This is a genomic window from Mammaliicoccus fleurettii (assembly GCF_003970575.1).
In the GTDB taxonomy this organism is placed as follows: domain Bacteria; phylum Bacillota; class Bacilli; order Staphylococcales; family Staphylococcaceae; genus Mammaliicoccus; species Mammaliicoccus fleurettii.
The window spans coordinates 1-57,671 of sequence record NZ_RXWZ01000031.1; the positions used below are offsets into that span (position 1 = coordinate 1).

Sequence of the window (57,671 nt, forward strand, 5' to 3'; positions counted from 1 at the left end):
TACTTAGAATTACTACTAATTTTTTTAAAATTAGTAGAGATTAACAAAATATATCAGCTAAAAACCAAGCATATATATTTTGTTAATACCATAGAAAAACCAATGGTTGATTACATCTAAAGATATTACACAAAATTATGGACTTGACTGTAAGGGGTAGTGTTAGGGACATAATTCTGAGAAATGTCCGTAAGAGGTACTGTAAGGGACATAATTCCGAGAAATGTCCATAAGAGGTAGTGTCTAAGGAGCAAAATCCAGAATTCTGCTAGTAAGAACTTTCTAAGGAGCAAAATCCAGAATTCTGCTAGTAAGAACTTTCTAAGGAGCACAATTCAGAATTCTGCCAGTAAGAACACTCTAAGAAGCACAATTCAGAATTCTGCTAGTAAGAACTTTCTAAGGAGCAAAATCCAGAATTCTGCTAGTAAGAACTTTCTAAGGAGCACAATTCGGAATTCTGCCAGTAAGAACAATCTAAGGAGCACAATTCGGAATTCTGCCAGTAAGAACAATCTAAGGAGCACAATTCAGAATTCTGCTAGTAAGAACAATCTAAGGAGCACAATTCAGAATTCTGACAGTTAGGGCTTTCTAAGGAACACAATTCAGCTTACTCCCAATATTAGAAAATAACAAAACAGAGAAAATCCTAGGATTTTCTCTGTTTTGTACTATTTATTAATAAAAAATTATTTAGTATCTTTTACATACTGATCGTTTATTGTATAGATTGTTAAACCTACGATATTCTTATTGTGTTTTGAGAATGGTAAGCTTGCTAAATATCCTACGATAAATGCTATGAAGAAACCAATAACTGATACTGTAAATGGTGTGATTTCTGTTTTACCGATAAAGTAAGATACGATTGCTGCTACGATTAAGCCGATAATAACGCCATACGAATTTGCTCTTTTAGTAAAGATACCTACTGCAAACACACCGGCTATCGGTACACCGAATAATCCTGTTACAAGCAAGAATAAGTCCCATGTTTCATTTGTTTCTTGATTGATTAAATATAATGAAGCTATTGTACCAAAAATACCTGCAATGATAATAACGATTCTTGCAAATAATACATCATGTTCAGAGTTATTATTTTTAGAAAAACGTTGCTTTAAATCGACAATGACACACGCTGAAATTGAATTCAAACTTGATGAAATTGTTGATTGTGCTGCTGCAAATATTGCTGCTATTAATAATCCACCAACAAATGGAGGGATTTGTGTAAGTATGAAATATGGTACGATTGCTGATGTGTTAAATCCTTCTGGTAATGTTGATACATTATTATAGAAGGAATACAATACTGTTCCCATTCCATAGAAAATAGGAATTGTTATAAATGCTAATATCCCATTTGTCCATAATGATTTATTTGTTGATGATACTGAACCTGTTGTTTGATAACGTTGAACGATATCTTGACTGGCAGTATATTGATGTAAGTTATTAAATATAGAACCAATGAATATAATTGGAATTGCAGCCGCTGCTGTTCCGAATTTCCAGTTGTCTACAGAAATTAATTTTTTGTCTTGCATCGCTTCTTGAGCTACAGTTGCAAAGTTTCCATCGATTTGAAATGCACCAAGGAAGATAACAGCAACTGCACCACCAATTAAAATAATACCTTGTATAACATCGCTCCAGATAACCCCTTCGATACCACCCAAAAATGTATAGACCATACATAATAACCCTACTAATGCAGCGATTAAATATGGGTTAATATCTGAAACAGATGTAATGGCTAGTGTTGGCAAATAAATAACGATTGCAACACGACCAATGTGAAATAAAGTAAATGCTAATGATCCAATGACACGTAATACTATACCAAATCTTGCTTCTAAATATTCATAAGCTGTTGTAACATCAAGCTTTCTGAAAAATGGAATATAGAAATATATAAGTAAAGGTATGATAGCGATAATAGCTATGTTCCCAGCTGCGTAAGACCAATCCGTATTGAATGCTCTTTCAGGTGTTCCCATATATGTTATAGCACTTAAAGTAGTGGCATATATTGAGAAACCTACAGCCCAAGCAGGGATCCTTCCTTTTGCTTTAAAGAATGATTCTGTATCTTGTCCGGCTCTCTTTGTGAAGTATACGCCGACTAATAATGTTGCTAATAAATAAATGATTAATGCTATCCAGTTTCCAGTACCAAAACCTACTTCATTCATAGTATGACATCCCCTTTGTTCATCAATAAATTATAAGTTGTATTTTGAAACGAGTTCTTTAACTTTTTCTAATGAAGCATCATCTAGAGGTGCTAATGGACGTTTAACAGCTCCAGCTTCAATTCCTTTAGTTGAAAGAACAGCTTTTAATGTTGGATAGATACCTAATGCAAGTACTTGTTCTATAATGTCGTTTGTTTCATGTTGAATTTTGTATGCTTCTTGGATTTTGCCTTCTTTTGCCAAATTAAAAATTTGTCTCGCGCGTTGACCGTTAATATTGTATGTAGATCCAATTGCACCATCAACACCTGAAACAGCTGCTTGGATAAGCATTTCATCAAATCCAGAAAGTATCAGTTTATCAGGGAAAGCTTTTCTAATTCTTTCTAATAAGAAGAAATCAGCTGCAGTGTATTTGATTCCAATAACTTTTTCATTTTCGAATAACTCTTCAAATTGTTGAATGGATAAGTTAACACCTGTTAAAGCAGGTATTGAATAAATAATCATATCGTTTCCAGTAGCTTCAATTATTGCATTGTAATAGTATTTAATTTCTTCAAAGCTAAATGGATAATAGAACGGTGTCACTGCAGATAAAGCATCATAACCAAGTTCAGTTGCATATTTACCTAACTCAATTGATTCATTTAAATCTATTGCACCAACTTGAGCAATAAGTGTTATTTCATTGCCAACTTCATCTTTAACGATTTCAAAGACTTTCTTTTTTTGAGTAGTATTCATTAAGAAATTCTCTCCAGAACTACCATTAACGTATAATCCATCAATTTTTTGTTCTTCAATATTTTGACGGATGATTTGTCTTAAACCAGATTCTAAAATATTTCCCTCTTCATCAAACGGTACTAGTAAAGCAGAATATAATCCTTTCATTTAAAAAACTCCTTTTTATTTATATATTGATAATATTGTCAGACCAATTTATAATCATATTGTAAGCGAATATAATTACGTATGTCAATCGTTTTTATTATTTGTAGAGTTAATTATGATAAAATAAATTATTAAAGAGGAGGTAGTAAATCATGATGAAAAGAACATCGTTAGTTGATGTAGCAGTTGAAAATTTAAAAGAATATATAACTGAACATCAATTTAAAAATGGAGATAAACTGCCTTCAGAGAAAATGCTAATCGAGCAACTTGGTGTTAGTAGAACTGTAGTGAGAGAAGCAATTAGTCGATTGCAACAAAGTGGGCTTATACAAGTTAAGTCAGGAAGTGGAATGTTCATTACTGATAAAAACAACCATTTATCTATGTTGTTTGAATCTCATATGAAAGTACATGGCTTCAAAATAAAAGAATTGTTAGAAGTCCGTAAAATATTAGAGTTAGGTGCGATACGATTAATTATCGAGAATAAAATTCCAATCGATGCAACGAAACTAAGAAATATAAACGAAATTTACTATAATGCACTTGAGCAATCTCAAAAATTAGCTCAATATGATTCTGCCTTTCATGAAACGATTATTTTATTTACTGACAACCAGACTTTAATTACGATGAGTAAAGTAATTAAAGAGTACTTCGATAAAAATCAGTTTAATCAAATTGTTGATAAAGAGGATATTGAAAAGTCTTATAAAGAGCATGGTGAAATTATACAAGCGATAGAATCAAGAGATTTATCTTTAGCACATGCAATTATTAATAGGCATCTGTCTCGAGTTATTGAATGGATAGAAGAATTGGAGCAAAAATGATGAGTAAATTAAATAAAATAGAAGTTCAAAGTTTAAAATCTCAAGTCTTACAAGAAATTAAGCAATATATTTTAGATAAAGGTTTAACTGAAGGAGATCGATTGCCAACAGAAAGGGCATTTACAGAAATGTATGGCGTAAGTCGATCAGTTGTGAGAGAAGCTTTGAGTTATCTTGAACATACAGGTGTAACAGAAACAGTACAAGGAAGGGGAACTTTAATTAAAGCACCAGATGTTTCGAGTTTAGTAGAAGGTTTCTTGTTTAGCTTTCAAGTCGCTAATGGTTCAAAACAAGATTTACTTTCCTTAAGAATTATATTTGAATGTGCTGCTATCGAAGAGATTGTTAAATTAGATAAAGATATAAGTCAGATGAAAGCTATCGTTAAAGAAGAAGTAAAAAATCATTATGAAAACGATAAAGCATTCCATCAATCTATCTTGCATTCAACAGGCAATATATTATTTGAACAACTGAGCTCAGTTATACAATCGTATTTCTATCATATTGAAGAAGAAGGGCAAGATATAGACTATATCAAAACGAGTGAAACACATAAACAAATTGTAGACGCCATCTCAAATAAAGATGTTAAATTGGCGAAAGAGTTGATGACACAACATTTGTCAAAATAGGAGGATACTATGAAAATTGCAATAGATATTGGAGGCACTTTTATAAAAGCTGGAGTTATTGATTCAGAACAAAATTTATATAGCTATCAAAAAGTAAAGACCCCAAATAATAAAGATAGAGGCATTGTTAAAGAGGTTATAAGAATTATCGAAACTTATAAACAAGAGTTCAACTTAAATAATCCTGATGTTGGTATATCTACTGCTGGTGTTGTAGATTCAAAAAAAGGGGAAATCACATATGCTGGCCCGACAATTCCGTACTATAATGGTACTAATTTTAAAAAAGCATTAACAGATATCGCTGGAAATGTTGAGATTAACAATGATGTTTCCAGTGCATTATTAGGTGAGTTAATTGATTACAATACTGATGTCAAATCTATATTTTTATTAACGATAGGTACAGGAATTGGTGGAGCGTATTACGAGGATAAATTATTAGAAGGTAAACAATATAGAGCATGTGAGATCGGGTATTTATTATATGATAAAAATACGGGTAAGACATATGAAGATAGAGGATCAACTACAGCATTGAAAACTTCCATTCAAGAACAATATAAGGAAGTTATTACTGTTGAAAAATTATTTAATAAAGCACACGCAAATGATGAAAAAGCTATGAAAATATTAAAAGAATGGGCGAATCACGTTGCGGAAGGTATTGCTCAAATTCAAATCATGTTTGATCCTGAACTAATTTTAATTGGTGGGGGAATATCTAAACAAGAAGAAAGACTAATTGGATTAATTGAACCGTTTATAGACGATTATCTTCCTGAAAATTATGGTCATGCAATTATTGAAACAACATCTAAAGGTAATGATTCAGCATTGTATGGAGCAGTCTCAACATTTTACAACTAATCGTTAACCTATATTTAAATGAAGTTAACAATGTGGTATAATATCGATATCTAATATTAGGAGTGAAGAAATTGAAGACTAAAGATATCGTTATGATAGCAATGTTTACAGCATTTATTTCAGTATTGGCATTTATACCACCAATACCACTACCATTTATGCCAGTTCCTATTGTATTACAAAATATTGGTATTATTTTGGCAGGTTGTTTACTTGGATATAAAAGAGGTACAACAAGTGTTGTTATATTCTTATTACTTGTTGCTACAGGTCTACCATTGTTATCTGGTGGAAGAGGTGGTTTAGGTGTATTCTTCGGACCATCTGCCGGATATTTATTTGGTTACCCAGTTGTTGCATTTTTAATTGGCTTATTTATAGATTTTAAGTGGAAGAAGTTAACATTTACATATGCATTAACAGTTAATATTATTATCGGGGTAATATTACTAAACTTAATTGGTGGATTTTTCATGGGTGAATTTATGAACATATCAATTTCAAAAAGATACATATTAGCAGCTACATTTCTTCCTGGAGATATTGTTAAAGCAATACTAGCAACTATGTTATTATTTAGTTTAAAGAACATACCGGAAATTAAAAGGTTAAGAAATAATTAACGAGGTGAAATAACATGGTTTCATTTATAGATATAGTAACAGATGGAGATGTATTGAATGAAACAGATCGATATATCCAATATCATACTTTAGATAAGCATATTCAATATGATTCAAATAAAATAGTATACAAACTCATGCCTGATTTGGAAACATTCAAAAAAGATGAACAGATGTTAAAAAAATTACATGATCAACATGAACAACCGTTTCTAAAATTTGTCTTCCCTGAAAATCATAAGATAGATGATTCTTTAGGAGCGTATTTAAAAGAAACAGGTTATGAATATAGTTGGATCGAATTATATATTAATACTGATAAGCAATTTATAAGTAAAAATCATAATGATATTGATGTTGTAACAACTAATGAAGATAATCTTGTTGATTTTTTAAATCTTTCTTATGAGTATGATAAAAAATACGGTACAGATTATGCAAATTTAAAAATTGAAGTCAGTAAAGAACAATTAAATAAAGATAATCCTGTTCAAGTATTAGCATATTATAAAGGTAAACCAGCTGGTACATTACTTATTTGGAATCATGAAACTTATGTAGAGTTAGATAGCTTTGCTGTAAGAGAATCCTATAGAAAGTTAGGTATAGGTACAAAGATGCAAGCTTTTGTTGCAGACTTTGCTAAAGAAAAGCCAATTATATTAGTGGCGGATGGTGAAGATACTGCTAAAGATATGTACGTCAAACAAGGTTATATATATAGTGGTTATCAATATGAAGCGCTTAAAGAATATGAATAAAGACTAGAGGCTGGGACACATGAATTGTCCGAGCCTCTAATCTTTATATTGGGAGTAGATGACAGATTAAAATATGCTTATATTAAGCTTTTTCAATCTTGATTATCTGTATTGATTCTCTCTGAATGACTATAAACATTAAAGCTATCATCTCTAATAAAACCTACTGCTGTTATATTTAAGTCCTCTGCTAAGTTAATTGCTAAACTAGTAGGAGCTGATTTTGATAAAATAATACCTACACCAATTTTTGCTGCTTTAATTAATATTTCCGAGGAAATACGACCACTAAATATAAGTACTTTATTTCGTATAGGAATATCATGTTCTATACAATAACCGAATAACTTATCAAGGGCATTATGTCTACCGATATCAGAACGGTGTTCATAAAAATAATGTCCATCACTTATAGCTGCATTGTGCAATCCACCGGTTTCTTTGAATATCTTGCTTTCTGTATGTAGCTTATCCATCATGTTTATAACTTGTTCAGGACTAATGGTTAAGTTTGATTGAGATACTTTAGCAGTTACGGCATCGTTATTAAAATAAAACGCTCTACTTTTACCACAACAAGAGGAAATCATTCGTTGTGTATACTTTTTATTATCAGGATTGATTTCTTTAGTTAGTTCTACGTGGGCAAAGCCTTTAGAATCATCTATTAAGATCTGTTTAATTTCATCTTTTTTTATGATGACACCTTCTGATGCAATAAATCCAATAACGAGTTCTCTTAAATTATTTGGTGAACAAATAATAGTAGCAAACTCTTCGCCATTAATCATGATTGTGAGAGGGAATTCACTTACGTAACAATCTGTTGTATCTATAAATTTATTGTTTTTAAATTTTAAAATTGGTTGATTATAAGTCATATTATTTTTCATATATATTCCCCATTTATATATTTCTCGATAAGTTAATATTACTTATAAATGGTTGATAGTTAAAGAAAAAGAACTTTTAGCAAATTTTTATATAATAACAAAGTAAGGGAGTGTCCTTAAAGATCAATGAGAAATGCCTATTTATAAAAATTAAGATAGATTTTAAGGAGTATTTGTGAAAAAATATACACAAGGGTTTCATAAACATATTGAAAGGTGTAAATTAAGCTTATACATTCTTTACTATAGAGAGGAACAAAATAATGAAAAGATTATTAATGTTAGTAATAGCTTTATTATTAGTATTAGCTGGCTGTAACACAGAGTCTAATCAAGATAAAGTTAAAAAGGAATCTGAAAGTAAGACATTAACTGTGTCAGCTGCAGCAAGTTTAACTGATGTAACGAAAGCACTGGAAAAAGAATTTTACAAAAAACATCCTAATACAAATATCAAATTTAACTATGGTGGTTCAGGTAGTTTACGTAAACAAGTAGAAGCTGGAGCAGATGTAGACGTTATGATGTCTGCCAATACTTCAGATATTGATAAACTACAAGATGAAAATAAAGTTTCTAAGGTTTATGATTATGCTAAAAACAAACTCATTATCATAAAATATAAGAATTCTACTGTTAAAGAATTAAGAGACGTTAGCTCACCAGATAAAGTAGCTATCGGAGAAGCGAAAAGTGTACCAGCAGGTCGTTATGCGATAGATTATATGAAAAAAGAAGATTTATATGAAGGTATGACAAGTACTTTTGTATTTGCAAAAGATGTAAAACAAGTATTGAATTACGTCCAAAAAGAAAATGCTGAAGCTGGATTTGTATATGCTACTGATATGTATAAAGGAAAAGATAAAAAAGTAGATAATGTAGTTAAGTTAGCAGATGCACCATTAGATGAACCAATTATATATAGAGCAGGACTTGTTACAGATAAGAAAGAAGCAAAAGCATGGTTTGAATTTTTAAAATCTAAAGAAGCAAAAGAAATATTTAAAGCATATCACTTTGAAGGTTAGGGGATAAGACTATGCCAGATTTAACGCCATTATGGATATCGATAAAAGTAACATTAATAAGTACAATCATCGTATGTATCTTAGGTATAATTCTGGCTAAATTGATGTTCAACTATAAAGGTAAATTAAAACCAATTATTGAAAGTGTAATTATGCTACCAATTGTCTTACCTCCAACTGTTATGGGATTTGTTTTATTAATTGTATTTTCTAAAAATAAGATTTTTGGACAGTTTTTAGATGATGTGTTTCAGATTAATGTCATTTTTACATGGGTTGGTGCAGTAATTGCAGCAGTGATCGTAAGTTTACCTTTAATGTATCAACATGTTATAAATGGCTTTCAATCAATTAATCCGAAAATGCTCAACTCAGCAAGAACAATGGGAGCGAGTGAAGGTAAAATATTTAGAACAATTATCTTACCTTTATCAAAACGGTCTATCTTCTCAGGAATTGTAATGAGCTTTGCTAGAGGATTAGGAGAATTTGGTGCAACACTTATGGTGGCAGGTTACATACCAGGATTAACCAACACACTTCCTTTAGAAATATATTTCTTAGTACAAGCTGGTGAAGAACATAAAGCTTGGTTATGGGTTATTGTACTCATAGCATTTGCGGTATGCGTAATCAGTTCACTCAATTTATTAAATCAAAAGAGTCATAAGTGGGAGTAGGTATTTATGATTAAAATTTTTATAAAAAAGCTAATTAAAAATAGAACAATCACATTAAATATCCAATCTACAGAACCTAAAATTTATGCCATAGTAGGGAAATCAGGTATAGGTAAATCTACGTTATTAAACATTATTGCTGGTTTAGAAGAAGCGGAAGAATATAATATTGAAATTCAAAAAGAAAAATTAAGTTTCCAACAACATCTTATAAAAGTTCAAGATAGAAAAATTGGATATTTATTTCAAGATTATCAACTATTTCCCCATATGACCGTACAAGAAAATATACATTATATGAAGTCGCCAAATAAAGAAACAGAGCAGTTAATCAATCATTTACGTATAGCAAATTGCTTAAACCAATATCCATCAACGTTGTCAGGTGGAGAATCACAAAGAGTTGCATTATGTAGAGTGCTCAGCGTAAAGCCAAACTTACTTTTATTAGACGAGCCATTTTCAAGTTTAGACGATGAAACTAAAGAAGAAGGTATGGAACTTATAAAATATATATTTAAAACATGGCAAATTCCAATTATACTTGTGTCTCATTCAAAAAAAGAAGTTCAAACTCTAGCAGATGAAGTAATTGAAATAAAATAGTATAGATCAGTATATATCTAATAAAGCAAATCCCCCAATCCGAAACGATATTTCGGGTTGGGGGTTTTTATTTTTGAATATAAATAGTGTTCCTAAGACTGCGCTAACTGGCAAAATTCTGAATAGTGCTCCTTAGAAAGTTCTAACTGGCAGAATTTCGAATAGTGCTCCTAAGACTGCGCTAACTGGCAAAATTCTGAATAGTGCTCCTTAGGAAGTTCTAACTAGCAAAATTCCGAATAGTGCTCCTTAGACTGAGCTAACTGGCAAAATTCTGAATAATGCTCCTTAGAAAGTTCTAACTGGCAGAATTCCGAATAGTGCTCCTTAGAAAGATCTAACTGGCAGAATTCTGAATAGTGCTCCTTAGCGACAGCACCTCTTACGGACAATACTCGTAATTATGTCCTTAACAATACCTCTTAGGGACAATACTCGTAATTGTGTCCCTAACACTACCTCTTAGGGACATTACTCAGAATTATGTCCCTAACAACACCTCTTAAGAAAAATAACTCTTCTATCATATAGATTACTTTTACATACTTTACAAAATGTCATAACTAACACAATAGGGATTTCGTAACAATGTATAGGTAATCCCCTAATATAAAAAGTTTGTGAAAAAAATTACAATTTAAGTAGTTTATAAAGGGCAAATATTAGGAGGTACTATCTATGTCTAAGTTAGGTTTGAAATTCTTTAAGCCAACAGAGAAATTTAATGGTAACTGGTCGATTTTAGAAGAGAAAAGTAGAGAATGGGAAAAGATGTATAGGGAACGTTGGAGTCATGACAAAGTGGTCAGAACTACTCATGGTGTTAACTGTACGGGTTCGTGTTCATGGAAAGTTTTTGTGAAAAATGGTGTTATAACTTGGGAAAACCAACAGATTGATTATCCATCTTGTGGACCTGATATGCCAGAGTTCGAACCTAGGGGATGTCCTCGTGGTGCTTCTTTTTCATGGTATGAATATAGTCCATTACGTGTGAAATTTCCTTATGTTAGGGGAAAACTATGGAAATTATGGAAAGCTGCTTTAAGTGAATATGGTGATCCTGTCGTTGCTTGGTCATCTATTGTAGAAGATGAAACTAAAGCTGAAATGTATAAAAGTGCTAGAGGTAAAGGTGGACACGTAAGAGTTAATTGGAGAGATGTCACACAACTTATTGCTGCACAACTTATATATACTATTAAAAAGTTTGGGCCAGATAGAATTGCTGGATTTACACCTATACCTGCAATGTCTATGATTAGCTATGCCTCTGGTGCACGTTTTATCTCTTTATTGGGTGGAGAAATGTTGAGCTTTTATGATTGGTATGCAGATTTACCTCCAGCCTCTCCACAAATTTGGGGTGAACAGACAGATGTACCTGAATCAAGTGATTGGTATAACGCTGGATATATTATTATGTGGGGTTCAAATGTTCCTTTAACAAGAACACCTGATGCGCATTTTATGACTGAAGTACGTTATAAAGGTACGAAAGTTGTTTCAGTAGCACCAGATTATGCGGAAAATGTGAAATTTGCTGATAATTGGTTAGCACCAAATCCTGGTACTGATGCAGCATTGGCTCAAGCTATGACACACGTAATACTTCAAGAATATTACGAAGATAATAAAGAAGAAATGTTTATAAATTATTCTAAACAATATACAGATATGCCATTTGTTATTCAATTAGAAAAACATGGTGATGGTTATAAAGCAGGTAGATTTTTAAGATCAAGTGATATTGGTATGGAAACAGAACATGCTGAATGGAAACCTGTTGTTTATGATGCAAATACAGAGAAACTTGTGATACCTAATGGAACTATGGGTCAACGTTATGAAGAAGGTGCTAAGTGGAATCTAAATTTAGAAAATGAAGATGGCACATTTATTGATCCAGCTCTAACGTTAAAAGATTATAATTCAAAAATTATGACTGTACAATTCCCATATTTTGATAACTCAGGAAATGGTATTTTTGAAAGACCTATTTTAGCTAAAGAAATTGAAAATCAACATGGAGAAAAAATTTATATAGCGACTATATATGATTTAATGACAAGTCAATATGGTATCAAAAGATTTGATCATCCACTTGAAGCGTCAAGTTATGAAGATGAAAATTCAATGTATTCTCCTAAATGGCAAGAAAAAATAACAGGAGTTAAATCATCAGTTGTTACACAAGTTGCTAGAGAATTTGCTCAAAATGCAATTGATACTAATGGACGCTCGATGATTATTATGGGTGCTGGAATAAATCATTGGTTTAACTCTGATACAATATACCGTTCGATTTTAAATCTTGTGATGTTATGCGGATGTCAAGGAGTAAACGGCGGCGGATGGGCACACTATGTTGGCCAAGAAAAATGTAGACCTATTGAAGGTTGGTCAACGATTGCTTTTGCAAAAGACTGGCAAGGTCCTCCTAGATTACAGAATGCAACCAGCTGGTTCTATTTTGCTACTGATCAATGGAAATATGAAGAATCAGGTGTAGATAAATTACAATCACCTTTATCTAACGAACTCAAACATCAACATCCTGCTGATTACAATGTATTGGCTGCAAGATTAGGGTGGTTGCCTTCATATCCACAATTTGATTGTAATAGTTTATTGTTTGGTGAAGAAGCAAAAGAATCAGGAGATGATTCAAACGAAACAATCATTAAAAATGCTGTAGATTCAGTGAAAAATAAAAAGACTAAGTTTGCTATAGAAGATCCAGATGCTAAACAAAATCATCCTAAGACATTATTCGTTTGGCGCTCAAATTTAATTTCAAGTTCTGCTAAGGGACAAGAATATTTTATGAAACATTTATTAGGAGCTAAATCAGGTTTGTTAGCAAATCCTAATGAAACAGAAAAGCCAGAAGAAATTATTTGGAGAGAAGAAACAAACGGTAAGTTAGACTTATTAGTCGCTATAGACTTCAGAATGACGTCTACACCTTTATATGCAGATATCGTTTTACCTGCTGCAACATGGTATGAAAAGCATGATATCTCATCAACAGATATGCATCCATTTATTCATCCATTTAATCCAGCAGTAGATCCATTATGGGAATCTAAGACGGATTGGGATATCTTTAAAACATTGTCTAAATCCGTTTCAGAATTATCTAAGACGCATATGAAAGGCACATTTAAAGATGTTGTTACAACACCTTTAGCACACGATTCTAAACAAGAGATTTCAACGCCATACGGTATTGTAAAAGACTGGTCAAAAGGTGAAATAGAACCGATACCAGGCAAAACGATGCCAGGATTTGCAGTAGTAGAAAGAGACTATACAGCAATTTATGATAAGTACGTTTCAGTGGGACCATTATTAGAAAAAGGAAAAATAGATGCTCATGGCGTAAGCTTTTCAGTTAAAGAACAATATGATGAATTAAAAATTATGTTAGATACGTGGGAAGATGACACAGTTAAGAATGGTTTACCAAGAATGGATACAGCAAGAAAAGTAGCAGATGTTATATTAAACGTTTCATCAGCTTCGAATGGTAAAGTATCGCAAAAATCATATGATGACTTGGAAGAACAAACTGGTATGCCTTTAAAAGATATTTCAGCAGAACGAGCTTCTGAAAAAATCACATTCCAAAATATTACGGCTCAACCAAGAGAAGTTATACCAACAGCAGTCTTTCCGGGGTCTAATAAACTAGGCAGAAGATATTCTCCTTTTACAACTAATATTGAACGATATGTACCATTTAGAACATTAACTGGTAGACAAAGTTACTATATTGATCACGAAGTATTTTTACAGTTTGGTGAGAACTTACCAGTTTATAAACCGACATTACCGCCAATGGTATTCGGAACGAAAGACAAACAAATAAAAGGTGGCGTGGATACACTTGTATTAAGATACTTAACACCTCACGGGAAGTGGAATATACATTCAACTTATCAAGATAACTTGCATATGTTGACATTATTTAGAGGTGGTCCAACAGTTTGGATTTCTAAAGAAGACGCAATAGCAAATGACATTAATGATAATGATTGGCTTGAAGTATATAACAGAAATGGTGTTGTAACAGCAAGAGCAGTTGTATCACATAGAATGCCTAGAGGAACAATGTTTATGTATCATGCACAAGACAAACATATTGAAACACCAGGTTCAGAAATAACTGATACTCGTGGTGGATCACATAATGCACCAACCCGCATACATTTAAAACCAACGCAATTAGTCGGTGGTTACGCTCAAATTAGTTACGGTTTTAATTACTATGGTCCTATCGGTAACCAAAGAGATGTATATGTTGCAGTTAGAAAAATGAAGGAGGTAGATTGGCTTGAAGATTAAAGCTCAAGTAGCTATGGTTATGAATTTAGATAAATGTATAGGGTGTCATACATGTAGTGTAACGTGTAAAAGTACATGGACGAACAGACCTGGTGCTGAATATATTTGGTTTAATAATGTTGAAACGAAACCGGGAATAGGTTATCCAAAAAGATGGGAAGACCAAGAAACATATAAAGGCGGTTGGACGCTTAATAAAAAAGGGAAATTAGAATTAAAATCAGGTAGCAAATTGTCTAAAATGGCACTTGGTAAAATATTTTATAACCCAGATATGCCAGAAATGAAAGATTATTACGAACCTTGGACATACAATTATAATCATTTAACAACAGCTAAAGAAAGTAAACTTTCACCAGTTGCAAAAGCAGAATCAGTTATTTCAGGTAAAAAATTAGATATTAAATGGGGTCCTAACTGGGAAGATGATTTAGCAGGTGGACATGTAACTGGCCCTACTGATCCTAACATTCAAAAAATAGAAGAAGAAATTAAATTTAATTTTGATCAAACTTTTATGATGTATTTACCTAGATTATGTGAACACTGTTTAAATCCGAGTTGTGTTGCATCATGTCCTTCAGGCGCAATGTATAAAAGAGATGAAGATGGAATTGTATTGGTAGACCAAGATGCATGTCGAGGTTGGAGACATTGTATGACAGGCTGTCCATATAAAAAAGTGTATTTTAATTGGAAGACAAATAAAGCTGAAAAATGTACATTCTGTTTCCCTAGAGTTGAAGCTGGCTTACCAACTGTATGTTCTGAAACTTGTACTGGACGTATGCGTTATTTAGGTGTGCTACTTTATGATGCAGATAAAGTTCAAGAAGCGGCTTCAGCTGAGAATGAACAAGATTTATATCAAAACCAACTTGATTTATTTTTAGATCCATATGATGAAGATATTATACAACAAGCTGAAAAAGATGGCATATCTCAAGATTGGATTGAAGCGGCTCAAAATTCACCAGTATATAAATTAGCTATTGAATATAAATTAGCGTTTCCTTTACATCCAGAATATAGAACGTTGCCAATGGTTTGGTATTGCCCACCATTAAGTCCTATTATGAATTACTTTGAAGGTAAAGATTCTATTAGAAATCCAGATATGATCTTCCCTGCAATTGAAGAAATGAGATTGCCAGTTCAGTATTTAGCTAATATGTTAACTGCTGGAGATACGAAAACAGTTAAAAATGCATTGCAAAAAATGGCAATGATGCGTAGCTATATGAGAGCTAAATCAAGTGGTAAAGAATTCGATACTTCTAGATTAAGTCGTGTTGGCCTATCAGAAAGACAAACGAATGATATGTATCGATTGCTTGCTATTGCGAAACATGAAGACCGTTTCGTAGTTCCGACTTCTCATAAAGAGGGATACATGGATACGTATAGAGCGCAAGGAAGTCAAGGGTATGGAGACGAAATGTTCGGTTCTAATTGTGATGGTTGTGGTGTTCAGAGCTTACCAGAAAATAAATCTGGACAAGAGATTTATAACGAAAACTTCTATGGAGGGATTTTCCGTGATTAATTTAAATGCCTTATATCAATTAAAAGAAAGCTTTGGATTCTTCAGTAATCAATTAACTTATCCAGAAAAATTAGATTTCCATCCTAAAGCATTTAAAAAAGCATTTAATGAACAACATCCAGGATATGAAGAAGTTCAACAATATTGGACAAACATGCACGATATATCGTTAGATGATATTCAAGAAGTGTATACAAGAACTTTTGATTTTGAAAAGAAGACAACTTTATATATGACATATAATAAATTAACTGAACAAAAAGAAAGAGGTCAAATGTTAGCAAGATTGAAAGTTTTGTATGAAATGTTTGGTTTAGAAATGCCTAAAAGTGAACTGTCAGACTTTTTACCTCTTATGCTGGAGTTTTTATATGCTGCAGAATGGAGAGGTGACAGTAGAGCACAAGAAAGTTTAACACTTGTAGTGATGGTAATAGAGGATGGTACTTTTGAATTATTAAAAGCATTAGGAGAACAAAATAGTCCATATTTCCACCTTATAAAAGCATTACGAGAAACTTTAAAATCATGTCTGGTAGAACAAGAGAAGGTGACGAATTGTGATTAATCAATTTATATGGGTTATATTTCCTTATTTATGTGTTGCGATATTTATTGTAGGTCATATCTTTAGGTTTAAATATGATCAATTTTCTTGGACAGCAAAATCAAGTGAATTTATAGAGAAAAAACATTTAATGTGGGGAAGTATTCTGTTTCATCTAGGTATCATTCCTGTAATTTGTGGTCATATTGTTGGATTGGGTATACCTGCTGAATGGTTAAATGCTATTGGTGTAAGTGACCATATGTATCATATTGGTGCAGTATATATCGGAAGTTTATTCGGAATTGCGACTTTAATTGGAATGTTTTTGTTAACTTCTAGAAGAATAACAAAAGATAATGTAAGAAGGTTAAGCTCAGCATCAGATATTATTGTAAATATATTATTGTTAGTAATCGTAGTGATGGGCTGTGTTGCAACACTATGGACAAATGCAACAACGCCTGAATTTGATTACAGACAAACGATATCAGTATGGTTTAGAGGATTATTAATTTTTAATCCTGATGCTTCATTAATGACAAATGTACCGTTGACATTTAAAGCGCATATTATTTTAGGTTTATTAATTACAAGTATTTGGCCATTCACTAGATTGGTACATGTTTGGAGTGTGCCTATAAATTACTTTGGTAGAAGCTATATTATTTACAGAAAACATAAAACGAATTAAAATATACTTAAAATGGATTGAGGTGTGATAATATGTCTAATGATTTTAATTTTCAGGAACAACTTAATCAAATTCGTAATACGTATGATTTTGATTTTGTAGGATTAGCCATGTCTTCAGAACAGTCTGCGCTATGTCACATAAAGTGGCAATATGTGTCTGGAAATCTGAATCATAGATATAAAAACATCGAATTAAGAACGGGCAGAGGCATAGCGGGAATAGTAATGAAAAGTGGGAAACCAATCATTATTAATAATATAGAAGAAAGTCCATATAACGATCAATTGTTCAACTATCCAATAATTCAAAGTGAACAACTCACAGCACTTATAGCCATGCCTTTATGGAAACACAATAGAGTTTGTGGTGTCCTCTTATCTGGGCAACGAGACAACAAACCATTACCTGAAATTGATATTGACCAGTTCACACGTTTTGGACCATTTTATGGAAAGGATATGATTAATTCATGAGTTCACAAGATTCATCCATCTTGACGAATATATTAAAACAGTACTACGAGAAAACGAGCGAGATGATCGTGTTTTTAAATAGTAATGGCCAAATTATAAATATGAATCAAGCTGCTAGAAGAGTGATCTCAAAAGATAATCAACCATCGTTAGCGCATGCGATATGTAGTCGTTGTGAAGGTTATTCTAATGAGTATGCGCTTCAATCATGTAAAGATTGTTTTTTAGAATCTTCAAAAATTGGTAACACGAGTTTCCAAGTATTTATGCAAACAAATAGCGGCACAGTTGAACCATTTACAGCAACTTACCAAACAATTAGCCAAGAAGATGATGTTAAAGTTTATACTTTACAAAATGTGTCACCACAAATTGAGAGACAACAAAAACTTCATCAACAAACAATGATGCAAAAAACAATTTCAGCACAAGAAAATGAACGTAAACGTATTTCAAGAGAATTACACGATGGAGTTGTCCAAGAATTATTAAATGTTAGTGTTGAATTAAGATTACTCAAGTATCAAGATGACATTGACCAATTAAAGTTACAGTCACAACAAATTGAAAGTTTAATGTCTAGATTGATTGATGACATTCGAAATTTATCATTAGAATTAAGACCATCGTCTCTAGATGATTTAGGCTTAAATGCAGCATTTAAATCATACTTTAAACAGCTTGTGAAAAATTTTGGATTTTCGGTTCTTTATCATTATGATTCATCAATTAAACGCTTTAATCCAGAAATAGAGACTGTCGTTTATAGAATTGTGCAAGAAGCCGTATTTAATTCATTAAAATATGCTAATGTAGATAGTGTGGATGTCCATATGACATGTGATGGTCAAATGATTGAAGTTGAAATTGCAGATCAAGGCAATGGCTTTGTATTGGGTAGTGAGCCAAAAGGTTCAGGACTTGGTATTTATGGCATGAAAGAACGTGCTGAAATTGTTGGTGGTAAAATTAATATCGAAAGTAAACTGGGAAAAGGCACGAATGTAAAATTAAATGTGCCAATAGGATAACAGTGGGGGAAGAAACATGAAACTCGTAATTGCAGACGATCATGCAGTAGTGAGAACTGGTTTTTCAATGATATTAAATTATCAAGAAGATATGGAAGTAGTAGCTACAGCTGCTGACGGGATAGAAGCATATCAAATGGTGGCAAAACATGAACCAGACGTCCTAATAATGGATTTGAGCATGCCTCCAGGAGAATCAGGTCTAATAGCGACAGGAAAGATTTCGGATGATTTTAAAAATACAAAAATATTAATATTAACGATGTTTGATGATGAAGAATATTTATTCCATGTTCTAAGAAGTGGTGCAAAAGGCTATATATTAAAAAATGCGCCAGATGAAGAATTAATAAATGCAGTCAGAACAATTCATAGAGGAAACATGTATATAGATTCAAAAGTTACAAGTTCATTAGTAAATGAATTAGTTAATCCTAAACAAGATGGCGTGCATCATTCTGATCCATTTAAAATATTATCTCAAAGAGAATTAGAGATCCTTCCTTTAATTGCAAAAGGATTTGGAAATAAAGAAATTGCTGAAAAACTATTTGTTTCAGTCAAAACGATAGAAGCACACAAAGCACGCATTATGGACAAACTAGATTTAAAATCTCGTCCTGAACTCGTTGAATATGCTATGAAGAAAAAATTATTAGACTTTTAAAAAGTATTGAATAAGCCAGACAACTAACGATTTAATATCGTCATAGTCGTCTGGCTTTTTTTATTAATAAATTATGTAGTTTTATAATTAACAAATCTAGACAAAATTGCAGATAAGCACGCAGGCCATATAATATAAACTCAAAAGAAGTTATGAATTTAACCTTGCTTAAATTACGAAATTTACCTCATTTGTAATATAGGGATTTTACTTATTTTTCTAAGGGTATATCCTTATGTGCATCTTTTCACAAATAGCCTACAATTAGCATGAAATGAACGTTAATAAAGTTCAAATGAAAAAAAGGGTGAAAAGAGATGAGAAACAACATAGGCAAAGTTCAGTTACCGCTTCAAACTTTGAGTTTAATGGCAGGTTTTATGGTTTGGAGTATATTAGCACATTAATGCCTTACATTACGCAAGACATTAATGTGCAAGAAGGACAAAAAGCAATTATTTTAGCGATACCAGTTATATTAGGTTCCTTTTTGAGAATACCAATTGGATACTATACAAATTTATTAGGTTCTAGACTAGTCTTTTTAATCAGTTTTGTTATTTTATTATTTCCAGTATTTTATTTGAGTCAAGCGCAATCAACAGCTGGTTTAATGGTGGCTGGTTTCTTCATCGGTCTTGGTGGAGCAGTATTTTCAGTTGGTGTAACTTCTATTCCTAAATATTATCCTAAAGAAAAACATGGTTTTGCGAATGGTATATATGGAATGGGGAATTTAGGAACAGCTGTTTCTTCATTTTTAGCACCACCTATTGCTGGTACGATAGGTTGGCAACATACTGTGCAATTATATTTAATCATTATGGCTCTATTTGCAGTGTTAATGTTTATTTTTGGTGATAAAGATGAACCTAAAGTTAAAATACCAATGGTGTCACAAACTAAACAAGTTATAAATAATTATAAGCTTCATTACTTTAGTTTCTGGTACTTTATCACTTTTGGTTCGTTTGTAGCATTTGGATTATTTTTACCAAACTTTTTAGTTGATCATTTTGAAATAGATAAAGTAGACGCAGGTATTAGAACAGGTGTATTCATAGCTATAGCAACTTTATTAAGACCAATAGGGGGAATGTTAGGCGATAAATTTAACGCTTTAAATGTTCTTAAAATTTTCTTCATTGGAATGATCTCAGGAGCTTTAATACTTTCGATAGCACATAATATTTTACTATTTACGATTGGATGTTTAACTATCAGTATTTGTGCCGGTATTGGAAATGGTTTGATTTTCAAACTTGTACCTACATATTTCAATAAAGAAGCAGGCGTTGTTAATGGTGTCGTATCTATGATGGGAGGGCTTGGTGGATTCTTCCCGCCTTTAATCATTTCGTTCGTTACAAGCTTTATGGGTTCAAATCATTTAGCATTTTTCTTGTTAGCTTTAACTGGAATAATTGCACTTATCTCAATGATGTATATGACAAAAATAGAAAAAAGGATATTATAATAGTATAACCTGCTCTTTTAAGTAAGAGTAGGTTCTCTATTAATTGAGGATAAAGTGCTTTCATTCTATAATAGAGTTAAAGAGATTCGTGAAAGGTTGATAAAAATGAACGAACGTTATTCTCGTCAAATTTTATTCGATAAAATTGGAGAACAAGGACAAGAAAAAATAGAAAAGAGTAATGTCACTATAGTAGGAATGGGTGCTTTAGGCACACATGTTGCGGAACAATTTGCAAGATCAGGCGTAAATAGATTAAACATTATCGATCGAGATTATGTAGAATCATCTAATTTACAAAGACAAACTTTATTTGTCGAAAAAGATATTAAAGAAATGTTACCTAAAGTTGTTGCTGCAGAAAGACATTTAAAAAAGATACGTGAAGACATTCAAATAAAAACTTATATCGCTCAATGTGATGCAAAGTTATTACAAGAAGTAGCGAGATATTCTGACATCATTATCGATGCAACAGATAATTTTAATACTAGACTGATAATCAATGACTTTGCTTATAAAATGAACATACCTTGGATATACGGTGCATGTTTAGAATCAACATATGTTCAAGCTACATTTATACCAGGCGTTACACCTTGCTTTGATTGTGTACTCCCTCAATTACCTGTTATCAATAGAACATGCGACACAGTGGGCGTAATAAATCCTGCTGTAACGATGGCTACGAGCTTACAAGTCGCAGATGGTTTAAAAATATTATCAGGATTTGAATTTACACCTAAAATCACATACGGAGACGTATGGTATGGAGAGCATCAAACATTTGGTTTTGATCAAATGAGACGGAATGATTGTGAAACTTGTGGTGATCATCCGACATATTCTAAACTTTCTGCATCAGAACAACAAATTACTGAATTATGTGGACGTCATACGGTTCAATATATTAATGAAAAGCTAAACCGTCCAGCAATTGAGAAATTTATAGCAAAGAATGGATTATTGCATAGATCAAATGCATATATGATTCAATATTTATATGATGATCATAGAGTAGTCGCTTTTAATAATGGGAGATTATTAATTCATGATATTGATTCAGTAGAAGAAGGAAGACAATTTGTAGAGAATATGTTTGGTTAGGAGATGTTGGGATGAGTGTCATTGATAGAATAGACGGAAATATAAATGTAGCTATTTTGACTGTGAGTGATACGAGAACGAAAGAGACTGATAAAGGTGGCCAGCTTGTTCAGCAACATTTGAAAAATTTAAACGTTGAGGTTCATAACGATCATTATAAAATTGTTAAAGATGATATCATACAAATTCAAAATCAAATTAATAAGTGGTTGAATACAGATGTTGATGTCATCATAACTACTGGTGGAACTGGTATAAGTCAAAGAGATGTAACGATAGAAGCGGTTAAACCATTATTAGATAAAGAAATTGAAGGTTTTGGAGAAATATTTAGATACTTAAGTTATACAGAAGATGTAGGATCTAGAGCATTGCTTTCGAGAGCAATTGCTGGAACTAAAGGAAGACAAGTCATTATATCCATCCCAGGATCAACAGGTGCTGTCAAGTTGGCAATGGAAAAGCTCATCACTAAAGAAATCAATCATTTAGTACATGAGCTTAATAAGTAATTATTGTCGGTTGAAGTCGCCATTAACGCCACCAGATTTATGTGATAGATATGTTTCGCCGATTATCATACCTTTATCAACAGCTTTACACATATCATAAATTGTTAAAGCAGTAACACTAGTAGCAGTTAATGCTTCCATTTCTACACCTGTTTGGCCTTTGGTCTTAACAGTAGCAGAGATGTTTAATGTGTATGTCTTATCATTATCCCAGTCAAATGAAATATCAATGCCGGTTAATTGGAGTGGATGGCACATCGGTATAAGTTGGCTCGTATTTTTAGCAGCCATAATACCTGCAATTTGTGCAGTACCGAGTACATCGCCCTTTTTATTTGTTGCGTTTTGTATTTGGTTATAAATTGTTTGATTAACTTTAATACTAGTGTTTGCAATTGCAATACGCGTGCTTGTTTCTTTATTAGAGACATCAACCATTTTTGCATGGCCATGCTCATTAAAATGTGTAAAATCAGACACTATAATCATCCTTTCTTAAAAATATTATAACATGTAAGCAAAGAAAAAATGACAAGGAGTGCTAATAAATGGCTGTTGAAATGCGAACACCAATACCTGTTAAAGAAGCGATAGAACGTGTTATAAAAATAGTGAAACATAAAGAAGTAAGCACGTTACCAATTGAACAAAGTTTAAATTCTATATTAGCTGAAGATGTAAAAGCGACGTATGATATACCTAGATTTGATAAATCACCTTATGACGGCTTTGCTATTAATAGTAAAGATTCACAAGGAGCTAATGGTAATAATAGAATTCAATTTAAAGTTATAGATCATATTGGAGCAGGAACAGCTTCAGATGTCACAATAAAAAATGGCGAAGCAGTTCGAATTATGACTGGAGCACCGATACCAAATGGTGCTGACGCAGTTGTAATGTTCGAGCAAACGACAGAAAATGAAAAAGGATTTACGATACGCAAGTCTTTTAAACAAGGTGAAAACATCGCATTTAAAGGTGAAGAATGTAAAGAAAATGACATTGTATTAAACAAGGGTAAACTTATTAATAGTGGATTCATTGCTGTCTTAGCTACATTTGGATATCAAAATGTGAAAGTTTATCAAAAACCAACAGTTGCCATTATTGCAACTGGAAGTGAATTAGTAGGTCCAAATGAACCTTTAGAACCTGGAAAGATAAGAAATTCAAACGGTCCAATGATTGAATCATTATGTAGAGGGATTAACATTGAAGCAACTACATATCAAATACAAGAAGATAATCTCAAAGGATGTATAGATATAGTTGAAAAAGCAATGTCAGAGCATGATATTGTGATTACAACTGGTGGTGTATCTGTAGGAGATTTTGATTACTTACCTAAAGTTTATGAAGCTATCGGTGCAAATGTATTATTTAACAAAGTACAAATGAGACCGGGAAGCGTAACAACAGTAGCTTATAAAGACCATAATATATTATTTGGTTTGTCTGGTAATCCATCTGCATGTTATTCAGGGTTTCAATTGTTTACAAAGCCGACTATCCAGAAAATGATGGCAGCTCAAGAAGTTTACCCGGTTATTATTGATGCTATACTTGCTGAAGATTTTAAGAAAGCTAACCCGTTTACGAGATTTATAAGAGGTAAGGCTCATTTCACTAATGAAGGTGTATATGTAGAGCCATCTGGTTTCAATAAATCTAATGCAATTGTCGCTATTGCAAATAGTAACGGTATGATTATTTTACCTAGTGGAACAAGAGGGTATGCTAAAGGTGATACTGTAAAAGTATTACTAACCGATCATCTATCATATGAAAGTGAATTAAATCTATGAAACAATTACAAGTAGTAGGATATAAAAATAGTGGTAAGACAACTTTAATAAATGAATTAATTAAAGTTTGTCATGAAAATAAAATGACTGTATCTACTATCAAACATCATGGCCATGGTATAGAAGATATTTCAATGAACCATAAAGAAGTTGATAGTTTATCATTCATATCAAGTGGTGCAGAGGAAAGCATTGTATTAGGTAAACAATTAATAGAAAGAGTTACTAAAGTAGATAAATCACTACAACAGATAATAGATGAGGATTTATCTATTGAACCAGATATACTGTTGATTGAGGGATTTAAACACGAGAAATTTCCAAAAGTACTTTTACAAAATGGGGAAAATGGGTTAGAGCATGAACTGCAAAATGTCATTTATATACTAAATGCTTTTGATAAAAAGGAAAACAAATCATTTATTGACTGGTTTCAAAATTGGATAGAAAAAGAGTAGGTGAACAAATGAAGCAGTTTGAAATTGTTAACGATCCTATCAATCCTGAACAATATAGAGAATGGACGTTAAATGAGAAGCAAGGCGCAGTAGTTGTATTCACAGGTCACGTTCGAGAATGGACTAAAGGTATTAAAACAGAATATTTATCATATGAAGCTTATATACCAATGGCTGAGAAGAAATTGTCACAAATTGGTGATGAAATATATGAAAAATGGCCAGGAACGATTGTTGCGATAGCACATAGAATTGGGGAGTTACAAATTTCTGATATTGCTGTTGTCATTAGCGTTTCTTCACCGCATAGACAAGATGCGTACGAAGCAAATGAATATGCGATTGAAAGAATTAAAGAAATTGTACCCATTTGGAAGAAAGAAATATGGGAAGATGGAGAAGAATGGCAAGGAAGTCAAAAAAAATACCATTCTTCAATTAAAATGGAGGGTGAATGATGAAAGTATTGTATTTTGCTCATTTAAAAGAAATAGTAAACACAAATGAGGAGCAAATCTCTCTTAACAATGACTACTCTGTGTTAAAATTTAAGCAATATTTAGTTGAAAAGCATCCTGAACTAGAAACTGAAACTTTTCAACTTGCTGTAAATGAGGAATTTGTGCAAGATACTGCTATTGTATCTGATAAAGATATCGTTGCACTTATTCCACCAGTCAGTGGAGGGTAAAAAGAAAATGATAGCAATAATTCTAGCTGGAGGAAAATCCAGTAGATTTGGTTCACCAAAAGCATTAGCTACAATAGAAGGAGAAGTCTTTTACGAAAAAATCATTCAAACTTTAAATCAAACTAATTTATTCGAAAAAGTTGTCATAAGTTCTAGTGATGATTTAAAAGATTCTTTTAACAACTATCAAGACATTGTAGTAGATTTGCCTGAGTATGAGAACAATGGACCTTTAGGAGGTATTTACAGCGTGATGAAGAAGTATGATACAGAATGCTACTTTGTTATTGCATGTGATACACCAAAAATAACAGAAAAAGCAATAAGTTATTTGTATCAATTTTTTATTTCGCGCGTAATGGAAGAACAGTTAGATATTGCTGGATATGAAGTTGATGGTAAAAAGATGCCGACATTAGCATTTTACAGTCACCGTGTAGAAGAGGATATTAAAGATGCTCTAGATCAAGAAGAATTTAGAATGAAAAAAATATATCAAAATAAGCCTTCACAGTGGTTAAATGTAGAATTTGTTAATGATCCAACAAACTGGTATCAAAATATTAATTACATTGAAGACCTAGAAAAAAACGAACTTTAGCTATTGTTTAGGTAAGGAGGCGTTACGATGAATCAACCTATCAAAGATAAATTAGGAAGACCGATTAGGGATTTAAGAATTTCCGTTACTGATCGTTGTAATTTCCGCTGTGATTATTGTATGCCAAAAGAAATTTTTGGTGATGATTTTGTATTTTTACCTAAACAAGAATTGTTAAGTTTTGAAGAAATTGTACGTCTTTCTAAATTGTATAGTTCTTTAGGTGTTCAAAAAATTAGAATTACTGGTGGAGAGCCACTGCTAAGACGTAATTTATATAAATTGATTCAAGAATTAAACAACATAGAGGGCATTGAAGATATTGGGTTAACGACAAACGGCCTTTTGTTAAAAAAACATGGTTTGAATTTGTATAATGCGGGATTAAGAAGGGTCAATGTTAGTATTGATGCATTAGATGATAACTTGTTTAAATCAATAAATAATCGTAATATATCCGCTTCTCAAATACTTGAACAAATAGATTACGCAACAAGTATTGGTCTGAAAGTCAAAGTTAATGTTGTTATTCAAAAAGGTGTTAATGACCAAGAAATATTGCCACTTGTACAATATTTTAAAGATAAAAATATCATTGTGAGATTTATTGAATTTATGGATGTAGGAAACGATAATGGATGGAACTTTGATAAAGTGGTGACGAAAAAAGAAATGCTGAATAAAATTGAATCATCATTTGATATTGAACCAGTTGATTCAAGTTATTTCGGTGAAGTTGCAACTTACTACCGTCATAAAGACAATCATGCCCAATTTGGGCTAATAACAAGTGTGTCAGCATCATTCTGCTCCTCTTGTACGAGAGCAAGAATTTCTTCAGACGGTAAATTTTATGGATGTCTATTCGCTGAGAAAAATGGATATGACATTAAGTCGGAACTACGCAGCGATAAAACAGATGTTGAATTATTGGCTACTTTGAAACATTTGTGGAATATAAGAGCTGATAAATATTCAGATGAACGTACAGAAGCCACTGTTGCAAGACGTAAAAATAATAAAATTAATATGAATTATATAGGTGGATAAAAAGTATATAATTTACATTATAAATAACTCGCCAATCCGTATACTGTAAATAACGGATTGGCGAGCTTTTTGTTCAATACATATATCATTCTGTCTGATATCTTCAACGACTACTTATTAAAATACTTTCCTATTATCATATCTAATGTATCTTCAGAAAGTTTTAAAGTGCTTTGTCCTGCTTTTTGCATCATTGCTGCTGTATTATCATCATTAAATTCTATTGATTTCGAGAAATATGGCGCAAATACATCAATAAAACTATTAAGCACTCTTTCATCATCTGTGATTGTGTTGATTTCAGAAAGTGGGGCAACTTCTAATTGTTGAAAGTCTAAATGTTTTTTTATTGTTTGGAATATAAATTCATTCGATGGTGGATGATTATTTGTAGCATGATATATTTTATGGTTTTCAGCGTAATCACTAGCTACAGTTAATACGTCAACAACATAATCGACTGGCACAAAATTTGAAGTATGGCTCGCATTTCCAAACAGTCTATAAATTTTGTTGTCATGTTGTCTTTCTATTTTTCTTTTGAAAACTTTTAATGCTTTCATAAAGCCATATAAAGTAAAGTTTGAATCTGCTTCTCCAGTTTTAGAGTCTCCTATAACAATGGCTGGTCTAATAATTGAAGTTGCCATCGTTTCTCGTTGTGCTACGATATGTTCTGCTCTTATTTTTGTAGCTTCGTATGGATTATGTGTAGGTGACTCAAGTGAATGTAATGTTTCTTCGGCTTTGTTTTTCTCTCCGACTGTATAGGCTGTTGATACATAAATAAAATGTTTAGTATGTAATCGTTCAGCTAAATCCAAAGCATGCTTTGTTCCAATGTAGTTGATTTGATAAAGTTCATTTGCTAATTCAAAGTTGAATTTGACTAATGCAGCTAAGTGATAAAACTTATCCATTTGAGGTAAATTACTTATGACTTGATCATTAACTCCACAAAATTCATTTGTAATGTCCCCGTGAATAAAATGGATTCTTGAATGAAATTGAGGGTCTAATTTTTCTAATAGTAATGTTTTTTTCTGTTCAGATCTGTATAAAATGTAAAAATGTTTCTGTGCATCTTTTGAAAGTGATTTTATTAATTCAGCACCTACAAAACCCGTTGCACCAGTTAAAAAGATGTTCATGATTCCACTCCGATTCTAAGTTTCTTATTATATTTTGAATGATGACATAGTGAAAGTAAAGCAATTTAATAATTGATTATATTTACATTGCCTTTTGAATTTTGATAAGCATATAATGAAAGGTAAGAGTGATAAAAGGAGCGTATTTCATGAATGAACAAAAGATGACAAAGCCCTCACTATTTTTAATAGTGATTTTAGGTTTATTAACAGCATTTGGGCCATTTTCGATTGATATGTATTTACCAGCGTTACCTGAAATTAGTCACGACTTTGATACGACAACTTCTAATACTCAGTTAACATTAACATTATTTATGATTGGTCTAGCGATTGGACAAGTCTTTGTCGGACCACTTTCAGACTTTATTGGAAGAAAAAAACCACTAATGGTTGCTTTAATTGTTTATACGATTGCATCAGTTTTATGTGTGTTTGCACCGAATATATACATCATGATGGCACTTAGATTTATTCAAGGATTTACAGGTGGAGCTGGAGCGGTTATTTCCCGGGCAATATCAAGCGACTTATATACAGGTAAAGCACTGACGAAATTTTTAGCTATATTGATGTTAGTGAATGGTGTAGCGCCGATATTAGCGCCAGTATTAGGAGGCGTTATTTTATCATTTTCAACTTGGAAAATGGTGTTTATTCTTTTGACAGTGTTTGGATTAATTATGTTTAGTTTGTCATCAATCAAATTAACGGAATCTTTACCGGAAGAGAAACGTTCATCAGGCAGAATAAGTGAAGTTTTAAATGATTTTAAAAACTTGTTACAAAGTCCAAAGTTTTTATTACCTTTATTTATTCAAGGTTGTACATATGCATTACTTTTTAGTTACATATCCGCTTCATCATTTATCACACAGTCTGTATATCATATTTCACCACTCGCATTTAGTTGGATGTTTGCTTTTAACGGACTTGGATTAATATTATCAGGACAAGTCATTAATAAACTAGTTGATTATTATGATGAACACTTATTAATGCGTTTATTCGGTATGATACAAATAGTAGGTGTTGTCATTGTGTCAATAACTTTGATAAATGGATGGCCACTATGGCTGTTAATAATTGGATTCTTTATTCTAGTTAGTCCGGTTTCAGCAATTGGGACGACTGGATTTTCGATTGCTATGGCTAACAATAAAGGCGGGGCAGGTAGTGCAGCTAGCTTATTAGGATTATCTCAATTCTTATTTGGTGGCTTAGTATCACCGTTAGTAGGGATTAGAGGAGAACAGGATGTATTTCCTTATGTGTTTACGATTATTATTGTGTCTATTTTATTGATAATATTATATTTCATAAATAGTAGAGTTTTTAGAACAACGTAATAGAGATAAGAAACGCGCATTTTTTAAAAGGCGCGTATTATTTATTTAAACTTAATTTGCATAAACATTAACGTAAACACTTTGAATAATTAGTGATAAATGGATTAATGCTATAATAGTACTGAGAATGGCTATAAATAAAACGGATTTTCGAGCATTTTCAAGTATAAATACGATGCTTAATAAGAATGTAAAAGCTACAACTATAATACGATAACTTAAATAATTAATAGTGACATCAAAGTTAAGGCTAATGATAATCAATATAATATTTAGGATAATAAAAAATGATAGAAATAATTGTCTCATGTATTTCAATCCTAACTGTATGGTTTATGAAACAAGTATAACAAATAATGGGCTTTTGCGTGAAATTGTAGTATGTTTCATTGTATAATTGAGAGACGAATTGATAAAAAGGAGATTTATAAATGACGATAAAGAAAATGAATATCACTCATGAGCAACATGATGAATTTGTAAAGCAACATCCAAATGGTGATATGTTGCAACTTACAAAGTGGGCAGAATCCAAAAAGCTTACAGGTTGGTATTCTCGTCGTATTGCTGTTGGTGACGGCGAAACGTTAACAGGAGTTGCACAACTATTATTTAAAAAAGTACCAAAATTACCATATACTTTATGTTATATATCTAGAGGATTTGTTGTAGATTATAAAGACGAAACTTCTGTTAAAGTACTTTTTGAATTGTCTAAAGAGATGGCTAGACATGAAAAAAGTTATGCAATCAAAATTGATCCAGATATAGAAGTGGACCAATCAGAAGGCGTACTTGAGTATTTAACTTCTTTAGGATTTGAACATAAAGGATTTGAAGATGGATTAAGTAAGACTTATATTCAACCACGTATGACAATGATTACTAAAATTGATCAATCTGAAGAAGATTTAATGCAAAGTTTTGATAAAAGAAATCGCTCACGTGTAAGAAACTCTTTAAAACGAGGAACAGAGTTAATTATCGGGAATCGTGATGATTTAAAAATCTTCGCTCAAATCATGGAAGAAACAGGAGAAAGAGACAACTTCTTAACGAGAGATGTGTCTTATTTTGAGAATATTTATGATCACTTACATCCTGATGGAGACTGTGAAATATTTTTAGTGAAAGTTGTACCTGATAATGTGTTGGAGGATTTATTTAAAGAAAGAGATGCATTATTAGAAGAAAAAGAAAAACTTGAAGGTAGAAGACAAACTAAAAAAGTTGTTAACCAATTGAATGATGCTGATGAAAAATTAGGTAATTACGAAAAGCGTATTCAAGAAATGGAAGAATTAAAAGAGAAAAAGCCAGATGGTGTTTATTTATCTGGTGGAATACTTATCTTCTCCGGTAAGAAATCGTATTACTTATATGGAGCTTCATCTAATGAATATCGTGAGTTTTTACCAAATCACCGTATGATAATCGAAATGATGCGTTTTGCTAAAGAAAAAGGTGCTGATAAATTTGATTTTGGTGGTACAGACAACGACCCAGATCAAGATCACGAACATTATGGTTTATGGGCATTCAAGAGAGTATGGGGAACATACTTAAGTGAGAAGATTGGTGAGTTCGATTATGTACTGAACAGACCATTATATACAGCAATAGAAAAGGTTAAGCCAGCTTTTACAACTTATAAGCGAAAAATAGAAAAGAAAATCAAAAGAAACTAATATAGATTAAAAGCACTAAAACTTTAAATTATTTAAATTTTAGTGCTTTCTTTCTGTAAAGGTGTTATTACAATGAAATTTAATATAAAATAATTTACAAAAGTAGAAATAGGAGGAAATTGAGTGGTCCAAAAAATGATTAAGTTTTCGCTGAATAATAAGTTCGCAATTTTGTTAATGACGATTATTATATTGCTTGGTGGAATATATTCAGCTTTTAAAATGAAACTAGAGTTATTACCGGATGTAACGACACCTGTTATTACAGTTACAACACCTTATCCAGGAGCAACGCCTGAAAGTGTTTTGGAGAATGTAACTGAACCAGTTGAGAAAGAAGTACAAAATCTGGAAGGTGTACAAAATGTAACAAGTCAATCTTTAGAAAATGCTTCAGCAATTACGTTAGAATATACATACCAAACAGACATGGATGAAGCAGAAACAGAATTAAGAAAGAAATTAGAGGCACTTGATTTACCAGAAGGTGTACAAGACCCTGACATGAGTAGAATGTCTATGTATTCATTCCCAGTCGTAAGTTACTCTATTTCTGATAAGAACAATAATTTAGAAAAAGCTACAAAACAAATGCAATCAGACTTAATTCCGAAGCTTGAAAAAGTTGATGGTGTACAGAGTGTTTCATTATCTGGTCAAACTTTAGAAGAAGTCAATTTAGAATTTGATCAAAATGAATTAACAAAACGCGGCATGAGTGAAGATGAAGTACTACAATATATTGATGGTGCGACAAAAGAATCACCACTGGGCTTATATACTTTTGGTGATGATTTAAAATCTATTGTAGTTGATGGTAGATTTACTTCAATAAAAGCATTAAATGATTTAGAAATTCCAATGACTGGTGGCGCGTCTAGTGGAGGCCAACAAGCTTCACAAGGTGATGTAGGTCAAGCACAACAAGCTAGTCAATCAGGTGATGAAGAATCAAGCGCATCTCCAAGTATCCCATCTGTTAAATTATCAGACATTGCAGACGTGAAAAAAGAGAAAAAACGTGACTCAATCTCTAAAACAAACGGTAAAGATGCATTAGCATTACAAGTTACAAAGGCAACTGATGCAAACTTAGTAGACGTAGTAGATAACGTAGATAAAGAAGTAGAAGCATATAAAAAAGATCATAAAAATATAGAATCTGTTCAGTTAATGGAAACAGCATCTACGATCAAAGATTCAGTGTCTACCATGGTAGAAAAAGCTTTAATTGGTTCAATCGTGGCAGTTATTATTATCTTATTCTTCTTAAGAGATATTAAGTCTACCATTATAGCAATGGTTTCAATTCCAATGTCATTATTAATGGCATTAATAGGATTAAAGGCAATGGATGTTTCGCTCAATATTTTAACATTAGGAGCATTAACAGTTGCAATTGGACGAGTTATAGATGATTCCATTGTTGTTATAGAAAATATATATCGGAGAATGTCAGATAAAGGTGAAACATTAAGAGGTAGTAAACTCATAACAAGTGCAACAAAAGAAATGTTTATTCCGATCATGTCTTCAACTATCGTTACAATAGTTGTGTTCTTACCATTAGCATTTGTAACAGGTCAAATAGGTGAAATGTTTAGACCATTTGCTTTAGCAGTTGCATTTAGTTTATTAGCTTCACTGCTTATAGCATTAACTATTGTACCTGTGTTATCACACATATTCTTTAGAAATGGTATTAAAAAGGCGAAGAAAGAAAAAGGTCAGTGGTTAGCGAATAAATATAAAGGTATTTTGAAATGGAATTTAAATCATAAATGGTTAGTTATCTTATTGAGTATAGTACTTGTAGTTGCAAGTATTGCACTTGTATTTACACCTTATATAGGTAAATCATTCATTGATACAGGCGAAGACAAAATGTTAGCTCTCACATATAAACCATCTCCAGGTGAGAAAGAAGAACAAGTAGTAAAAAATGGAGAACAAGCTGAGAAATATTTATCAAAAGATAAAAATGTAGAGTTTGTACAATACAGTGTAGGTGGGGAAAATCCATTCAATCCATCTGCTAAAAATGATATGGCTTTAATGGTGAAGTATGATAAAGACACACCTAATTGGGATAAAGTTGGTAAAGATGTAATGGACCATGTAGGCTCATTAAACCATAAAGGTGAATGGAAACAACAAGACTTTTCAACTGGTGGAACAGCTAATGAAGTTTCAGTGAATGTTTCTGGACCATCTACAGAATCAATAGAAGGAACAGTTAAAGATGTTGAAAATGAAATGAAGAAAGTTAAAGGTGTTGAAAATGTTAGTTCAAACCTTTCAGAGTCATACGAGCAATACGATGTAAAAGTGGATCAAAATAAAGCGAGTAAGCTAGGACTATCCGCAGGTCAAATAGCAATGACGCTTAATCAAACAACTCAAGATAAAGTTGTAACTAAATTAAATGATGATGGTAAGTCTATTGATGTAAAACTGACTAAGAAAGAAGAAACAGATTGGTCAGAAGAGAAGTTGAAAGATACAAAAATCACTTCACCATTAGGAAAAGATGTTACATTGAGTGATATCGCAACACTAGAAAAAACAACTTCACCGGATACAATTACTAGAGAAAATGATAAAATCTCAGTATCTGTAGATGCTAAAATTACAGCAGATGATGTTGCAAAAGTAACAACAGATGTAAATCAAAAAGTATCAAATATCGATACACCTTCTGATGTAGATTTAAATGTTGGTGGTACGAATGATGATATTAATGAAGCAATAGAACAGTTAGTATTGGCAATGGCGGCAGCAATTCTTATTGTCTACTTAGTTATTGTATTAACATTCAAAGGTGGATTAGCACCATTTGCTATATTATTCTCATTACCAGTATCTATAATTGGTGTAATCGTCGGACTATTAGTAACTCAAGAAACGATCTCAGTACCAAGTATGATCGGTATGTTGATGTTAATCGGTATCGTTGTAACCAATGCTATTGTATTAATTGATAGAGTAATTAATATGGAACAAGCAGGAATGTCAACAAGGGAAGCATTAATTGAAGCGGCTGGTACCCGTTTAAGACCTATTCTCATGACTGCAATCGCTACAATAGGAGCACTAGTGCCACTATTATTTGGTGGAGGTAGTTCAGTATTAATTTCTAAAGCATTAGCAATTACAGTAATCGGTGGATTAATTTCATCTACAATTTTAACTTTACTTGTAGTACCAATCTCTTATGAAATTATTATGAAATTTAAAAAGAAAATATTTAAAGGTTCTAAAGAACAAATAGACTAAACTTTAACCTCTCAATCCGCTTGCTGGATTGAGAGGTTTTATATTTTCTATTATTTATTTCTTAGTACGTTAATAAGAAAAAGCTTGTACGACTTTCATACTTTGATAGAATATATTCATATACAATTTTAGTCAGAAAATTTTAATTTTGAGGAGTCGTTACTGTGCCGATATCAAAACTATTATCAGAAATACCAGACAGTTACTTTGGAAAGACAATGGGGCGTAAGGTTGAACATGGTCCACTACCTCTTATAAATATGGCTGTAGGAATACCTGATGGTGAAACACCTAAAGTTATTGTTGATGAATTTATTAATGCTATTCAAAAAACTGAAAATCAAAAATATGGTGCATTTCATGGTAAAGATGCTTTTAAACAAGCTATCGTTGATTTTTATAAAAGGCATTATGATGTGACGTTAGATAAAGAAGAGGAAGTATGTATTTTGTTTGGTACGAAAAATGGATTAGTTGAATTACCTCTTTGTGTTGTTGAACCTGATGATTATGTATTATTGCCAAATCCAGGATATACAGATTATTTAGCTGGTGTATTACTTGCTAGAGCCAAGCCGTATTCTTTAGAATTAACTTCTGAAAATCACTACTTACCTATATGGGATAATGTAGAGGATGAAATTATAGATAAGACAAAACTTATTTATTTAACGTACCCAAACAATCCGACTGGTTCTGTAGCTAGTAAACAATTTTTTGATGATACTATCAATAGATTTAAGAATAGTCAAACGAATATCGTACATGACTTTGCGTATAGTGCATTTGGATTTGATAAGAAAAATCCAAGTATTCTTCAGTCAGAAGGTGCAAAAGACACTGCAATAGAAGTATATTCGCTGTCTAAAGGTTATAATATGTCAGGTTATAGGGTTGGATTTGCAGTAGGTAATAAAGAAATGATAGCTGCCTTGAAAAAGTATCAAACACATACTCATGCTGGTATGTTTGGTGCTTTACAAGATGCTAGTACGGTCGCTTTAAATGAATGTGATGATTTTCTTATTAAGCAAAATGAAATTTTTAAAAACAGAAGAAATAAATTTGAAGCATCTTTAAGAGAAGCCAATTTACCTTTTGAACCAATGAAAGGTGGTATATTCTTATGGTTACAGACTCCACCTAAATATGATGGAGAAGCGTTCGTCGAATATCTCTTGAAAGAACAATCCATTTTAGTGGCACCAGGCATTCCGTTTGGTGATAATGGGAAGGACTATGTAAGAATATCATTAGCTTTAAGTGATTCAGAATTGTCAGAAGGTGCTTCAAGGTTACAAGAACTTGCTCATTTATATAAATAAAAAAGGGGTGGGACAGAAATCTAATTTTATAAAAAAGATTTCGTTGTCCCACCCACAATGTCATTCTAAAAAGTAATAAATAATAATATGACATAAATAATAAGTATGAATATTGTCATATAATTCAATAACTTGGTTGCTTTTTTATCTTTAATTCGATATTTGAATGCTGTAATTTCTATGTTAATGACTAAACAAACAAGAACTGCTACAATCCACCAAATTTGTATGGAGAATCCAAACACGATACTACCAAGAAATACTATAAGCATGAGTCCCATTATGAATCTTAAAGCTTGAGTAAGCATTGTATGTAGTTGATATATACTTAAATAACTTATAATAAGATAAGTAAGGGTAAATAATAAAAGTATGAGAATTAACATAATGTTTTCCTTTCGTTAATCTTGATTTAATTGAGAGCGTACTTTGCTGATTTCTTCTTCTATTTGAACAAGTTGTTTTTCTAATAAATCAGTTGCATGACCAGTAGACTCTCTTTTTTCTAAATCATTTTGTATACGTACGTAATCATATTTTAGTTCAGAAAGTTGTTGGTTTAAATCCATTTTAAACACTCCTTTTAAATTAAAATTATCATTGAAGTAGGTGATAAATTGAAAAAAGTAAAAACTAACGCAATGCGTATTCTTGATCAATATAATATATTTTATCATACTCATGAATTTAAAATAGGAAAAAATCATTTAGATGGTCATCAAGTGGCTAAATTAATTCAGAAGCCAGAAAACCAAGTATTTAAAACACTTATATTTATGAACAACAAAAGTGAATATTTTGTCTTTGTTATACCAGTAGTTGAACATTTAGATATTAAAAAAGCAAGCAAAGCTGTTGGACAGAAGAAAATTGAGCTTCTACCATTAGAACAACTTACAAAAGTAACTGGATATGTAAGAGGTGGATGTTCACCAATAGGCATAAAAAAATCATTTCAAACTGTAATTGATTTAAGTGCTGAATCACTATCCTCGATTATAATAAGTGCAGGTAAGCGAGGATATCAAATAGAACTAAATCCACATGATTTAGATAAAGTTTTGAACGTAAGCTTTGATAATATTGTTAAGGATAACTAAACTAATTTTAGTATAAATTATTAATATTTCAAACAAAAAGTGTGCATAGAATTTAAACAATTGTTAATATATATAAATGTGAGTTTGATGAAAGAAGTGATAAAGTGACAGAAAAATTTATAATGATAATTTTATTAATTGCTTTAGGTTACGTATTAAAGAAAATGAAATTCTTTAAAGCCTCGGATGGCAATGTGCTAGCAACACTTGTATTAAATGTTACTTTACCTTCATTAGTAATAGTAAATTTAAATGGGTCTGATTTAGATTTATCTCTAGGTTGGTTGCCTATATTGATGCTCTTATATGGAGTTATCGCAAAGCTTTTAGTTATATGGATGTTCAAGAAAAAGTATAATAACCAAATTCGAGGTACAGTTGGCATGATGGCAGCATCTGTAAACATAGGATTATTTGCTTATCCACTTGTAGCTCAAATTTGGCCAGAAAACGGGTTGCTATACTTTGGTATGTTAGACATTGGTACAGCAATTATTATGTTCGGTGTAACTTACTTTGTAGGAAGTTACTTTAATGATGGTGGAGATCAATTTGATTTCAAAAAAATGGTGTTAAATTTATTTAAGACAGTTCCACTCATGACATATATGCTTATGTTTATATTAAATATAATGAGTATTAAAATTCCTGGAAAAGCGATAGATTTCTTTGAAGTGATTGCAAATGCGAATATGCCGCTTTCTATGATATTACTTGGTTTATTTTTAAACTTTAAAATAGAAAAAGCATACTTGCCAATCGTTGTTAAGTACTTATTATTCCATTATGGATTTGGATTATTAATGGGCTTACTCGTGCATTTCTTCTTACCAGTTGATGATCCAATGATTAAAACAACGTTATTAATTGGTTGGTTATTACCTATTGGTGTTTCAGTATTATCATATGCTATTACATTTAAATATAAGACATTGCCAATTGTAGGAATGGCAACAAATTTAAGTATCGTTATTTCCATCGTTATATTGTATGTATATCAATTTTTCTTTGTTTAATATTGAAAACAAATATTTGGTAAATTAAAAAATAGTAAACAACTTGGGATATAAATCCTAACTTAAAAATAAATAAGCATATCACTTAACTGAACTTTTCAGTTTTACAGTGATATGCTTATTTTTTATACAATTTTACGATTTTGTATAGTGCATGCTTGCCTAGGGGTATGGTTCGAGCCTGTAGTCTCTCACGCATACTATTCCCTCAGGCGTCAGCACTACAAAATCGTTGGAAATATTTATTTTTATATAGAAAACAGGCGTCTCTAAGAGTTAGTTAAATGATTAACATTAAAATACTAGGACATTTATGTCAAAGGCAATTAATCTTAAGTGTCTATATTTACACAAGTAGAGAGAAGTGTAAGTATGGATATCTGTATTCACACAAGTAGAGAGAAGTGTAAGTAAGGATGCCTATGTTAACACAAGTCAGTAGAAGTGTAAGCAAGGGTATCCATTTTCACATAAGTGGAAAGAAGTGTAAGTAAGGATACCTATGTTAACACAAGTCAGTAGAAGTGTAACTAAGGGTATCTATAGTCACACAAGTCGAAAGAAGTGTAAGCATGCGCATTATAATGTTACGTATTAATGAATTAACCTTTACCGCCCATAAATGCAGGGTAGTTAGTCATACCACCATCAACATAAAGTGTTGTACCATGGATGTAGCTTGCTTGTTCTGAAGCAAGAAATGCATTGATGTTAGCTACTTGATCCGCTTCACCAATTTCATTTAAAGGAATCATTCCTAATGTTTCTTCTCTAGTTGCTGGGTCAGAGAATTTCTCGCGTGTATGCTCTGTAACAATTGCACCTGGAGAAACATTATTAATTCTTATTCCATTTTTACCATATTCCATAGACATTGTTTCCATCATCAATTTTAAACCGCCTTTACTTGCAGCATAATTGACATAGTTTGGCCATGGAATAACGTCATGCACACTAGCAGTATTAATGATTTGACCTTTAATATCATGTTCTAAATAATAATTAATAACTTCTCTACTTCCGATGAATGCACCAGTTAAATTGATATCAATAACTTTAGACCATTCAGCTAAGCTCATTTCGTGTGATGGGATTGGTTTTTCGAAACCGGCGTTATTAATGAGTACATCAATGCGTCCAAATTTTTCATGTGTTTGTTGTATTAAGTTCTTAATATCTTCTTCTACTGAAACGTCTGCTTTAATTGCGATTGCATCAGCACCAGAATCTTTAATTGATTGAACAACTTTTTCAGCTTCTTCAACATGATCTAGATAACCAATCACGACTTTTGAACCTTCTTTACCGAAACGTTCTGAAGTTGCTTTACCAATACCACTGTTACCACCAGTAATAATGACAACTTTATCTTTTAAATCTTCATACATATTAAACACTCCTATATTTTTAATTGAATCTACCCTTTAGCTGCACCAATAATGAATGCTGCTATTATAATTAACACTATACCGATCCAGATAAATGTCATTTGACGTTTTGTTTTTTGTTCTCCTAATAAGAATATTCCACCTAAAGTAGATACAATAACTAACATTTGTGAGAATGAGAAACTTGTACCCACACCAACTTTTGGTTGTGAGATGAATAAGAACATATTACCTAATGCCCAAACAATACCTGGTAATAAATTAAATGCTGTATATTTCACTGTAGGTTTATGTTTGAATGATAAAATAATACCACCAATTACCATACCAATTGATTGAGGGAATAATGCATCCCAACCTTCAACTCCAAATACTTGACCAATTACAACATAGACAACATAACCAACTGTTGAGATAAGCAAAATTGGAATAGCTTTACCGATTTTTTTAGAATTACCACTGTTTCCAGAACCTTTTTTCTGAACAGAAGTAAAGATTACACCGACTATTAATAAGGCTAAGCCTGATAAACCAAGTGCTACTTGAGTTCCTGTAGACCATTCTCCTAAAAATGCTGCGCTGAATAATGTTGTTCCAAGTAATTGTAAACCTGTGGAAATAGGCATTGTAATTGAAACACCAACTAATTCAACACTTCTAAGTTGAAATCCTTGTCCTAATGCCCAGAAAGCACCAGAAACCATACCGATAATAACTGTAGTAGCAGTAAATTGGACATCACCAAATGCAAATAGGCATAATCCAATGATGAACGCCCCGATAGTAGTACCTAATATTTGGTTATAAGGACCTCCACCAACTTTTACGTTGATTAATACTACACTTCCCCAGAACAATGCTGGTAACAGAGCTATAAGATATTCCATACACACGACTCGCTTTCTCTATTTATTTGTATTTTAAACAGTACCCGTGTATTATACGCGCGAAACAAATTAGTTGTAAAACATACAGCTCACTGAATATTAATAAAGGAAAGAAGCTGAGATCATTTTTTATGTCTCAGCTTCTTCATATGTCCTTTAAAAAGGTCTTACATATTTAAAATGATGTGTTTCATTAACAATTTTAAAACCAACTTTTTCATAAAGAAGTTGTATTTGTTCATGTTTTTTACTATCTACATATATTCTTACAGTTTCAACATCATCATGCGTGAAAGCTTTATTTGTCGCAAAATGAATCATTTGAAAGGCAATACCTTGCTTCCTATAATCGTGATGAGATGCCAAATTAGGTATTGTTGCTAATTTTTTAGGTATATCAATAGATAAATATATATAACCTTTAACAAGGCCTTCTGCAATATATAAATATAGAGCATGATTTTCACCAAGAGAGTTAACAATATCTCTTGAACTAATATCACTATGTTTAAAATTATTAGAGTGCAACTTATCAAATGAATAATAATAGGGTTTGCTATAAGGTGTCATTTGATGTTGTTTATCTATTGGAAGAGGTGGTTGTTGAATTTCTAATGTGTACTGCGTTTCTACATATCCAGCATGAAGTCTTTTAAGTTTACTATTGTTAAGAATGTGGTCTTTATGTAGTGATATATGACAATATTTTATATCACGATGATTATTGAGTAACATTTCCCAAATTTCTTTTAACGCATTTAAAGTTTCTTCTGTTGTATCATTAACAATTGGTCCCCAAACATTGACAGTCTCATCATCAATTTTTTCAAATCCTAAAATTCCAATAATATTATTGTTGTCTTCGATATAGTAGAAAGATTGTTCATTAAATTTACTTGTTAAAGCAGACTTAATCTCTTCTATATCTGTAGGTATATACTCAACGTAATAATTATTTTGAAGATTTTTTTCATATAAGTAAGAGGTGATAGGGTCTATTTGCTTAAGTGGCAATATTTGCATGACAGTCACTCCTTTATTTTTCAACGATTATTTTATTCTATTATACGATTAAACGAAAAATTATAAAAGTTTTTGATAGCTTTAGAACAGTTTTTATTCATGTTATAATGACACGAATGAAAAAAGAATGGGTGAAATGAATATGAAAGCATTAGTTCTTGCAGAAAAACCTTCAGTTGGTCGTGACATAGCTAAAGCATTAGGTGTGCACGATCAAAAGAAAGGATATTTTGAGAATAAACAATATATCGTAACATGGGCATTAGGGCATCTAGTAACAAATGCAACACCAGAAGAATATGATAAAAAGTTCAAAGAATGGAATTTAAATGTCTTACCTATTATTCCAGACTATATGAAACATGTTGTTATTAAGAAGACAAGAAGTCAGTTTAATACAGTTCAACATCTTATGAAACGTGATGATGTAAATTCAATTATTATTGCGACAGATGCTGGTAGAGAAGGGGAACTTGTTGCTAGATTAATTATTGAGAAAGCTAAAGTGAAAAAGCCATTGAAACGTTTATGGATTAGTTCAGTTACTGAAAAAGCGATTAAGGCAGGTTTTCAAAACTTAAAACCTGGGGCAGCTTACAACAATCTTTACCAAGCTGCACTGTGTAGAAGTGAAGCAGATTGGATAGTTGGAATAAATGCTACGAGAGCATTAACAACTAAATATGACGCACAATTGTCATGTGGGAGAGTTCAAACACCAACATTGAATCTTGTTCAAATGAGACAAAATGAAATACAGTCATTTAAGCCGAAAAAATACTATCAAATGAATGTTGATATAGATGGATATAAATTCAAATGGGTAACTCAAAATGGAGATAAAACATTTGATTCAGAATTAATAGAACAAATAAAACAAAAAGTACAAAATAATACGGGAACAATTGAAAATGTTTATAAGAAAAAGAAAACAAAGTATCCACAAAAATTATATGACTTAACAAGTTTGCAACAAACAGCGTATCAACGATATAAAATGAGTGCAAAAGAAACATTAAATACTATGCAGTCTTTATATGAGCAGCATAAAGTATTAACTTATCCAAGAACTGACTCAAATTATCTAACTGATGATATGGTTTCTTCATTAAAAGAGAGAGTCTCTTCTCTAAGTGCAACATCATTAAAGTCTTACGCAGTACCACTACTTAAAAAACAAATAAAAGCTGGAAAACATTTTGTAGATAATAATAAGGTGTCTGATCACCATGCTATTGTACCAACTGAGGTAAGACCTAACATGGATCAATTATCACCTAGAGAAGAAAAAATCTACATGATAGTTGCTGAAAGATTTTTAGAAGTATTATTACCACCATATCAATATGAAGAAACTACAGTAGAATTAACTTGTGAAGGTGAGAAGTTTAAACTTGTTCAAGAAGTAGCAATTGAATTAGGCTATAAAGCAATTCACCAAGAAAAAGCAATTGTTAAGGAATTACCATTTGATGAACAACAACGAGTTAAAATTCAGAACTTGAACATTACAAGCAAGGACACAGAGCCACCAGCATACTTTAATGAAGGAACGTTACTTAAAGCTATGGAATCACCACAACTTTTCTTCAAACTTAAAGATAAAAAGATGGCTCAAACTTTAAATGAAACAGGTGGTATTGGAACTGTAGCAACAAGAGCAGATATTATAGAAAAGTTATATAGCTCTAATGTTATAGAAGCAATTCAAGGAAAAATTAAAATTACGCCTAAAGGTAAACAATTATTAAACTTAGCTCCAGAACAACTGACTTCACCTGAACTTACTGCAAATTGGGAAATGAAATTAAACCAAATTGAAAAGGGTAAGTATTCAAAAGAAACTTTCATGAAAGAAATGCGAGGGTTTACTCGAGAAATTATTGGAGATATTAAAAATAGTGATGATAAATTTAAACATGATAATATTACGACAACAGAGTGTCCAACTTGTGGAAAATTCATGCTTAAAGTAAAAACTAAAAATGGTCAAATGCTCGTATGTCAAGATCCAACTTGTAAAACTAAAAAGAATCAACAACGACAAACAAACGCAAGATGTCCAAATTGTAAAAAGAAATTAACTTTATATGGTACAGGAAAGAAAGCAACTTATCGTTGTGTATGTGGTCATACAGAAACACAAGAACACATGGATGAAAGACTGAAAAATAAAAAGACTGGCAAAATAGGCAAGAGAGAAATGAAACAATACATGAAGAATGAAGAAGTAGAAAACAATCCGTTTAAAGATGCATTAAAGGATTTGAAATTCTAATATAGTTCACCCGTACTTTTAAACATAAGTACGGGTGTTTTTCATATTATGAAATTAGAGCACAAAAGCTTTGTAGGGTACATAACACGAACATAGATAATTTAATTTTAATAAATGTTCGTAAAAAGTATTGATTTTTAATGTACTGAGTAATACAATGTACAGTGTTGAAATTAAAAAAGGAGTCTTACTATGAAACGTTACTTTAAGTTTGATGAATTGGGAACTAATTATAAAAGAGAAATATTAGGTGGTTTAACAACTTTCCTTTCAATGGCATACATATTAGCCATAAATCCATCAATGCTGAGTTTAGCAAGTGTTGAGAACATACCTGATTCAATGAGAATGGATCAAGGTGCTGTATTTGTTGCTACTGCTTTAGCTGCTTTAGTAGGTTGTTTGTTTATGGGTATTATCGCTAAATACCCGATTGCATTGGCACCAGGTATGGGATTGAATGCATTTTTTGCATTTACAGTAGTATTAACTATGGGAATACCTTGGCAAACTGGATTAACAGGAGTACTATTCTCTGGACTTATATTTGCAGTATTAACGATGAGTGGTTTGCGAGAAGTGATTATAAATGCAATCCCATTTGAATTAAAGATGGCTGTATCAGCAGGGATAGGTTTATTTATTACTTTTGTAGGATTACAAGGAGCAGGTATTGTACAAAAAGAAGATTCTACATTAGTTACTCTAGGTTCAATACATAACCCAGAAGTATTACTCGCAGTATTTGGTATTATTATCACTGTTATTTTGATGGCTAAAAAATTACCAGGTGCAATATTTGTAGGTATGGTATTAACTGCTGTAGCAGGTTTAATGACAGGATTAATCGCTATGCCAGATAGTATTATTGGAAAAGTACCAAGTGTAGCACCAACATTCGGAGCATCTTTTGAAGCATTTGGAGATTTATCTACTATATTTAATGTACAATTCTTAATTGTTGTATTAACTTTCTTGTTTATAGATTTCTTTGATACTGCAGGTACATTAGTTGCAGTAGCAAATCAAGCAGGTTTAATGAAAGATAATAAATTACCAAGAGCAGGGAAGGCTTTATTCGCAGATTCATTAGCAACAATTGTAGGTGCAATTTTCGGGACGTCTACAACAACAAGCTATATTGAATCAAGTGCAGGTGTAGCAGTAGGGGCAAGAACTGGATTTGCAAGTGTTGTAACAGGTGCTTGTTTCTTAGCAGCATTATTGTTCTCTCCATTAATGGCAGTTGTTACCAGTGCAGTAACAGCGCCAGCACTAGTGATCGTCGGTGTGTTGATGGTAAGTAACTTAGGTAAGATTGATTGGCAAAAATTTGAGATCGCAGTACCTGCTTTCTTAACAATGATTATGATGCCTTTAACATATTCAATTGCGACAGGTATTGCTTGCGGATTTATTTTCTATCCTATTACAATGATAGTAGCAAAAAGACATAAAGAGATTCATCCTATAATGTATGGTTTATTCTTTGTATTCGTCGCATATTTCGTATTTGTTCATGGTTAAAATATAAAAATCATTTTGGTAGCTCTTAGAACTACCAACAGAGTGTCGGCAAAGTCTTAGAACTTTGTTGGCATTTTTTAATACGCATGCTTTCCGCGGGCATACAAGAGGCACGTTATCAGCAGATTTAGGCAAAACTGCTGATAAGAGTAGTGTTAAAAGCAGATCTAGGCAAAACTGCTGATAAGGGTAACTAGGCAAGCATGCACGAACAAAATCGGAAGATATTAAAAAATAAGCACATCACTGTAAACTTTAAAAAATCAGTTAAGTAATATGCTTATTTATTTTGAGTTAGAATTTATGTCCAGCCTCGTTTTATATATTAACTTTTATATGTTGTCTTGTAATATTTAGATGGTATATAAACAGGTGCAATTATAATAGTGAATAAGAATATAATCATTAAGACGACCATTACAATATGTAATAACCATCCAATAATTGGGATAACTGCAACGAAACTAGCTATTAACCCTATTAATGGTATAACAAATATAACCTTCACAGAGTTTTGATTATCTATTAATAAAATAAGAGTAGCAATAAAATAAAGCGTACCGTTAAGTACTAGGGCGTTGTAACCAGTTGATAGTATAATTCCACCGCCGAGAAATGGTATTGCTAATATTAATTCAGATATCACTAATATAATAGAAAGAACAAGTAACACAGACTTAATTCCTCTTTTCATGACTTCACCACCTATTGAAAATTGCTTGTTATATTATAACATTTAGATTACAAATTATCTAATTAAATTTTATCTATTGAAATAGGTGGTAATATCCGTTATAATACTTGGGTATGTGTTAGATGGATTTAGAAAAAATATATGGATATCTATTGCATAATAGGTATAAATCATGTATCATATCTAATGTTGGACTTTAAGAAGCGATGAAGCGAGAGGTTACTGACACACCCGGCCGCTTTGCCATGGCGGTGTGTAAGAGAGTTTTCGTGGAGAAGTCTATCACTATAAAGTAGACGAACAAGGAGGGAAAATTATGGCAAAACAAAAAATTCGTATCCGTTTAAAAGCGTATGATCACCGTATGATCGATCAATCAGCAGAAAAAATTGTTGAAACAGCTAAACGTTCTGGAGCTCAAGTGTCTGGTCCGATTCCATTACCAACTGAGAAATCAGTTTATACTGTAATCCGTGCCGTTCATAAATATAAAGACTCACGTGAACAATTCGAACAACGTACGCATAAACGTTTAATCGACATTCTTAACCCTACACCTAAAACAGTTGATGCTCTTATGGGCTTAAACTTACCATCTGGTGTAGACATCGAAATCAAATTATAATTCATTAAAATAACAGGAGGTGCGACTTTCGATGACCAAAGGAATCTTAGGAAGAAAAATTGGAATGACTCAAGTATTCGCAGAAAACGGTGAATTAATACCAGTTACTGTAGTAGAAGCTAGTCAAAACGTAGTATTACAAACAAAAACTGATGAAGTAGACGGCTACAACGCTGTTCAAATCGGTTTTGAAGACAAACAAGCATATAAAAAAGATCGTAAATCTAACAAATATGCAACTAAAGCTGCTGAAGGACATGCTAAAAAAGCAGGTTCAGCACCTAAGCGCTTCACTCGTGAATTCAGAAACATTGATGTTTCAGCATACGAGGTAGGTCAAGAAGTCACTGTAGGTACTTTCCAAGCAGGAGACATTATTGATGCAACAGGCGTTTCTAAAGGTAAAGGTTTCCAAGGCTCAATTAAACGTCACGGTTTCTCTCGTGGACCAATGAGTCACGGTTCTCGTTATCATAGAGGTTCTGGTTCAATGGGTATGGCTTCAGATGCTTCTAAAGTATTTAAAGGTAAAGAATTACCAGGCCGTATGGGTGGAAACACAGTTACTATGCAAAACTTAGAAGTAGTTAAAGTTGATGCAGAAAATAACGTAATTTTAGTTAAAGGTAACGTTCCAGGCCCTAAAAAAGGTTTAGTAAAACTTACAACTTCAATTAAAAAAGGTAATAAATAATTATTTAGGTGAAAGGAGGAAACAACATTATGGCTAATATTGATGTATTAAAAGTAGATGGTTCTAAATCAGGATCTATCGAATTAAATGATAGTGTATTTGGTATCGAACCAAACCAACACGTATTATTCGAAGCAGTCAACTTACAACGTGCTTCATTACGCCAAGGTACTCACGCAGTTAAGAATCGTTCAGCAGTTCGTGGTGGTGGACGTAAACCTTGGAAACAAAAAGGTACAGGTCGTGCTCGTCAAGGTACAATCCGTGCGCCACAATGGCGTGGTGGTGGTATCGTATTCGGTCCTACACCAAGAAGTTATTCTTACAAAATGCCTAAGAAAATGCGTCGTTTAGCATTACGTTCTGCATTATCAGCAAAAGTAAGTGATAACGAATTAACTGTTTTAGAAGCATTCAACTTTGATGCGCCTAAAACTAAAGAATTCAAAAATGTAATGAGCAATTTAGAGCTTTCTAAAAAAGTTTTATTCATCGTTGATACTGTTGAAAGTAACGTTGAACTATCAGCTCGTAACATTCCAGGTGTTAAAGTTATTGACGCTCAAAGCTTAAACGTATTAGATATTTTAGGTTCTAGCAAAGTCGTAATAACTAAAGCAGCAGTGGATAAAGTAGAGGAGGTGCTCGCATAATGGAAGCAAGAGATGTTATTAAGCGCCCCGTAATCACAGAAAAATCTTCATCAGATATGGCTTTAGATAAATACACATTTGATGTTGATACACGTGCTAACAAAACACAAGTTAAAATCGCAATCGAAGAAATTTTCGACGTGAAAGTAGACACAGTAAACATCATGAACGTTAAAGCGAAAGCTAAACGTGTTGGTCGTTACAATGGTTTCACTAACAAACGTCGTAAAGCAATCGTAACTCTAAAAGAAGGTTCTTCAATAGACCTATTTAACTAAAAACAATTACCACTAAGGAGGTAAAACGACAATGGCTCTTAAAAAGTATAAGCCAATTACAAATGGTCGTCGTAATATGACATCTTCAGATTTCGCTGAAATTACATCAACGACTCCTGAAAAGTCACTATTACAACCGCTTCCGAGAAAAGCGGGACGTAACAACCAAGGTAAATTGACAGTTCGTCACAGAGGTGGCGGTCATAAACGTCAATACCGTGTAATTGATTTCAAACGTAATAAAGATGGAATTCCTGCTAAAGTATCAACTATCGAGTATGATCCAAACCGTTCAGCTAATATTGCATTAGTTGTATACGCAGATGGTGAAAAAAGATATATACTTGCGCCTAAAGGCTTAAAAGTAGGACAACAAATTTTCAATGGTTCAGAAGCAGATATCAAAGTTGGTAATGCATTAGCATTAACAGATATCCCAGTTGGTACTACAATTCACAATATCGAATTAAAACCAGGTAAAGGTGGACAATTAGTCCGTTCTGCTGGTACAAGTGCTCAAGTACTTGGTAAAGAAGGCAAATACGTATTAGTTCGTCTTAAATCAGGTGAAGTTCGTATGATCTTATCTACTTGTCGTGCAACAATCGGTCAAGTTGGTAATGAACAACACGAATTAATCACAATTGGTAAAGCAGGTCGTTCTAGATGGATGGGCAAACGTCCAACAGTTCGTGGTTCTGTAATGAACCCTAACGATCACCCACACGGTGGTGGTGAAGGTCGTACACCAATCGGTCTTAAATCACCAATGTCTCCATGGGGCAAACCAACACTTGGTAAGAAAACTCGTAAACAAAGCCAACGTTCATCTAAATTCATCGTTCGTGGTCGTAAGAAAAAATAATAATACCTTATTTACGTGTGCGGCTTAGATGCCGCGCGCAATAAATAAGAAGGGAGGCGCCATAATGGCTCGTAGTCTTAAAAAAGGACCTTTCGTTGATGATCATTTAATGAAAAAAATTGAATCTCAAAACGAAGGTGAAAAAAAATCAGTTATTAAAACATGGTCTCGTCGTTCAACAGTATTTCCTGACTTCATCGGACATACAATAGCAGTATATGATGGTCGTAAACATGTACCAGTATTCATTACTGAAGATATGGTTGGACACAAATTAGGAGAGTTTGCACCTACACGTACTTATAAAGGTCATGCTGCAGACGACAAGAAGACTAAACGCTAATTTCTAAATAGAGGAGGAAGTCACAATGGAAGCAAAAGCGGTTGCTAGAACAATAAGAATCGCACCTCGTAAAGTGAGATTAGTTTTAGATCTTATTAGAGGTAAAGAAGTGGCAGAAGCAATTGCCATCTTAAAATTAACTAACAAAGCAACATCACCTGTAGTTGAAAAATTATTAATGTCAGCATTAGCAAATGCAGAACATAATTATGATTTAAATCCTGACACATTAGTTATAAAAGAAGCTTATGCTAATGAAGGACCTACATTAAAACGTTTCCGTCCACGTGCACAAGGTCGTGCAAGTGCGATCAACAAACGTACTAGTCATATTACAATCGTAGTTGGCGAAAAAGAAGCTAAAGAAGAAGTTAAAGAAGCATAATTAACTAAATCATTAAGGAGGGAATATAGTGGGTCAAAAAATTAATCCAATCGGACTTCGTGTCGGTGTAATTCGTGACTGGGAAGCAAAGTGGTATGCTGGTAAAGACTTCGCAACACTTTTACATGAAGACTTAAAAGTTCGTAAATATATCGCAGAAGCATTAAAAGAAGCTTCAGTTTCAAGTGTTGAAATTGAGCGTGCAGCAAACCGTATCAATATCGCAATCCACACTGGTAAGCCAGGTATGGTTATTGGTAAAGGCGGTTCTGAAATCGAAAAATTACGTAACAAATTAAACGCATTGACTAACAAAAAAGTACACATCAACGTTATTGAAATCAAAAAAGTTGATTTAGATGCAACATTGGTAGCAAATAACATTGCTCGTCAATTAGAAAATCGTGTATCTTTCCGTCGTGCTCAAAAACAAGCTATCCAACGTGCAATGAAATTGGGAGCTAAAGGTATCAAAACACAAGTATCTGGTCGTTTAGGTGGCGCAGATATCGCTCGTGCAGAACAATATTCAGAAGGAACTGTTCCACTTCATACACTACGTGCAGACATTGATTTCGCACATGAAGAAGCCGACACTACTTACGGTAAATTAGGTGTAAAAGTATGGATCTACCGTGGAGAAGTTCTTCCTACAAAGAAGTCTAGTGAAGGAGGAAAATAATAATGTTATTACCAAAACGTGTTAAATTCCGTCGTCAACATCGTCCTAAAACAACTGGTCGTTCAAAAGGCGGAAATGAAGTAACATTTGGTGAATATGGTTTACAAGCTCAAACAGCAGCTTGGATTACATCTCGTCAAATCGAATCAGCTCGTATCGCAATGACACGTTATATGAAACGTGGCGGAAAAGTATGGATCAAAATATTCCCACATACACCATATACTAAAAAACCTTTAGAAGTACGTATGGGTTCAGGTAAAGGTGCAGTTGAAGGTTGGGTAGCAGTAGTTAAACCAGGACGTATCTTGTTCGAAATCGCTGGTGTTCAAGAAGAAGTAGCACGTGAAGCATTACGTCTTGCTGCACACAAACTTCCAGTAAAATCTAAGTTTGTAAAACGTGAAGAATTGGGTGGTGACACAAATGAAAGCTAAGGATATCAGAAATTTAACCACTACTGAAATTGAAAAAGAAATCAAAGAAGCTAAAGAACAATTATTCAACTTACGCTTTCAGTTAGCAACTGGTCAACTTGAAGAGACTGCTAACATTCGAAAAGTTAAAAAAACGATTGCACGTCTTAAAACAATCGTACGTGAAAGAGAAATCGAAGAAGAGAAAGCAGCAGATAATAAATAATCAAGTAGAGGAGGTTCATTACTGTGAGTGAAAGAAATGACCGCAAAGTTTACGTTGGTAAAGTAGTTTCAGATAAAATGGACAAAACTATTACAGTAGTTGTAGAAACTTACAAAACTCATAAATTATATGGTAAACGTGTAAAATATTCAAAAAAATATAAAACACATGATGAAAACAATTCAGCAAAAATGGGCGATATCGTTAAGATTGCAGAAACACGTCCTTTATCATCAACTAAGCGTTTCCGTCTAGTTGAAATCGTTGAAGAATCAGTAATTATTTAATAGAAGTATAAAGATAAGGGAGGTCAAACAAAGATGATCCAACAAGAAACACGTTTAAAAGTAGCAGACAACTCTGGTGCTCGTGAAGTATTAACAATCAAAGTTTTAGGCGGATCTGGTCGTAAGACAGCTAACATTGGTGATGTTATCGTCGTTACTGTTAAAAATGCTACACCAGGTGGCGTTGTTAAAAAAGGTGAAGTTGTTAAAGCTGTTGTTGTACGTACTAAATCAGGTGTACGTCGTGAAGATGGCTCTTACATCAAATTTGACGAAAATGCATGTGTAATCATCCGTGATGACAAAGGTCCACGTGGTACACGTATATTCGGTCCTGTAGCGCGTGAATTACGTGAAGGTAACTTCATGAAGATCGTTTCTCTAGCGCCAGAGGTACTTTAATCTATAATGATAAAAAACAAAATTCCTAAGGAGGTGCCTACACATGCACGTACGTAAAGGTGACAACGTAATCGTTATCTCAGGTAAAGATAAAGGTAAAACTGGTAAAGTTTTAGAAGCATTACCTAAAAAGGAACGCGTAGTGGTAGAAGGTGTTAACGTTATTAAAAAACACCAAAAACCAACTCAGTTAAATCCAGAAGGTGGTATCTTAGAAACAGAAGGTACTATCCACGTATCAAACGTTCAATTACTTGATCCTAAGACAAATGAACCAACTCGTGTTGGATTTAAAGTAGTAGATGGTAAAAAAGTTCGTATCGCTAAAAAATCTGGCGAAGAAATTAAATCATCAAAAGAATAATTATTAAGTGAAAGGAGGATCCACTTTGACACGTTTAAAAGAAAAGTTTAATAATGAAATTTCTGCTGAGTTAGTTAAGAAATTTAACTATGATTCAGTTATGCAAGTACCAAAAATCGAAAAAATAGTTGTAAACATGGGTATCGGTGATGCAGTTCAAAACTCTAAAGTTTTAGATTCTGCTGTTGAAGAACTTCAAACAATCACAGGTCAAAAACCATTAGTAACTAAAGCTAAAAAATCTATTGCGACTTTCCGTCTTCGTGAAGGCATGCCTATCGGTGCGAAAGTTACATTACGTGGAGAAAGAATGTATGAATTCTTTGATAAATTAATCTCAGTTTCATTACCACGTGTACGTGACTTCCGTGGTATCTCTAAAAAAGCATTCGACGGTCGTGGAAATTACACTTTAGGTGTTAAGGAACAATTAATTTTCCCTGAAATCGACTATGATAAAGTAAGTAAAGTACGAGGAATGGATATCGTTATCGTTACAACTGCTAACACTGACGAGGAAGCTCGTGAATTGTTATCACAATTCGGTATGCCATTTCAAAAGTAATCTCTAATTATAAAGGAGGCTAATTAAGTGGCTAAAAAATCAATGATCGCTAAACAACAACGTAAACAAAAATTCGGTGTTCGTGAATACACGCGTTGTGAACGTTGTGGACGTCCACACTCAGTATATCGTAAATTCAAACTTTGCCGTATTTGTTTCCGTGAACTAGCATACAAAGGCCAGATTCCTGGCGTACGTAAAGCTAGCTGGTAAACTCAAAAGAATGAAAGGAGGAAACACAAATGACAATGTCAGATCCAATTGCAGATATGTTAACTCGCGTGCGTAACGCAAACATGGTACGTCACGAAAAATTAGAGTTACCTGCATCAAACATTAAAAAAGAAATCGCTGAAATCCTTAAAAAAGAAGGATTTGTAAAAAGCGTAGAATATATCGAAGATGATAAGCAAGGTGTTATCCGTATGTTCCTTAAATATGGTCAAAACAACGAGCGAGTTATCACAGGTTTAAAACGTATTTCTAAACCAGGTTTACGTGTTTATGCTAAAGCTGACGAACTTCCAAAAGTTCTTAACGGTTTAGGTGTTGCACTTGTTTCTACATCTGAAGGTGTTTTAACTGATAAAGATGCTAGACAACGTGGAATCGGTGGAGAAGTATTAGCTTATATCTGGTAATTATAAAATTATAAGGAGGTGCCCACATAATGAGCCGTGTTGGTAAGAAAATAATTGAGATCCCTGCTGATGTTACTGTTACTATCAAAGATAATACAGTTACAGTTAAAGGATCAAAAGGTGAATTAACTAGTACTTTTAATGAAGAAATGACATATAAACAAGAGGACAACAGCTTAGAAGTTGTACGTCCATCTGACTCTAAAGAGCACAAAACTGTACATGGTACAACTCGTGCATTGATCGCTAACATGATTGAAGGTGTATCTAAAGGTTTCGAGAAAAACTTAGAACTTATTGGTGTTGGTTACCGTGCCCAAATGCAAGGTAAAAATATCATCTTAAATGTTGGTTATTCTCATCCTGTAGAAATCGTTGCTGAAGATGGAATTACATTATCAGTAGACAAAAACACTAAAGTTAAAGTAGAAGGTATTTCAAAAGAACGAGTTGGAGCAACTGCTTCTTACATTCGTTCAATCCGTCCACCAGAACCTTATAAAGGTAAAGGTATTCGTTACGAAGGCGAATATGTTCGTCGTAAAGAAGGTAAAACTGGTAAGTAATCATTAACATTAAGAAAGGAGCACTAACATGATCGCTAAAATCGACAAAAATAAAGTTCGTTTGAAAAGACATGCTCGCGTGCGTTCAAAATTAGCTGGAACAAGCGAAAAACCACGTTTAAATGTATATCGTTCAAACAAACATATTTATGCTCAAATTATTGATGACTTAAATGGCGTAACAATCGCTCAAGCATCAAGTTTAGATAAAGAATTAAACCTAGAGCAATCAGGTAATGTAGAAGCAGCAGCTAAAATAGGCGAAATCGTTGCAAAACGTGCGTCAGAAAAAGGCGTTGAAGCTGTAGTATTTGATCGTGGGGGATATTTATACCACGGACGTATCAAAGCATTAGCTGATTCAGCTCGTGAAAACGGACTTCAATTTTAATTTAAAGGAGGGACACTCATGCGTCGTAAAGAACAAGAAGTTAAAGAATTTGAAGAGCGCGTAGTTACGATTAACCGTGTAGCTAAAGTAGTTAAAGGTGGTCGTCGTTTCCGTTTTACAGCTTTAGTAGTTGTTGGAGATAAAAATGGTCGCGTAGGTTTCGGTACTGGTAAAGCTCAAGAGGTACCTGAAGCAATTAAAAAAGCAGTGGAAGATGCTAAGAAAGATTTAGTAACAGTTCCACGTGTTGAAGGAACTACTCCTCACCAAGTTATTGGACGTTTTGGTGCAGGTCGTGTTTTAATTAAACCAGCAGCACCTGGTACAGGTGTTATTGCAGGTGGACCAGTTCGTGCGGTATTAGAACTTGCTGGTATCACTGATATCTTAAGTAAATCATTAGGTTCTAACACACCTATTAATATGGTTCGTGCTACAATTGAAGGACTTAAAGAACTTAAAAATGCCGAACAAGTAGCTAGTCTACGCGGTAAATCAGTAGAAGAATTATTAAATTAAGGAGGGAACAAAGACTATGGCTAAATTAGAAATTACCCTCACTCGTAGCGTTATTGGTCGTCCTGAAACACAACGCAAGACAGTTCAAGCGCTAGGACTTAAAAAAACAAACTCAACTGTAGTAGTTGAAGATAATCCTGCGATTCGTGGGCAAATCGAAAAAGTAAGTCACTTACTAAAAGTTTCTGAAAAATAAATTCATCTAAAGTATTAAGGAGGTGCCAAAATGAAATTACATGAGTTGAAACCAGTTAAAGGTGCTCGTAAAGAACGTAACCGTGTTGGTCGTGGTATGGCTACAGGTAATGGTAAAACAAGTGGTCGTGGTACTAAAGGACAAAAAGCACGTTCAGGTGGCGGTGTTCGTTTAGGTTTCGAAGGTGGACAATTACCATTATTCCGTCGTTTACCAAAACGTGGGTTCACTAACATTAACCGTAAAGAATATGCAATTGTTAATCTTGATCAATTAAATCGTTTCGAAGATGGAACTGAAATTACTCCAGCTTTATTAGTAGAGTCAGGTGTTGTTAAATCTGAAAAATCAGGTGTTAAAGTTTTAGGAAACGGTTCATTAGAAAAGAAATTAACAATAAAAGCTCATAAATTCTCAGCTTCAGCAATTGAAGCAATCGAAGGTAAGGGCGGAACGCATGAGGTGATCTAATGTTTGAAACGATCGTTAGTTTTTTGAAGACTAAAGATATTCGTAACAAGATATTATTCACACTAGCAATGCTCGTTATATTTAAAGTTGGAACTTATATTCCAGCACCTGGTGTTAATCCAGAAGCTTTTAATCAAAATAAAGGTTCGCAAGGTATTACCGATTTGTTTAATACATTCGGTGGAGGTGCCTTGCAGAACTTCTCTATTTTAGCAATGGGTATTATGCCTTATATTACTGCTTCAATCGTAATGCAATTATTACAAATGGATGTTGTACCTAAGTTTACTGAATGGGCTAAACAAGGTGAAGTTGGTCGTAAAAAGATTAATCAATTTACGCGTTACTTTACGATTGTTTTAGCATTCGTTCAAGGCTTAGGTATGTCGTATTCATTTAATAATATGCTGGGTGGTAATTTGATTCAAAATACTTCAGTGTTAAATTATTTGTTAATAGCATTAGTTTTAACTGCAGGAACAGCTTTCTTAATGTGGTTAGGTGAGCAGATAACTCAATTCGGAGTTGGTAATGGTATTTCTATTATTATCTTCGCTGGTATTTTATCTTCTATGCCAAACTCATTAATTCAATTTTACCAACAGAGTTTTGTTGGTGCAGATGATACAACTATGGCTTGGTTAAAAGCGATTGGCTTATTTGTTGGAATGATCTTACTTACAGTCGGTGCAGTTTATGTACTTCAAGCTATTCGTAAAATTCCTATCCAATATGCTAAGCGTCAACAACAAGGTACTGGTGGTTCATTATCTGCAAATGCAACATATTTACCTTTGAAAGTTAATGCAGCTGGTGTAATTCCTGTAATATTTGCGATGGCATTTTTCATGCTTCCGAAGACATTAACATTGTTCTTCCCTGATCAAGATTGGGCGCAAACAGTTACGACTTACGCAGATCCATCTCATAATATCGGTATGATTGTTTATGTTATTTTAATTATAGCGTTCGCATACTTTTATGCATTTGTTCAGGTTAATCCTGAGAAAATGGCAGAAAACTTACAAAAACAAGGTAGTTATGTACCGGGTATTAGACCTGGAGAACAAACTAAAAAATACATCACTAGAGTGCTCTATCGTTTAACGTTTGTGGGATCAATATTCTTAGCTTTAATTTCTATTATTCCAATATTAGCTATTAAGTTAATGAGTTTGCCTCAAGCAATACAAGTTGGTGGTACAAGCTTACTAATCGTTATCGGTGTTGCAATTGAAACAATGAAGACTTTAGAAGCTCAACTCAATCAACGAGAATATAGAGGCTTTAGAAGACGATAAGCAAGTAGGAGGGTTTTAATGAACATCATTTTAATGGGTTTACCTGGTGCAGGTAAAGGAACTCAAGCGAGTGAAATTGTTAAGAAATACCCTATTCCTCATATCTCAACTGGTGATATGTTCCGTAAAGCTATCAAAGATGAGACTGACCTTGGTAAAGAGGCTAAATCTTACATGGATGGTGGAGAACTTGTTCCAGATGAAGTGACTATAGGTATCGTTAGAGAAAGACTAGCTGAAGAAGATGCAAAAAAAGGATTCTTGCTAGATGGTTTTCCTCGTACAGTAGAACAAGCTGATGCATTAAATGAAATCTTAAGTGAATTAGACCGCAAAGTAGATGCTGTTATTAACATTGAAGTTGCTGAAGAAGAACTTATGAATCGTTTAACTGGCAGACGTATTTGTGAAGTATGCGGCACAACGTATCATTTAGTATTTAATCCACCAAAAGTTGAAGGTGTTTGTGATCTAGACGGAGGTAAATTATACCAACGTGAAGATGATAACCCTGAAACAGTAGCAAATCGTTTAAGTGTTAACGTTAAACAAACAAAACCACTTTTAGATTTCTATGAAAATCAAGGTGTCCTTAAAAACATCGATGGTTCTCGACAAATTGATAATGTTACTGAAGATGTTATTCAAATTCTTGAATCATTATAGTAATGACGCTTTCACCCCGAATTCGCCTAACTTTAGGTGGTTCTTGAACGCGTGAATGCGTTCAATTTTAAGAATCAAGATAGTATTTAGGTTTTTGAAATACAATCGGAGTGATTACGAGAAGCGATAAGTATTTGAAGTGTTGTCGAATGCAAATCTTAAGTATTAAATCATCCCAATTTTATAAACCTGTGCTTATTCTATGTGATTTAATCACCTAAAGTATGTCTCTAATTTTGGACCAGGTTTTATAACATGAAATACATCCGTATTTCACGAGAATGAATAGAAAAAGGGGGAAATGATCATGGCTAAACAAGATGTAATCGAATTAGAAGGTACTGTATTAGATACTTTACCAAACGCTATGTTTAAAGTA

General features: G+C 32.9%; 67 protein-coding genes and 1 pseudogene (1 of these 68 running past the window's edge). 56 read left to right on the forward strand and 12 right to left on the reverse strand.

All coding sequences use genetic code 11. The features are described 5' to 3' along the window. Positions 1-692: 692 nt before the first annotated feature. Together CD129_RS02025 and CD129_RS02030 are read right to left on the reverse strand one after the other, a co-directional pair. Entirely contained in the window at positions 693-2,201 is a 1,509-nt protein-coding gene (locus CD129_RS02025) for a sodium:solute symporter family protein (RefSeq protein WP_078357003.1), read from the reverse strand. A gap of 30 nt (positions 2,202-2,231) precedes the next feature. After that, on the reverse strand, positions 2,232-3,101 hold the full coding sequence (locus CD129_RS02030) for an N-acetylneuraminate lyase (protein WP_078357002.1): 870 nt from the start codon (positions 3,099-3,101) through the stop codon (positions 2,232-2,234). Positions 3,102-3,253: 152 nt separating this feature from the next. Between CD129_RS02030 and CD129_RS02035 the strand changes: the two genes are divergently transcribed. The 5 genes from CD129_RS02035 (at position 3,254) to CD129_RS02055 (ending at position 6,829) form a co-directional block, all read left to right on the forward strand. Then, a complete protein-coding gene (locus tag CD129_RS02035) occupies positions 3,254-3,937 on the forward strand; it encodes a FadR/GntR family transcriptional regulator (protein WP_115337165.1) in 684 nt (227 codons plus the stop codon). Then, positions 3,937-4,575 (forward strand): FadR/GntR family transcriptional regulator, encoded by a 639-nt coding sequence (locus tag CD129_RS02040; protein ID WP_078357000.1) that lies wholly within the window; start codon positions 3,937-3,939, stop codon positions 4,573-4,575. Before CD129_RS02035 ends, CD129_RS02040 begins: the two co-directional genes overlap by 1 nt. Positions 4,576-4,584: 9 nt before the next feature. Next, the gene (locus CD129_RS02045) at positions 4,585-5,445 is read left to right on the forward strand and encodes an ROK family protein (RefSeq protein WP_115337166.1); all 861 of its coding nucleotides are present in this window, start codon (positions 4,585-4,587) and stop codon (positions 5,443-5,445) included. A 71-nt stretch (positions 5,446-5,516) separates the two neighbouring features. Beyond that, positions 5,517-6,068 carry a biotin transporter BioY gene (locus CD129_RS02050; protein ID WP_115337167.1) on the forward strand — a complete coding sequence of 184 codons (552 nt, stop codon included), beginning with the start codon at positions 5,517-5,519 and terminating at the stop codon, positions 6,066-6,068. Between the two features lie 14 nt (positions 6,069-6,082). Next, positions 6,083-6,829, forward strand: a complete 747-nt coding sequence (locus tag CD129_RS02055; protein WP_078356997.1) for a GNAT family N-acetyltransferase — start codon at positions 6,083-6,085, stop codon at positions 6,827-6,829. A 92-nt stretch (positions 6,830-6,921) separates the two neighbouring features. Here CD129_RS02055 and fdhD read toward each other — a convergent pair whose 3' ends face one another. Beyond that, the gene (gene fdhD / locus CD129_RS02060; RefSeq protein ID WP_107510153.1) at positions 6,922-7,722 is read right to left on the reverse strand and encodes a formate dehydrogenase accessory sulfurtransferase FdhD; all 801 of its coding nucleotides are present in this window, start codon (positions 7,720-7,722) and stop codon (positions 6,922-6,924) included. Between the two features lie 263 nt (positions 7,723-7,985). Here fdhD and modA point away from each other — a divergent pair, with 263 nt between their 5' ends. The 13 genes and pseudogenes from modA (at position 7,986) to CD129_RS02125 (ending at position 22,446) form a co-directional block, all read left to right on the forward strand. Continuing rightward, positions 7,986-8,753, forward strand: a complete 768-nt coding sequence (modA, locus tag CD129_RS02065; protein ID WP_078356995.1) for a molybdate ABC transporter substrate-binding protein — start codon at positions 7,986-7,988, stop codon at positions 8,751-8,753. Positions 8,754-8,764: 11 nt separating this feature from the next. Then, the gene (gene modB, locus CD129_RS02070; RefSeq protein WP_107509234.1) at positions 8,765-9,433 is read left to right on the forward strand and encodes a molybdate ABC transporter permease subunit; all 669 of its coding nucleotides are present in this window, start codon (positions 8,765-8,767) and stop codon (positions 9,431-9,433) included. 6 nt (positions 9,434-9,439) lie between these two features. Continuing rightward, positions 9,440-10,039, forward strand: coding sequence for an ATP-binding cassette domain-containing protein (locus tag CD129_RS02075; protein ID WP_107509235.1), 600 nt, complete (start codon positions 9,440-9,442; stop codon positions 10,037-10,039). 678 nt (positions 10,040-10,717) lie between these two features. After that, entirely contained in the window at positions 10,718-14,389 is a 3,672-nt protein-coding gene (locus tag CD129_RS02080; protein WP_115337168.1) for a nitrate reductase subunit alpha, read from the forward strand. Then, positions 14,379-15,935 carry a nitrate reductase subunit beta gene (gene narH / locus CD129_RS02085; RefSeq protein WP_115337169.1) on the forward strand — a complete coding sequence of 519 codons (1,557 nt, stop codon included), beginning with the start codon at positions 14,379-14,381 and terminating at the stop codon, positions 15,933-15,935. The genes CD129_RS02080 and narH overlap by 11 nt, the downstream gene beginning before the upstream one ends. Further along, positions 15,928-16,503 (forward strand): nitrate reductase molybdenum cofactor assembly chaperone, encoded by a 576-nt coding sequence (narJ, locus tag CD129_RS02090; protein WP_115337170.1) that lies wholly within the window; start codon positions 15,928-15,930, stop codon positions 16,501-16,503. Before narH ends, narJ begins: the two co-directional genes overlap by 8 nt. Further along, on the forward strand, positions 16,496-17,176 hold the full coding sequence (gene narI / locus CD129_RS02095) for a respiratory nitrate reductase subunit gamma (RefSeq protein WP_115337171.1): 681 nt from the start codon (positions 16,496-16,498) through the stop codon (positions 17,174-17,176). Before narJ ends, narI begins: the two co-directional genes overlap by 8 nt. Before the next feature lie 32 nt (positions 17,177-17,208). Further along, positions 17,209-17,652: a nitrate respiration regulation accessory nitrate sensor NreA gene (gene nreA / locus CD129_RS02100; protein ID WP_078356988.1), complete on the forward strand. Its 444-nt coding sequence runs from the start codon at positions 17,209-17,211 to the stop codon at positions 17,650-17,652. After that, the gene (locus tag CD129_RS02105; RefSeq protein WP_115337172.1) at positions 17,649-18,683 is read left to right on the forward strand and encodes a sensor histidine kinase; all 1,035 of its coding nucleotides are present in this window, start codon (positions 17,649-17,651) and stop codon (positions 18,681-18,683) included. Before nreA ends, CD129_RS02105 begins: the two co-directional genes overlap by 4 nt. Before the next feature lie 16 nt (positions 18,684-18,699). Further along, positions 18,700-19,350, forward strand: a complete 651-nt coding sequence (gene nreC / locus CD129_RS02110) for a nitrate respiration regulation response regulator NreC (RefSeq protein WP_078356986.1) — start codon at positions 18,700-18,702, stop codon at positions 19,348-19,350. Positions 19,351-19,667: 317 nt separating this feature from the next. Continuing rightward, a pseudogene (locus tag CD129_RS02115) lies at positions 19,668-20,827 on the forward strand (nitrate/nitrite transporter). Positions 20,828-20,932: 105 nt separating this feature from the next. Next, positions 20,933-21,934 carry a ThiF family adenylyltransferase gene (locus CD129_RS02120; RefSeq protein ID WP_115337173.1) on the forward strand — a complete coding sequence of 334 codons (1,002 nt, stop codon included), beginning with the start codon at positions 20,933-20,935 and terminating at the stop codon, positions 21,932-21,934. A gap of 11 nt (positions 21,935-21,945) precedes the next feature. Then, complete coding sequence (locus CD129_RS02125) at positions 21,946-22,446, forward strand: MogA/MoaB family molybdenum cofactor biosynthesis protein (RefSeq protein ID WP_078356983.1); 501 nt, start codon at positions 21,946-21,948, stop codon at positions 22,444-22,446. Here the strand turns inward: CD129_RS02125 and moaC are convergent, their stop codons facing one another. After that, the gene (moaC, locus tag CD129_RS02130; protein ID WP_115337174.1) at positions 22,447-22,926 is read right to left on the reverse strand and encodes a cyclic pyranopterin monophosphate synthase MoaC; all 480 of its coding nucleotides are present in this window, start codon (positions 22,924-22,926) and stop codon (positions 22,447-22,449) included. A gap of 68 nt (positions 22,927-22,994) precedes the next feature. Here moaC and CD129_RS02135 point away from each other — a divergent pair, with 68 nt between their 5' ends. The 6 genes from CD129_RS02135 to moaA are packed head-to-tail and all read left to right on the forward strand — an operon-like array spanning position 22,995 to position 27,054. Continuing rightward, complete coding sequence (locus tag CD129_RS02135) at positions 22,995-24,254, forward strand: molybdopterin molybdotransferase MoeA (RefSeq protein WP_115337175.1); 1,260 nt, start codon at positions 22,995-22,997, stop codon at positions 24,252-24,254. Continuing rightward, complete coding sequence (gene mobB / locus CD129_RS02140; RefSeq protein ID WP_078356980.1) at positions 24,251-24,712, forward strand: molybdopterin-guanine dinucleotide biosynthesis protein B; 462 nt, start codon at positions 24,251-24,253, stop codon at positions 24,710-24,712. Before CD129_RS02135 ends, mobB begins: the two co-directional genes overlap by 4 nt. Before the next feature lie 8 nt (positions 24,713-24,720). Further along, a complete protein-coding gene (locus CD129_RS02145) occupies positions 24,721-25,170 on the forward strand; it encodes a molybdenum cofactor biosynthesis protein MoaE (protein ID WP_078356979.1) in 450 nt (149 codons plus the stop codon). Continuing rightward, entirely contained in the window at positions 25,170-25,403 is a 234-nt protein-coding gene (gene moaD / locus CD129_RS02150; protein ID WP_078356978.1) for a molybdopterin converting factor subunit 1, read from the forward strand. Before CD129_RS02145 ends, moaD begins: the two co-directional genes overlap by 1 nt. A gap of 7 nt (positions 25,404-25,410) precedes the next feature. Beyond that, the gene (gene mobA, locus CD129_RS02155) at positions 25,411-26,004 is read left to right on the forward strand and encodes a molybdenum cofactor guanylyltransferase MobA (RefSeq protein WP_078356977.1); all 594 of its coding nucleotides are present in this window, start codon (positions 25,411-25,413) and stop codon (positions 26,002-26,004) included. Between the two features lie 27 nt (positions 26,005-26,031). Next, a complete protein-coding gene (gene moaA, locus CD129_RS02160) occupies positions 26,032-27,054 on the forward strand; it encodes a GTP 3',8-cyclase MoaA (RefSeq protein ID WP_078356976.1) in 1,023 nt (340 codons plus the stop codon). Between the two features lie 110 nt (positions 27,055-27,164). Here moaA and CD129_RS02165 read toward each other — a convergent pair whose 3' ends face one another. After that, entirely contained in the window at positions 27,165-28,205 is a 1,041-nt protein-coding gene (locus CD129_RS02165; protein ID WP_107509243.1) for an SDR family oxidoreductase, read from the reverse strand. 149 nt (positions 28,206-28,354) lie between these two features. Here CD129_RS02165 and CD129_RS02170 point away from each other — a divergent pair, with 149 nt between their 5' ends. After that, on the forward strand, positions 28,355-29,554 hold the full coding sequence (locus CD129_RS02170) for a putative multidrug effflux MFS transporter TcaB (RefSeq protein WP_115337176.1): 1,200 nt from the start codon (positions 28,355-28,357) through the stop codon (positions 29,552-29,554). A gap of 51 nt (positions 29,555-29,605) precedes the next feature. Here CD129_RS02170 and CD129_RS02175 read toward each other — a convergent pair whose 3' ends face one another. Then, positions 29,606-29,863, reverse strand: coding sequence for a hypothetical protein (locus CD129_RS02175; RefSeq protein ID WP_107509244.1), 258 nt, complete (start codon positions 29,861-29,863; stop codon positions 29,606-29,608). A 128-nt stretch (positions 29,864-29,991) separates the two neighbouring features. Here CD129_RS02175 and CD129_RS02180 point away from each other — a divergent pair, with 128 nt between their 5' ends. From CD129_RS02180 to CD129_RS02190, 3 genes are all read left to right on the forward strand, one after another. Beyond that, positions 29,992-31,242 carry a lipid II:glycine glycyltransferase FemX gene (locus CD129_RS02180; RefSeq protein WP_170167659.1) on the forward strand — a complete coding sequence of 417 codons (1,251 nt, stop codon included), beginning with the start codon at positions 29,992-29,994 and terminating at the stop codon, positions 31,240-31,242. 123 nt (positions 31,243-31,365) lie between these two features. Next, entirely contained in the window at positions 31,366-34,518 is a 3,153-nt protein-coding gene (locus CD129_RS02185) for an efflux RND transporter permease subunit (protein ID WP_115337178.1), read from the forward strand. Between the two features lie 164 nt (positions 34,519-34,682). After that, on the forward strand, positions 34,683-35,843 hold the full coding sequence (locus CD129_RS02190; protein ID WP_115337179.1) for an aminotransferase class I/II-fold pyridoxal phosphate-dependent enzyme: 1,161 nt from the start codon (positions 34,683-34,685) through the stop codon (positions 35,841-35,843). 65 nt (positions 35,844-35,908) lie between these two features. On the opposite strand, the gene mspA is transcribed toward CD129_RS02190, so the two are convergent. Both mspA and CD129_RS02200 read right to left on the reverse strand, forming a co-directional pair. Beyond that, a complete protein-coding gene (gene mspA, locus CD129_RS02195) occupies positions 35,909-36,229 on the reverse strand; it encodes a membrane stabilizing protein MspA (RefSeq protein WP_078356970.1) in 321 nt (106 codons plus the stop codon). Between the two features lie 15 nt (positions 36,230-36,244). Beyond that, the gene (locus CD129_RS02200) at positions 36,245-36,412 is read right to left on the reverse strand and encodes an SE1832 family protein (RefSeq protein WP_016911506.1); all 168 of its coding nucleotides are present in this window, start codon (positions 36,410-36,412) and stop codon (positions 36,245-36,247) included. A 48-nt stretch (positions 36,413-36,460) separates the two neighbouring features. Here CD129_RS02200 and ybaK point away from each other — a divergent pair, with 48 nt between their 5' ends. Continuing rightward, entirely contained in the window at positions 36,461-36,943 is a 483-nt protein-coding gene (ybaK, locus tag CD129_RS02205) for a Cys-tRNA(Pro) deacylase (RefSeq protein ID WP_115337180.1), read from the forward strand. A gap of 104 nt (positions 36,944-37,047) precedes the next feature. Beyond that, positions 37,048-37,959, forward strand: coding sequence for an AEC family transporter (locus CD129_RS02210; protein WP_078356968.1), 912 nt, complete (start codon positions 37,048-37,050; stop codon positions 37,957-37,959). Positions 37,960-38,561: 602 nt separating this feature from the next. Here CD129_RS02210 and CD129_RS02215 read toward each other — a convergent pair. The 3 genes from CD129_RS02215 to CD129_RS02225 all read right to left on the reverse strand — a co-directional run bounded on the left by CD129_RS02215 (position 38,562) and on the right by CD129_RS02225 (position 41,257). Then, on the reverse strand, positions 38,562-39,347 hold the full coding sequence (locus CD129_RS02215) for a glucose 1-dehydrogenase (RefSeq protein ID WP_078356967.1): 786 nt from the start codon (positions 39,345-39,347) through the stop codon (positions 38,562-38,564). A gap of 29 nt (positions 39,348-39,376) precedes the next feature. After that, complete coding sequence (locus tag CD129_RS02220; RefSeq protein WP_107509248.1) at positions 39,377-40,234, reverse strand: GRP family sugar transporter; 858 nt, start codon at positions 40,232-40,234, stop codon at positions 39,377-39,379. Positions 40,235-40,390: 156 nt separating this feature from the next. Further along, positions 40,391-41,257: a GNAT family N-acetyltransferase gene (locus CD129_RS02225; RefSeq protein WP_078356965.1), complete on the reverse strand. Its 867-nt coding sequence runs from the start codon at positions 41,255-41,257 to the stop codon at positions 40,391-40,393. 142 nt (positions 41,258-41,399) lie between these two features. On the opposite strand from CD129_RS02225, the gene CD129_RS02230 reads away from it, so the two are divergent. Next, positions 41,400-43,535, forward strand: coding sequence for a DNA topoisomerase III (locus CD129_RS02230; RefSeq protein ID WP_078356964.1), 2,136 nt, complete (start codon positions 41,400-41,402; stop codon positions 43,533-43,535). 192 nt (positions 43,536-43,727) lie between these two features. Next, a complete protein-coding gene (locus CD129_RS02235; RefSeq protein ID WP_115337181.1) occupies positions 43,728-45,062 on the forward strand; it encodes an NCS2 family permease in 1,335 nt (444 codons plus the stop codon). Positions 45,063-45,387: 325 nt separating this feature from the next. Here the strand turns inward: CD129_RS02235 and CD129_RS02240 are convergent, their stop codons facing one another. After that, positions 45,388-45,756, reverse strand: coding sequence for a hypothetical protein (locus CD129_RS02240; RefSeq protein WP_107509252.1), 369 nt, complete (start codon positions 45,754-45,756; stop codon positions 45,388-45,390). A gap of 316 nt (positions 45,757-46,072) precedes the next feature. On the opposite strand from CD129_RS02240, the gene rpsJ reads away from it, so the two are divergent. From rpsJ to infA, 24 genes are all read left to right on the forward strand, one after another. Continuing rightward, complete coding sequence (gene rpsJ, locus CD129_RS02245; protein ID WP_016998799.1) at positions 46,073-46,381, forward strand: 30S ribosomal protein S10; 309 nt, start codon at positions 46,073-46,075, stop codon at positions 46,379-46,381. A 31-nt stretch (positions 46,382-46,412) separates the two neighbouring features. Continuing rightward, positions 46,413-47,075: a 50S ribosomal protein L3 gene (gene rplC, locus CD129_RS02250; RefSeq protein ID WP_115337182.1), complete on the forward strand. Its 663-nt coding sequence runs from the start codon at positions 46,413-46,415 to the stop codon at positions 47,073-47,075. A gap of 29 nt (positions 47,076-47,104) precedes the next feature. After that, on the forward strand, positions 47,105-47,728 hold the full coding sequence (gene rplD / locus CD129_RS02255) for a 50S ribosomal protein L4 (protein WP_078356960.1): 624 nt from the start codon (positions 47,105-47,107) through the stop codon (positions 47,726-47,728). After that, positions 47,728-48,006 (forward strand): 50S ribosomal protein L23, encoded by a 279-nt coding sequence (gene rplW, locus CD129_RS02260; protein ID WP_025906794.1) that lies wholly within the window; start codon positions 47,728-47,730, stop codon positions 48,004-48,006. The genes rplD and rplW overlap by 1 nt, the downstream gene beginning before the upstream one ends. A gap of 31 nt (positions 48,007-48,037) precedes the next feature. Continuing rightward, a complete protein-coding gene (gene rplB / locus CD129_RS02265) occupies positions 48,038-48,871 on the forward strand; it encodes a 50S ribosomal protein L2 (protein ID WP_078356959.1) in 834 nt (277 codons plus the stop codon). 64 nt (positions 48,872-48,935) lie between these two features. Continuing rightward, entirely contained in the window at positions 48,936-49,214 is a 279-nt protein-coding gene (rpsS, locus tag CD129_RS02270; RefSeq protein ID WP_078356958.1) for a 30S ribosomal protein S19, read from the forward strand. 25 nt (positions 49,215-49,239) lie between these two features. Beyond that, on the forward strand, positions 49,240-49,599 hold the full coding sequence (gene rplV / locus CD129_RS02275; protein WP_078356957.1) for a 50S ribosomal protein L22: 360 nt from the start codon (positions 49,240-49,242) through the stop codon (positions 49,597-49,599). A 28-nt stretch (positions 49,600-49,627) separates the two neighbouring features. Beyond that, on the forward strand, positions 49,628-50,281 hold the full coding sequence (gene rpsC, locus CD129_RS02280; RefSeq protein ID WP_025906790.1) for a 30S ribosomal protein S3: 654 nt from the start codon (positions 49,628-49,630) through the stop codon (positions 50,279-50,281). Positions 50,282-50,283: 2 nt separating this feature from the next. After that, complete coding sequence (gene rplP, locus CD129_RS02285; protein ID WP_016911099.1) at positions 50,284-50,718, forward strand: 50S ribosomal protein L16; 435 nt, start codon at positions 50,284-50,286, stop codon at positions 50,716-50,718. Then, a complete protein-coding gene (rpmC, locus tag CD129_RS02290) occupies positions 50,708-50,923 on the forward strand; it encodes a 50S ribosomal protein L29 (RefSeq protein WP_016998808.1) in 216 nt (71 codons plus the stop codon). Before rplP ends, rpmC begins: the two co-directional genes overlap by 11 nt. Positions 50,924-50,946: 23 nt before the next feature. Then, positions 50,947-51,210 (forward strand): 30S ribosomal protein S17, encoded by a 264-nt coding sequence (gene rpsQ, locus CD129_RS02295; protein WP_016911101.1) that lies wholly within the window; start codon positions 50,947-50,949, stop codon positions 51,208-51,210. Positions 51,211-51,243: 33 nt separating this feature from the next. Continuing rightward, a complete protein-coding gene (rplN, locus tag CD129_RS02300; RefSeq protein WP_016911102.1) occupies positions 51,244-51,612 on the forward strand; it encodes a 50S ribosomal protein L14 in 369 nt (122 codons plus the stop codon). Positions 51,613-51,655: 43 nt separating this feature from the next. Beyond that, a complete protein-coding gene (gene rplX, locus CD129_RS02305; RefSeq protein ID WP_078356956.1) occupies positions 51,656-51,976 on the forward strand; it encodes a 50S ribosomal protein L24 in 321 nt (106 codons plus the stop codon). A gap of 25 nt (positions 51,977-52,001) precedes the next feature. After that, on the forward strand, positions 52,002-52,541 hold the full coding sequence (rplE, locus tag CD129_RS02310; protein WP_078356955.1) for a 50S ribosomal protein L5: 540 nt from the start codon (positions 52,002-52,004) through the stop codon (positions 52,539-52,541). Positions 52,542-52,568: 27 nt separating this feature from the next. Next, the gene (locus CD129_RS02315) at positions 52,569-52,754 is read left to right on the forward strand and encodes a type Z 30S ribosomal protein S14 (RefSeq protein WP_016998812.1); all 186 of its coding nucleotides are present in this window, start codon (positions 52,569-52,571) and stop codon (positions 52,752-52,754) included. 29 nt (positions 52,755-52,783) lie between these two features. Further along, a complete protein-coding gene (gene rpsH / locus CD129_RS02320) occupies positions 52,784-53,182 on the forward strand; it encodes a 30S ribosomal protein S8 (protein WP_078356954.1) in 399 nt (132 codons plus the stop codon). 29 nt (positions 53,183-53,211) lie between these two features. Continuing rightward, positions 53,212-53,748 carry a 50S ribosomal protein L6 gene (gene rplF, locus CD129_RS02325; RefSeq protein ID WP_078356953.1) on the forward strand — a complete coding sequence of 179 codons (537 nt, stop codon included), beginning with the start codon at positions 53,212-53,214 and terminating at the stop codon, positions 53,746-53,748. Positions 53,749-53,776: 28 nt separating this feature from the next. Continuing rightward, a complete protein-coding gene (rplR, locus tag CD129_RS02330; protein ID WP_078356952.1) occupies positions 53,777-54,139 on the forward strand; it encodes a 50S ribosomal protein L18 in 363 nt (120 codons plus the stop codon). An 18-nt stretch (positions 54,140-54,157) separates the two neighbouring features. After that, positions 54,158-54,658: a 30S ribosomal protein S5 gene (gene rpsE / locus CD129_RS02335; RefSeq protein ID WP_078356951.1), complete on the forward strand. Its 501-nt coding sequence runs from the start codon at positions 54,158-54,160 to the stop codon at positions 54,656-54,658. Between the two features lie 16 nt (positions 54,659-54,674). After that, on the forward strand, positions 54,675-54,854 hold the full coding sequence (gene rpmD / locus CD129_RS02340) for a 50S ribosomal protein L30 (protein WP_078356950.1): 180 nt from the start codon (positions 54,675-54,677) through the stop codon (positions 54,852-54,854). Between the two features lie 30 nt (positions 54,855-54,884). After that, complete coding sequence (gene rplO, locus CD129_RS02345; protein WP_107509253.1) at positions 54,885-55,325, forward strand: 50S ribosomal protein L15; 441 nt, start codon at positions 54,885-54,887, stop codon at positions 55,323-55,325. Next, positions 55,325-56,626, forward strand: coding sequence for a preprotein translocase subunit SecY (gene secY / locus CD129_RS02350; protein WP_115337183.1), 1,302 nt, complete (start codon positions 55,325-55,327; stop codon positions 56,624-56,626). Before rplO ends, secY begins: the two co-directional genes overlap by 1 nt. Before the next feature lie 18 nt (positions 56,627-56,644). After that, positions 56,645-57,292 (forward strand): adenylate kinase, encoded by a 648-nt coding sequence (locus tag CD129_RS02355; protein WP_078356947.1) that lies wholly within the window; start codon positions 56,645-56,647, stop codon positions 57,290-57,292. Between the two features lie 307 nt (positions 57,293-57,599). Further along, positions 57,600-57,671 carry the 5' end (the start) of a translation initiation factor IF-1 gene (infA, locus tag CD129_RS02360; RefSeq protein ID WP_001118443.1) on the forward strand. Its footprint extends 147 nt past the window's final position, so the window shows 72 of its 219 coding nt (coding positions 1-72); its start codon is at positions 57,600-57,602; its stop codon lies off the right edge, out of view.

Coding starts and splice junctions, on each gene's coding strand:
- CD129_RS02045 (WP_115337166.1), top strand. CDS start 4,585: ATGAAAATTGCAATAGATATTGGAGGCACTTTTATAAAAGCTGGAGTT.
- rpsH (WP_078356954.1), top strand. CDS start 52,784: ATGACAATGTCAGATCCAATTGCAGATATGTTAACTCGCGTGCGTAAC.
- nreA (WP_078356988.1), top strand. CDS start 17,209: ATGTCTAATGATTTTAATTTTCAGGAACAACTTAATCAAATTCGTAAT.
- secY (WP_115337183.1), top strand. CDS start 55,325: ATGTTTGAAACGATCGTTAGTTTTTTGAAGACTAAAGATATTCGTAAC.
- rplD (WP_078356960.1), top strand. CDS start 47,105: ATGGCTAATATTGATGTATTAAAAGTAGATGGTTCTAAATCAGGATCT.
- CD129_RS02055 (WP_078356997.1), top strand. CDS start 6,083: ATGGTTTCATTTATAGATATAGTAACAGATGGAGATGTATTGAATGAA.
- CD129_RS02235 (WP_115337181.1), top strand. CDS start 43,728: ATGAAACGTTACTTTAAGTTTGATGAATTGGGAACTAATTATAAAAGA.
- fdhD (WP_107510153.1), bottom strand. CDS start 7,722: ATGAAAAATAATATGACTTATAATCAACCAATTTTAAAATTTAAAAAC.
- rplP (WP_016911099.1), top strand. CDS start 50,284: ATGTTATTACCAAAACGTGTTAAATTCCGTCGTCAACATCGTCCTAAA.
- rpsE (WP_078356951.1), top strand. CDS start 54,158: ATGCGTCGTAAAGAACAAGAAGTTAAAGAATTTGAAGAGCGCGTAGTT.
- mobA (WP_078356977.1), top strand. CDS start 25,411: ATGATAGCAATAATTCTAGCTGGAGGAAAATCCAGTAGATTTGGTTCA.
- modB (WP_107509234.1), top strand. CDS start 8,765: ATGCCAGATTTAACGCCATTATGGATATCGATAAAAGTAACATTAATA.
- rpmD (WP_078356950.1), top strand. CDS start 54,675: ATGGCTAAATTAGAAATTACCCTCACTCGTAGCGTTATTGGTCGTCCT.
- CD129_RS02215 (WP_078356967.1), bottom strand. CDS start 39,347: ATGTATGAAGATTTAAAAGATAAAGTTGTCATTATTACTGGTGGTAAC.
- rplB (WP_078356959.1), top strand. CDS start 48,038: ATGGCTCTTAAAAAGTATAAGCCAATTACAAATGGTCGTCGTAATATG.
- moaD (WP_078356978.1), top strand. CDS start 25,170: ATGAAAGTATTGTATTTTGCTCATTTAAAAGAAATAGTAAACACAAAT.
- moaA (WP_078356976.1), top strand. CDS start 26,032: ATGAATCAACCTATCAAAGATAAATTAGGAAGACCGATTAGGGATTTA.
- CD129_RS02075 (WP_107509235.1), top strand. CDS start 9,440: ATGATTAAAATTTTTATAAAAAAGCTAATTAAAAATAGAACAATCACA.
- rplV (WP_078356957.1), top strand. CDS start 49,240: ATGGAAGCAAAAGCGGTTGCTAGAACAATAAGAATCGCACCTCGTAAA.
- rpsJ (WP_016998799.1), top strand. CDS start 46,073: ATGGCAAAACAAAAAATTCGTATCCGTTTAAAAGCGTATGATCACCGT.
- CD129_RS02030 (WP_078357002.1), bottom strand. CDS start 3,101: ATGAAAGGATTATATTCTGCTTTACTAGTACCGTTTGATGAAGAGGGA.
- CD129_RS02220 (WP_107509248.1), bottom strand. CDS start 40,234: ATGGAATATCTTATAGCTCTGTTACCAGCATTGTTCTGGGGAAGTGTA.
- CD129_RS02080 (WP_115337168.1), top strand. CDS start 10,718: ATGTCTAAGTTAGGTTTGAAATTCTTTAAGCCAACAGAGAAATTTAAT.
- CD129_RS02025 (WP_078357003.1), bottom strand. CDS start 2,201: ATGAATGAAGTAGGTTTTGGTACTGGAAACTGGATAGCATTAATCATT.
- CD129_RS02240 (WP_107509252.1), bottom strand. CDS start 45,756: ATGAAAAGAGGAATTAAGTCTGTGTTACTTGTTCTTTCTATTATATTA.
- rplC (WP_115337182.1), top strand. CDS start 46,413: ATGACCAAAGGAATCTTAGGAAGAAAAATTGGAATGACTCAAGTATTC.
- rplF (WP_078356953.1), top strand. CDS start 53,212: ATGAGCCGTGTTGGTAAGAAAATAATTGAGATCCCTGCTGATGTTACT.
- nreC (WP_078356986.1), top strand. CDS start 18,700: ATGAAACTCGTAATTGCAGACGATCATGCAGTAGTGAGAACTGGTTTT.
- CD129_RS02145 (WP_078356979.1), top strand. CDS start 24,721: ATGAAGCAGTTTGAAATTGTTAACGATCCTATCAATCCTGAACAATAT.
- mspA (WP_078356970.1), bottom strand. CDS start 36,229: ATGTTAATTCTCATACTTTTATTATTTACCCTTACTTATCTTATTATA.
- rpsS (WP_078356958.1), top strand. CDS start 48,936: ATGGCTCGTAGTCTTAAAAAAGGACCTTTCGTTGATGATCATTTAATG.
- rplW (WP_025906794.1), top strand. CDS start 47,728: ATGGAAGCAAGAGATGTTATTAAGCGCCCCGTAATCACAGAAAAATCT.
- CD129_RS02225 (WP_078356965.1), bottom strand. CDS start 41,257: ATGCAAATATTGCCACTTAAGCAAATAGACCCTATCACCTCTTACTTA.
- CD129_RS02170 (WP_115337176.1), top strand. CDS start 28,355: ATGAATGAACAAAAGATGACAAAGCCCTCACTATTTTTAATAGTGATT.
- CD129_RS02230 (WP_078356964.1), top strand. CDS start 41,400: ATGAAAGCATTAGTTCTTGCAGAAAAACCTTCAGTTGGTCGTGACATA.
- CD129_RS02125 (WP_078356983.1), top strand. CDS start 21,946: ATGAGTGTCATTGATAGAATAGACGGAAATATAAATGTAGCTATTTTG.
- CD129_RS02035 (WP_115337165.1), top strand. CDS start 3,254: ATGATGAAAAGAACATCGTTAGTTGATGTAGCAGTTGAAAATTTAAAA.
- CD129_RS02355 (WP_078356947.1), top strand. CDS start 56,645: ATGAACATCATTTTAATGGGTTTACCTGGTGCAGGTAAAGGAACTCAA.
- rplX (WP_078356956.1), top strand. CDS start 51,656: ATGCACGTACGTAAAGGTGACAACGTAATCGTTATCTCAGGTAAAGAT.
- rplR (WP_078356952.1), top strand. CDS start 53,777: ATGATCGCTAAAATCGACAAAAATAAAGTTCGTTTGAAAAGACATGCT.
- modA (WP_078356995.1), top strand. CDS start 7,986: ATGAAAAGATTATTAATGTTAGTAATAGCTTTATTATTAGTATTAGCT.
- CD129_RS02165 (WP_107509243.1), bottom strand. CDS start 28,205: ATGAACATCTTTTTAACTGGTGCAACGGGTTTTGTAGGTGCTGAATTA.
- mobB (WP_078356980.1), top strand. CDS start 24,251: ATGAAACAATTACAAGTAGTAGGATATAAAAATAGTGGTAAGACAACT.
- rplO (WP_107509253.1), top strand. CDS start 54,885: ATGAAATTACATGAGTTGAAACCAGTTAAAGGTGCTCGTAAAGAACGT.
- CD129_RS02135 (WP_115337175.1), top strand. CDS start 22,995: ATGGCTGTTGAAATGCGAACACCAATACCTGTTAAAGAAGCGATAGAA.
- CD129_RS02105 (WP_115337172.1), top strand. CDS start 17,649: ATGAGTTCACAAGATTCATCCATCTTGACGAATATATTAAAACAGTAC.
- CD129_RS02120 (WP_115337173.1), top strand. CDS start 20,933: ATGAACGAACGTTATTCTCGTCAAATTTTATTCGATAAAATTGGAGAA.
- rplN (WP_016911102.1), top strand. CDS start 51,244: ATGATCCAACAAGAAACACGTTTAAAAGTAGCAGACAACTCTGGTGCT.
- CD129_RS02040 (WP_078357000.1), top strand. CDS start 3,937: ATGAGTAAATTAAATAAAATAGAAGTTCAAAGTTTAAAATCTCAAGTC.
- CD129_RS02200 (WP_016911506.1), bottom strand. CDS start 36,412: ATGGATTTAAACCAACAACTTTCTGAACTAAAATATGATTACGTACGT.
- rpmC (WP_016998808.1), top strand. CDS start 50,708: ATGAAAGCTAAGGATATCAGAAATTTAACCACTACTGAAATTGAAAAA.
- CD129_RS02175 (WP_107509244.1), bottom strand. CDS start 29,863: ATGAGACAATTATTTCTATCATTTTTTATTATCCTAAATATTATATTG.